The sequence below is a fragment of the Kitasatospora sp. NPDC005856 genome (assembly GCF_040629945.1).
In the GTDB taxonomy this organism is placed as follows: Bacteria; Actinomycetota; Actinomycetes; order Streptomycetales; family Streptomycetaceae; genus Kitasatospora.
This window is the reverse complement of record NZ_JBEXWT010000081.1, coordinates 1-41,889: the sequence shown is the minus strand read 5'-3', so window position 1 is coordinate 41,889 and position 41,889 is coordinate 1. Positions and strand designations below refer to the sequence as shown.

Annotated in this window: 30 protein-coding genes; 20 read left to right on the top strand and 10 right to left on the bottom strand. The window is 74.4% G+C overall.

The window, feature by feature from the left end; translation table 11 throughout:
• Positions 1 to 112: 112 nt before the first annotated feature.
• Both ABZ449_RS33265 and ABZ449_RS33260 read right to left on the bottom strand, forming a co-directional pair.
• A complete protein-coding gene (locus ABZ449_RS33265; RefSeq protein WP_360353587.1) occupies positions 113 to 322 on the bottom strand; it encodes a hypothetical protein in 210 nt (69 codons plus the stop codon).
• Positions 319 to 1,782: a PspC domain-containing protein gene (locus ABZ449_RS33260; RefSeq protein ID WP_360353585.1), complete on the bottom strand. Its 1,464-nt coding sequence runs from the start codon at positions 1,780 to 1,782 to the stop codon at positions 319 to 321. Before ABZ449_RS33260 ends, ABZ449_RS33265 begins: the two co-directional genes overlap by 4 nt.
• Before the next feature lie 134 nt (positions 1,783 to 1,916).
• Between ABZ449_RS33260 and ABZ449_RS33255 the strand changes: the two genes are divergently transcribed.
• From ABZ449_RS33255 to pcrA, 3 genes are all read left to right on the top strand, one after another.
• Positions 1,917 to 3,398 (top strand): PspC domain-containing protein, encoded by a 1,482-nt coding sequence (locus ABZ449_RS33255; protein WP_360353583.1) that lies wholly within the window; start codon positions 1,917 to 1,919, stop codon positions 3,396 to 3,398.
• Entirely contained in the window at positions 3,391 to 4,095 is a 705-nt protein-coding gene (locus ABZ449_RS33250) for a response regulator transcription factor (RefSeq protein WP_360353581.1), read from the top strand. Before ABZ449_RS33255 ends, ABZ449_RS33250 begins: the two co-directional genes overlap by 8 nt.
• Before the next feature lie 104 nt (positions 4,096 to 4,199).
• Positions 4,200 to 6,809, top strand: coding sequence for a DNA helicase PcrA (gene pcrA, locus ABZ449_RS33245; RefSeq protein ID WP_360353580.1), 2,610 nt, complete (start codon positions 4,200 to 4,202; stop codon positions 6,807 to 6,809).
• Between the two features lie 40 nt (positions 6,810 to 6,849).
• On the opposite strand, the gene ABZ449_RS33240 is transcribed toward pcrA, so the two are convergent.
• The gene (locus ABZ449_RS33240) at positions 6,850 to 7,650 is read right to left on the bottom strand and encodes a M23 family metallopeptidase (RefSeq protein ID WP_360353578.1); all 801 of its coding nucleotides are present in this window, start codon (positions 7,648 to 7,650) and stop codon (positions 6,850 to 6,852) included.
• Positions 7,651 to 7,975: 325 nt separating this feature from the next.
• Here ABZ449_RS33240 and ABZ449_RS33235 point away from each other — a divergent pair, with 325 nt between their 5' ends.
• A complete protein-coding gene (locus ABZ449_RS33235) occupies positions 7,976 to 8,380 on the top strand; it encodes a cobalamin B12-binding domain-containing protein (protein ID WP_224285525.1) in 405 nt (134 codons plus the stop codon).
• Positions 8,381 to 8,466: 86 nt separating this feature from the next.
• Here ABZ449_RS33235 and ABZ449_RS33230 read toward each other — a convergent pair whose 3' ends face one another.
• Positions 8,467 to 10,056: a DUF5691 domain-containing protein gene (locus tag ABZ449_RS33230; protein WP_360353576.1), complete on the bottom strand. Its 1,590-nt coding sequence runs from the start codon at positions 10,054 to 10,056 to the stop codon at positions 8,467 to 8,469.
• Between the two features lie 11 nt (positions 10,057 to 10,067).
• Positions 10,068 to 11,381, bottom strand: a complete 1,314-nt coding sequence (locus ABZ449_RS33225) for an SWIM zinc finger family protein (RefSeq protein ID WP_360353574.1) — start codon at positions 11,379 to 11,381, stop codon at positions 10,068 to 10,070.
• A gap of 179 nt (positions 11,382 to 11,560) precedes the next feature.
• Here ABZ449_RS33225 and ABZ449_RS33220 point away from each other — a divergent pair, with 179 nt between their 5' ends.
• The 5 genes from ABZ449_RS33220 (at position 11,561) to sucD (ending at position 18,715) form a co-directional block, all read left to right on the top strand.
• Positions 11,561 to 12,643 carry an AAA family ATPase gene (locus ABZ449_RS33220; RefSeq protein WP_360353572.1) on the top strand — a complete coding sequence of 361 codons (1,083 nt, stop codon included), beginning with the start codon at positions 11,561 to 11,563 and terminating at the stop codon, positions 12,641 to 12,643.
• Positions 12,640 to 15,027 (top strand): DUF5682 family protein, encoded by a 2,388-nt coding sequence (locus ABZ449_RS33215; protein WP_360353570.1) that lies wholly within the window; start codon positions 12,640 to 12,642, stop codon positions 15,025 to 15,027. The genes ABZ449_RS33220 and ABZ449_RS33215 overlap by 4 nt, the downstream gene beginning before the upstream one ends.
• A 122-nt stretch (positions 15,028 to 15,149) precedes the next feature.
• Complete coding sequence (locus ABZ449_RS33210; RefSeq protein ID WP_360353568.1) at positions 15,150 to 16,331, top strand: VWA domain-containing protein; 1,182 nt, start codon at positions 15,150 to 15,152, stop codon at positions 16,329 to 16,331.
• Positions 16,332 to 16,633: 302 nt separating this feature from the next.
• A complete protein-coding gene (gene sucC / locus ABZ449_RS33205) occupies positions 16,634 to 17,806 on the top strand; it encodes an ADP-forming succinate--CoA ligase subunit beta (RefSeq protein ID WP_360353567.1) in 1,173 nt (390 codons plus the stop codon).
• Positions 17,807 to 17,824: 18 nt separating this feature from the next.
• Positions 17,825 to 18,715: a succinate--CoA ligase subunit alpha gene (gene sucD, locus ABZ449_RS33200; RefSeq protein WP_360353565.1), complete on the top strand. Its 891-nt coding sequence runs from the start codon at positions 17,825 to 17,827 to the stop codon at positions 18,713 to 18,715.
• Between the two features lie 63 nt (positions 18,716 to 18,778).
• Here sucD and ABZ449_RS33195 read toward each other — a convergent pair whose 3' ends face one another.
• Positions 18,779 to 21,277 carry a LuxR C-terminal-related transcriptional regulator gene (locus tag ABZ449_RS33195; protein WP_360353563.1) on the bottom strand — a complete coding sequence of 833 codons (2,499 nt, stop codon included), beginning with the start codon at positions 21,275 to 21,277 and terminating at the stop codon, positions 18,779 to 18,781.
• Positions 21,278 to 21,409: 132 nt separating this feature from the next.
• On the opposite strand from ABZ449_RS33195, the gene ABZ449_RS33190 reads away from it, so the two are divergent.
• Positions 21,410 to 22,813, top strand: a complete 1,404-nt coding sequence (locus ABZ449_RS33190; RefSeq protein WP_360353562.1) for a DUF6350 family protein — start codon at positions 21,410 to 21,412, stop codon at positions 22,811 to 22,813.
• A gap of 72 nt (positions 22,814 to 22,885) precedes the next feature.
• On the opposite strand, the gene ABZ449_RS33185 is transcribed toward ABZ449_RS33190, so the two are convergent.
• On the bottom strand, positions 22,886 to 23,566 hold the full coding sequence (locus ABZ449_RS33185) for a hypothetical protein (protein ID WP_360353561.1): 681 nt from the start codon (positions 23,564 to 23,566) through the stop codon (positions 22,886 to 22,888).
• 402 nt (positions 23,567 to 23,968) lie between these two features.
• Between ABZ449_RS33185 and purN the strand changes: the two genes are divergently transcribed.
• Positions 23,969 to 24,628, top strand: coding sequence for a phosphoribosylglycinamide formyltransferase (gene purN, locus ABZ449_RS33180; protein ID WP_360353559.1), 660 nt, complete (start codon positions 23,969 to 23,971; stop codon positions 24,626 to 24,628).
• The gene (purH, locus tag ABZ449_RS33175) at positions 24,625 to 26,202 is read left to right on the top strand and encodes a bifunctional phosphoribosylaminoimidazolecarboxamide formyltransferase/IMP cyclohydrolase (protein WP_360353557.1); all 1,578 of its coding nucleotides are present in this window, start codon (positions 24,625 to 24,627) and stop codon (positions 26,200 to 26,202) included. Before purN ends, purH begins: the two co-directional genes overlap by 4 nt.
• A 99-nt stretch (positions 26,203 to 26,301) precedes the next feature.
• Here purH and ABZ449_RS33170 read toward each other — a convergent pair whose 3' ends face one another.
• The gene (locus tag ABZ449_RS33170; RefSeq protein WP_360353555.1) at positions 26,302 to 26,913 is read right to left on the bottom strand and encodes a hypothetical protein; all 612 of its coding nucleotides are present in this window, start codon (positions 26,911 to 26,913) and stop codon (positions 26,302 to 26,304) included.
• Between the two features lie 632 nt (positions 26,914 to 27,545).
• Between ABZ449_RS33170 and ABZ449_RS33165 the strand changes: the two genes are divergently transcribed.
• The 6 genes from ABZ449_RS33165 to ABZ449_RS33140 all read left to right on the top strand — a co-directional run bounded on the left by ABZ449_RS33165 (position 27,546) and on the right by ABZ449_RS33140 (position 33,127).
• On the top strand, positions 27,546 to 28,400 hold the full coding sequence (locus ABZ449_RS33165) for a bifunctional methylenetetrahydrofolate dehydrogenase/methenyltetrahydrofolate cyclohydrolase (RefSeq protein ID WP_224282302.1): 855 nt from the start codon (positions 27,546 to 27,548) through the stop codon (positions 28,398 to 28,400).
• Positions 28,401 to 28,419: 19 nt separating this feature from the next.
• Complete coding sequence (locus ABZ449_RS33160; RefSeq protein WP_360353553.1) at positions 28,420 to 28,845, top strand: DUF3017 domain-containing protein; 426 nt, start codon at positions 28,420 to 28,422, stop codon at positions 28,843 to 28,845.
• 233 nt (positions 28,846 to 29,078) lie between these two features.
• The gene (locus tag ABZ449_RS33155) at positions 29,079 to 30,071 is read left to right on the top strand and encodes a malate dehydrogenase (protein ID WP_360353551.1); all 993 of its coding nucleotides are present in this window, start codon (positions 29,079 to 29,081) and stop codon (positions 30,069 to 30,071) included.
• 108 nt (positions 30,072 to 30,179) lie between these two features.
• On the top strand, positions 30,180 to 31,505 hold the full coding sequence (locus tag ABZ449_RS33150; protein ID WP_360353549.1) for a hemolysin family protein: 1,326 nt from the start codon (positions 30,180 to 30,182) through the stop codon (positions 31,503 to 31,505).
• A 75-nt stretch (positions 31,506 to 31,580) separates the two neighbouring features.
• Positions 31,581 to 32,576, top strand: a complete 996-nt coding sequence (gene trpS / locus ABZ449_RS33145; RefSeq protein ID WP_360353588.1) for a tryptophan--tRNA ligase — start codon at positions 31,581 to 31,583, stop codon at positions 32,574 to 32,576.
• A complete protein-coding gene (locus ABZ449_RS33140; RefSeq protein ID WP_360353547.1) occupies positions 32,573 to 33,127 on the top strand; it encodes a 2'-5' RNA ligase family protein in 555 nt (184 codons plus the stop codon). Before trpS ends, ABZ449_RS33140 begins: the two co-directional genes overlap by 4 nt.
• A 29-nt stretch (positions 33,128 to 33,156) precedes the next feature.
• Here ABZ449_RS33140 and ABZ449_RS33135 read toward each other — a convergent pair whose 3' ends face one another.
• Together ABZ449_RS33135 and ABZ449_RS33130 are read right to left on the bottom strand one after the other, a co-directional pair.
• Positions 33,157 to 35,667 carry a CDP-glycerol glycerophosphotransferase family protein gene (locus tag ABZ449_RS33135; RefSeq protein ID WP_360353545.1) on the bottom strand — a complete coding sequence of 837 codons (2,511 nt, stop codon included), beginning with the start codon at positions 35,665 to 35,667 and terminating at the stop codon, positions 33,157 to 33,159.
• A 340-nt stretch (positions 35,668 to 36,007) separates the two neighbouring features.
• Positions 36,008 to 39,580, bottom strand: a complete 3,573-nt coding sequence (locus ABZ449_RS33130; protein WP_360353543.1) for a bifunctional glycosyltransferase family 2 protein/CDP-glycerol:glycerophosphate glycerophosphotransferase — start codon at positions 39,578 to 39,580, stop codon at positions 36,008 to 36,010.
• A gap of 134 nt (positions 39,581 to 39,714) precedes the next feature.
• Between ABZ449_RS33130 and ABZ449_RS33125 the strand changes: the two genes are divergently transcribed.
• Both ABZ449_RS33125 and ABZ449_RS33120 read left to right on the top strand, forming a co-directional pair.
• A complete protein-coding gene (locus ABZ449_RS33125; protein WP_360353541.1) occupies positions 39,715 to 40,713 on the top strand; it encodes a glycosyltransferase family 2 protein in 999 nt (332 codons plus the stop codon).
• A gap of 46 nt (positions 40,714 to 40,759) precedes the next feature.
• Positions 40,760 to 41,755 carry a YihY/virulence factor BrkB family protein gene (locus ABZ449_RS33120; RefSeq protein ID WP_360353539.1) on the top strand — a complete coding sequence of 332 codons (996 nt, stop codon included), beginning with the start codon at positions 40,760 to 40,762 and terminating at the stop codon, positions 41,753 to 41,755.
• Positions 41,756 to 41,889: the final 134 nt, after the last annotated feature.

Below are 41,889 nucleotides of genomic sequence, written 5' to 3'. Positions count from 1 at the left end.
GGGGGGGGGCTCCTCGCCCGCGGCGCCGTTCTCGTCGGCGCCCGGGGGGGCCCGGGGGGGGGGGGCGGCGGGGGGCCGGCAGCCCCCCCGCCCCCCCGCGACGTCCCGCGGGTCACTCCTCGCCGTCGGGCCGTCCGCGCCGGGCCACCGCCGCGACCGCGCCGGCCAGGCCGCCGACGCCGAGCACGATGAAGGCGACCGGGATGACGATCCGCCCGTTCACCGACTGGTCGTTGAGCGCCGCGACCAGGTAGAGCACCGCGATCACGGTGAACAGCGCGCCCGCGATCAGCGAGAACAGGTCGATCCGGTGCTTCCTCACTGCTGGACCACCTTGATGTTGCCGAGCCCGATTCCGAGTTCGAGATTGAGGGTCCCCTTGGCCTGCTGCCCGTTGGCAGGGCCGATCAGGTAGGTGTGCCGCCCGGTGCTGTCGCTCTGCTCACCGGGGACGGCGACCTCGCCCAGACCGACCCGGGCCACCAGGTTCACCGTGACGTCGTCCGGCACGGTGATGGCCATCTCGCCGGCGCCGAGGTCGACCTTGGTGGCGAGGGTGGCCCCCGCCGGGTCGATCGCGGAGAGGTCCAGCCTGATGTCCCCGGCGCCGAGGTTGTAGCGGTCGCGCAGGTCGGCCGCCGAGGTGACGGTCCAGTTGCGATCGCCGACGGCGTCGCGTACGGAGTCCGGCGAGTGGCCGACGAAGGCCAGCGCCACGGTGAGCAGCAGGCCGGTCACCGCCAGCCGGCGGGCCCGTCCGAACTTCGCGCCGACCAGCAGCGTCAGGCCCACCACCAGCAGCGCCGTGGCCAGCACCGTCGCGCCCCGCACGGTGGGGTCGTGGTGGCCGGAGGTGGCGGCCCAGACCGCGGCGCCCGCGCCGATCGCCAGCAGGAAGCCGAAGAAGCCGAGCGCGGAGCGCTCCCGGGGGCGCCGTACGGCTGCGGGCTCGGGGCGGCGCGGGTGCTCCTTGCGCAGCGGGTCGCCCTCCGGCAGGTCGGCGCGCTGCCACCAGGGCTGGGCCGGGCCGCCGACCGGCGGCACCGGGGTGCCGAAGGGCGGGGTCGGGGTGGCGGTGGAGGCGCCGCCGTACGGGTTGCGCTCGGGGTGGCGGGGGTCCCAGAGGTAGCCGCCGGCGCCGGGGGCCGGGTTGTCGGCGGGGCCCTTTCCGGCCGCCCTGGCGGACTCGTCCTGCTCCGGCCGCGGCCAGCGGTAGGCCCCCCCGGCGCTCGCGGCGTTCCCGGGGCTCGCGGTGCCGCCGGTGACCCCGGTGTCCTCCGCCCCGGGGAAGTGGCGGTCGTACGGGCCGCCGCGGCGGCGGCGTTCGCGCCCCCGGCCCCGGCGGCGGTCCGGGTCGTAGCGCACCGCCAGGAAGACCAGGGCGCCGAGCAGCAGCAGCGGGAACATCTGGTCCCCGTTGCCCATCGAGGAGAAGAACACCCCGGTGCCGATCACGGTCAGGAGCACCGCGCCGACCGACTGGCCGTCCACCCGCCCGGTGAGCACCCGCTGGAGCTCGGTGCGCCCGCCGCGGCCCTTGGGCGCGCCGTCGGTCGGGACGATCAGCCAGGCCAGGCCGTACAGGAACAGCCCGAGGCCGCCGGAGAGGCAGAGCACCACCGTGACGACCCGGAAGACCACCGGGTCGATGTCCAGGTGCCGGCCCAGGCCGCCGCAGACGCCGGCCACCACGCGGTGGTGCTCGGCCCGGGTCAGTGGCGGGCGGTCCGGTTCCGGCGGGGCGGCGGGCCCGGCCTCCTCGATGCGGGGGTCCTCGGTCATGGGCACCATCCTTGCGGCAGGGGAGGGCCCGGCCCAACCGGGTCGATCCCTGTCCGTACCCTGACTTGTCCCTGATACGGGATGGGGACACACCCTGATGCGCCCGCGGGTGCCCGCGTGGAACCATCGGTGCCGTGGCAGCCCCCGGAACCGATCCCCGACCCACCGCTCCCGACACCGCCCCGTCGGCCGGGGCGGACCCGAGCGCGCCCGACGGCGGGCGGCCGCCCTACCGGCGGCTCTACCGCAGTCCGCAGGGACGGATGCTGGGCGGCGTCGCGCACGGCCTGGCGGTGCACCTCGGGCTGCCGGTGCGGTGGGTGCGGATCGCCTTCGTGGCGCTGTTCTTCGCCCAGGGGATCGGCGCGCTGCTGTACGCCGCGTTCTGGTTCGTGGTGCCGATCGGCATCGGCGAGCCCTCGCAGCGCGGCGGCGCCCAGTGGGTCTACCTCAACGGGGTGTTCGTCCCGGCCTCGCCCGGGGTGCAGGGCGGCCTGCTGAGCAAGGGCGGCAAGGAGGACCGGGGCGGTCAGGGCGGCGGCTGGGTGGGCCGGATGCGCCGGCTGCTCCAGCACACCCTGCAGGGCGAGCCGGTGGGCTCCCTCCCGGAGGGGGAGGAGGAGGCGCAGGCCGGCAAGGGCGGGCAGGGCGGCCTCGGCCAGCTCGCCGCCCTGGTGATGACGGTGATCGGTGTGATCGCCCTGCTCAACGTGCTCGGCTGGCAGACCGCCAAGCCGTACACCTGGCCGCTGCTGGCGATCGGCGTCGGCGTGGCGCTGGTCTGGCGGCAGGCCGACGACTCGCGCTGGCAGCGCTGGTTCGGCATCGAGGAGGGCGAGAAGCGGCGCGGCGCCTACACCCGGGTCGGCGCGGGCGTGCTGCTCGCGGTGGCCGGCACCATCGCGCTGCTCGCCATGCAGGGCAGCGGTTCCACGCTCGGCTCGGTGATCGAGGCCTCGCTCGCGGTGCTGGCCGGCGTGCTGGTGCTGCTCGGCCCGTACGGCCTGCGGCTCTGGCAGGACCTCGGGGCCGAGCGCACCGCCCGCATCCGCGCCCAGGAGCGGGCCGAGATCGCCGCGCACATCCACGACTCCGTCCTCCACACCCTGACCCTGATCCAGCGCCGCGCCGAGGACCCCAAGGAGGTGCTGCGGCTGGCGCGCTCGCAGGAGCGCGAGCTGCGGCTGTGGCTGTACCGCCCGGAGGCCGCCGCCGAGGCCGCGCCGGACACCATGGCGGAGACCCTGCGGGCCGCCGTCGCCGAGGTCGAGGACCGGCACGGCGTCCAGGTCGAGCTGGTGATCGTCGGCGACTGCCCGATGGACGAGAGGATCGCGGCACAGATGCAGGCCGCGAGGGAGGCGACCGTCAACGCGGCCAAGTACGGTGGCGGGGGACCGGTCCAGGTCTACGCCGAGGTGGAGGGGAGGACGGTGTCGGTGTTCGTCCGCGACCACGGTCCCGGCTTCGACCCCGACACGGTGCCCGAGGACCGGATGGGCGTACGGGAGTCGATCATCGGCCGGATGAAGCGCAACGGCGGCACCGCTCGGGTGCGGCCGGCGGCGGGCGGCGGCACCGAGGTCGAGTTGGAGATGGAGAGAACGGATGACTGAGGCAGCTCCGATGGGGGTCCCCCCGGCCGGAGGCAGGGGGAGTACCGCGCGGGTCGTGCTGGTGGACGACCACCGGATGTTCCGGACGGGGGTCAGGGCCGAGATCGGCCGCACCGAGGTGACCGGCATCGACGTGGTCGGCGAGGCGGACGACGTGGACTCGGCGGTCCGCGTGGTCGCCGAGACCAGGCCGGACGTGGTGCTGCTCGACGTCCACCTGCCGGGCGGCGGCGGCGTCGAGGTGCTGCGCCGCTCCGTCGGGGTGATGGGCGAGCAGGGAGGGGTGAAGTTCCTGGCGCTGTCGGTGTCGGACGCCGCCGAGGACGTCATCGGCGTCATCCGCGGCGGCGCGCGCGGCTACGTCACCAAGACCATCACCGGGAGCGACCTCGTGAACGCGGTCTTCCGGATCGCCGACGGCGACGCGGTGTTCTCGCCCCGGCTGGCCGGCTTCGTGCTGGACGCCTTCGCCGCCACCGACACCCCGCCGGTGGACGAGGACTTGGACCGGCTCACCCAGCGCGAGCGCGAGGTCCTGCGGCTGATCGCCCGCGGCTACGCCTACAAGGAGATCGCCAAGCAGCTCTTCATCTCGGTGAAGACGGTCGAGAGCCACGTCTCCGCCGTGCTGCGCAAGCTCCAGCTCAGCAACCGCCACGAGCTGACCCGCTGGGCCACGGCCCGACGCCTGGTCTGACCCCAGGCGTCCTCGCACGTCAGGGCGAGCCCGCCCGTCCGGTCCGCGTCGACGGGGCCGGGGCGGGCGGGCTTGTCGGCGGGTGGCCATAGACTCGATGTGCCATGAGTAGCCTCTTTGACGACCTTCCGCTCCCCGGTTTCGAGGCACCCGCCGCCGGGTCGAAGCAGCCCGCCGCGCCCATCGACGAGGAGCCCCCGCCGTACGACGACGACGTTCCGTACGACGCTTACGAGGAGGCCATCCCGGACGGGCTGTTCCAGACCGACCACTCCGCCGAGGCGGAGCGGGACGCCTGGTACCGCAACGGCGCCGCGCGGGCGGTGGTGGACCCGGCGCAGCTGCTGGAGGGGATGAACGACCCGCAGCGCGAGGCGGTGCTGCACGCGGGCTCCCCCCTGCTGATCGTGGCCGGCGCCGGCTCGGGCAAGACCCGGGTGCTGACCCACCGGATCGCCTACCTGCTGGGCGCCCGCGGGGTGCAGCCGGGGGAGATCCTGGCGATCACCTTCACCAACAAGGCGGCCGGCGAGATGCGCGAGCGCGTCGAGGCGCTGGTCGGCCCGCGCGCCCGGGCGATGTGGGTCTCCACCTTCCACAGCGCCTGCGTGCGCATCCTGCGCCGCGAGTCCAAGCAGCTGGGTTTCACCTCCAGCTTCTCGATCTACGACTCGGCGGACTCGCAGCGGCTGATGTCGCTGGTCTGCCGCGACCTCGACCTGGACCCGAAGCAGTTCCCGCCGAAGTCCTTCACGGCGAAGGTCAGCAACCTCAAGAACGAGCTGATCGACGAGGAGACCTTCGCCGACCGGGCCGCCAACCCGATGGAGAAGAAGCTCGCCGAGGCGTACGCGCTCTACCAGCGGCGGCTGCGCGAGGCCAACGCGCTGGACTTCGACGACATCATCATGACGACGGTGAACCTGCTGCAGGCCTTCCCCGACGTCGCCGAGCACTACCGGCGCCGGTTCCGGCACATCCTGGTCGACGAGTACCAGGACACCAACCACGCCCAGTACACGCTGGTCCGGGAGCTGACCGGCGGCTCGGTGGCGGACGCGCCCCGGCGCACCGTCGACGGCGATCCGGTGAACCCGGCGGCCGGGCGGCTCGCCGAGGTGCCGCCGGCCGAGCTGTGCGTGGTCGGTGACGCGGACCAGTCGATCTACGCCTTCCGCGGCGCGACCATCCGCAACATCCTCCAGTTCGAGGAGGACTACCCGAACGCGACCACGATCCTGCTGGAGCAGAACTACCGCTCCACCCAGACCATCCTGAGCGCCGCCAACGCCGTCATCGAGCGCAACGCCAACCGCCGCGAGAAGAAGCTGTGGACGGCCGGCGAGCACGGCGAGAAGGTCGTCGGCTACGTGGCGGACGACGAGCACGGCGAGGCCCAGTTCATCGCCGACGAGATCGACCGGCTCACCGACAAGGGCGAGGCCAAGCCCGGCGACGTCGCGATCTTCTACCGGACCAACGCCCAGTCCCGCGTGTTCGAGGAGGTGTTCATCCGGGTCGGCCTGCCGTACAAGGTGGTCGGCGGGGTGCGCTTCTACGAGCGCAAGGAGGTCCGGGACGTCCTGGCGTACCTGCGGGTGCTCTCCAACCCGGAGGACACCGTGCCGCTGCGCCGGATCCTCAACGTGCCCAAGCGCGGCATCGGCGAGCGGGCCGAGGCGATGATCGACGCGCTGTCCGCGCGGGAGCGGATCTCCTTCGCCCAGGCGCTGGTCCGGGTCGACGAGGCGTACGGGATGGCCGCGCGCTCGGCCAACGCCGTCAAGAAGTTCAACACCCTGATGGCCGGGCTGCGCCAGGTCGTCGAGTCGGGCGCGGGCCCGGCGGCGGTGCTGGAGGCCGTCCTGGAGGAGACCGGCTACCTCGCCGAGCTCCAGGCGTCCACCGACCCGCAGGACGAGACCCGGGTGGAGAACCTCCAGGAACTCGCTTCCGTCGCCCTGGAGTACGAGCAGGACCCGGGCGAGCGGCCGGACGCCGGCGAGGAGGGCACGCCGCCGGTCGGTTCGCTGGCCGACTTCCTGGAGCGGGTCGCGCTGGTCGCCGACTCCGACCAGATCCCGGACGAGGACGAGGACGGGCAGGGCGTCATCACGATGATGACCCTGCACACCGCCAAGGGCCTGGAGTTCCCGGTGGTCTTCCTCACCGGCATGGAGGACGGGATCTTCCCGCACATGCGGGCGCTCAACCAGGTCAAGGAACTGGAGGAGGAGCGCCGGCTCGCGTACGTCGGGCTCACCCGGGCCCGCGAGCGGCTGTACCTGACCCGCTCGGTGCTGCGCAGCGCCTGGGGGCAGCCGGCCTACAACCCGGCCTCGCGGTTCCTGGAGGAGATCCCGGAGACGCTGGTGGAGTGGAAGCGCACCGGGGCGGCCCAGGCGCCGGCCCAGCGCGGTTACTCCTCGGGCTCGTCCTGGGGCAAGTCCTCGTCCGGGGGCGGGAGTTCGCGGTCGTCCTCGTCGGCCGCGCCGAAGGCGGGCTGGGGGCAGTCGGTCCGGCGCGGCGGCCAGGTGGTGGAGCGCGAGGCCGTCTCGCTCGCGGTCGGCGACCGGGTCACCCACGACAGCTTCGGGCTGGGCACGGTGGTGGCCGTCACGGGCGCCGGCGACCGGGCGCAGGCCACCGTCGACTTCGGGACGGAGGGGCGCAAGCAGCTGCTGCTGCGCTACGCGCCCGTCGAGAAGTTGTAGGGCGGTGCCCGGCCCGCGCCCGACGGCGCGGGCTGGGCCCTCAGCGCGGGTCCAGCCCGTTGGCGAGGAACCAGGGCAGCGGGTCGATCGGCTTGCTGTCCTGCGGCCGGATCTCGAAGTGCAGGTGCGGGCCGGTGCTGTTGCCGCTGGTGCCGACGAAGGCGATCACGTCGCCCTGCTTCACCGGGCCCTTGCGCACCTTGTACGCCCGCAGGTGGCAGTACCAGGCCTCGGTGCCGTCGGGCATCTTGAGGATCGTCATGTAGCCGTAGAACGGGTTCCACTGGGTGCGCAGGGTGCCGTCGGTCACGGCGTAGACCTCGGAGCCGCCGTCCACCGGGAAGTCGATGCCGGTGTGCCGGTTGGCCCAGTGGGTGCCGGCCTCGCCGAACAGTTCGCCGAGGCCGTGCTGGGCGACCGGCATGACCACCTTGGGCTTGACCGGCTCGGGGGCCGGCTGGGCCGTGGGCTGTGCGACGGGGGCCTCGGTGGGCTGCGCCCCGGCCAGCGGCTGGCGGGCGTCGCCGCGCGAGGCCTGGGCCGGTGCGCCGGCGGCGATCGCCTGGGCGGCCGCCGCGTGCGCGGCGGCGGTGTCGGGGGCTTCGTCCGCCGCGCTCAGCGGCACCCGTCCGGCGGCCTGGGCGCGCTGGTCGGCCTCCCCCTGCACCGAGACCGCCGCCGCGGCGGCCACTCCGAGCGCGGCCACCGACGGCAGCGCGACCCGCAGCAACGCCGTCCGGGTGGCCGCCTTGGCGGCGCCGCGGCGCTGGGCGCGGGACTGCTCGCGGGCGGCGAGGCGCAGTTCCGCGCGGGTCGGACGGGCGGCTGCATCGGGAGCCATCGGGGGCTGCCTCCTCGGTGGGCCTCGGGCGTCGTCGGGCGAGGGGGGAGAACAGCCGTGACTGTAGCCCCCTGGCCGACGCCCCGGAAAAACCTCCGGATGTCAAGGGGTCGGCCGGGGGGTCTGTGCGGAGGTTGCGGGGAGGAGGGGTATACCGGCTGGTAGCAAGGGCCGGAGCTGTGACTTTGCCCTCCTCTTCGGAGGTGGCACGGCCAACCGCGCCGGGTGGCGCTAACCTCCCCTCAGGTTGGTTATTGACCGTTAACCGCGCCGGCGGCCCACGAGGCCCGGTCGGATGGTGGACGACGACGTCCAGGAGGCAGTCATGAGTGTGTCGGGGCCGATCCGTGTGGTGGTCGCCAAGCCCGGGCTCGACGGTCACGACCGTGGTGCCAAGGTCATCGCGCGCGCCCTGCGCGACGCCGGTATGGAGGTCATCTACACCGGACTGCACCAGACGCCCGAGCAGGTCGTCGACACCGCGATCCAGGAGGACGCGGACGGCATCGGGCTGTCGATCCTCTCCGGCGCCCACATGACGCTGTGCGCGCGCGTGCTGGAGCTGCTGAAGGAGCGCGACGCGGAGGACATCAAGGTCTTCTGCGGGGGGATCATCCCGGACGAGGACATCGCCGAGCTCAAGGCGATGGGCGTCGCCGACATCTTCACCCCGGGCACGCCGACCCGCGACGTGGTCGCCTGGGTCGAGTCGAACCTGCGGGCCGGCTGAGCCACCGCGCGTCGAGCGGGCCGCCCACCCCGGGGCGGCCCGCTCCGCCGTTCCGGGACCGTGCTCCGGGAGCCGTCGGCCCCGGCTCAGCCCGCCAGCTCCGCGAGCATCGCCGCCCGGAAGCGCAGGGTGCCGGCCAGCCGGGCGAAGGTCTCGGACCAGGCGGAGTCCGGGGCGGCCCCGGCGGCCAGCTCCTCCACCGCGGCGGCCGTCTCCGGGGCGAGCGCGCGCTCCGTCATCCCGAGCACCCCGCTGTGGCTCCACGGGTACGCCCCGGAGGCCGCCGCCCGGGCCAGGGCGGACACCACGGCGGTGGACAGCGGCGGCGTCCACGGCGTGGCGCAGGCGCCGAGCAGCTGGAAGGCCTCGCCCAGCCCGTGCACCGTGATGAACGCGGCCGTCCAGGCGGCACGCTCCTGCGGCGGCAGGACGGCCAGCAGCTTGGCGGGGGCACCGGTGGTGCGCGGCGCGCGGGCCCTGACGCCGCGTCCGGGCGGGGCCGGCGCCGGGCCGAGCAGCGCCCGGGCCCAGTCGGCGTCCTGCTGGCGGACGGCGGCCCGCGCCCAGGCCTCCCGCAGGTCGTCGGCCCAGCTGCTGCTGGTCTCGTCGATGCTGTCGCCGACCCGCAGGGCGAGCAGCTGTTCGGGCGTCAGCCCGGTGCTCTCCGGCCAGAGCGACAGCGGCGCGGCGGCCACCACCTCGCCGAACCACCAGGCCCGTTCGCCGCGCCCGGTGGGCGACTTGGGCGCGATCCCGTCGCGCTGCATCCGGGCGTCGCACTCGGCGGGCGGGGCGACCAGCAGGTGCGTGCCGGTGTCGGCGAGCCGGACGGCGGCCCGCGCCCGTTCGGCCATCCGGCGGGCCAGGGCCGAGCCGGGCAGGGTGGAGAGCAGCTCGGCGGCGGTGGCCCGGACGTTCTTGCTGCGGTCGCCGAGGGCGGCCTCCAGGAACGGTTCGTCGGCGGGGGAGAGGCCGTCCTGGAGGGCGTCCAGGAAGAGCAGGCGGTCCTCGGCGCGCTCGGTGGACCAGGTGTCGCGCAGCAGTTCCAGGCCGGCCGCGGGATCGCGGCGGCGCAGCAGGGTGAGGTGGGTGACCCGCTCGGCGAACAGGCCCTCGTGCCAGAGCCGGTCGTCCGCGGGCTGCTGCGGCAGCTCGGGGGTGGCGGTGCGCAGCACGAACCGCCAGTCGGGGTTCCGCTCGGCCAGCCAGCGGCCCAGCGGGCCGGCCAGCGCCACGGCGTCGGGGCGCAGTTCGCTGCGGGCGCGGGCGGCGTCGAGCAGGCCGGGTATCAGCGCGGCGGGCGGGCGCAGGCCCCGGGCCCGGGCGGTGGTGAGCCACTGCGGCAGCAGCTCGGCGAGGTTGGCGAGGGTGCCGCCGCCGCTGCTGCCGGCCCGCCCCGAGAGCAGGACGGCCAGCCGGCGGGCGGCCGGCTCGGGCAGCTCTGGGCGGGTGTCCTCGGCCGCGGGCGGGCCGGGCGGCTCGGCGGCCGGTGCGGGCAGTGCTCCGGCCCGGCGGCGGACGGCGGCCAGCGCGGCCAGCTCCAGCAGGGCGGTGGCCGGATCGTCCTGGTCCACGGCGTCGGCGAGCGGCAGGGCGGTGGCCGGGAGCGGGCGGCGGTCGGTGCCGAGCAGGGCGCTGGTGTGCAGGGTCTCCCACGGGTCCTGGGTGATCGTCATTCTCGGTGCTCCTAAGCGTTGGTGAGGCCGACCGGTCGTCGGCCCGCGGCCCAGGCCGTGACCGGGGCGAAGCCCTGGTGGCCGTACTCGCCGAAGACCGTCAGCGGGCGGCCGGTGGAGACGGCGGCCAGCCGCCACAGCGCCGACTCCGGGACGGTCGAGGTGCGGATCGGCACGCTGTGGTGGCCGTCCGTCAGGAACCAGCCGTCCGGGGTGCGGACCGGGACGACGTCGCCGAGCACGGTCGGCCGGCTCTCCAGCCACGGGTCGTCGGCGACGGCGGTGCCGTAGCCCGCCACCGCCTCGGCGACGGTGAGCCCGGCGGGCGGTTCGGCGGGGGCCGGCTCGGGGACGCCGTAGCGTTCGCCGAGGGTGGCGCGCAGCGGGTGGGCGCCGGGGTGGTACGCGAGGTCGGCCTCCACCAGGTGGCCGGTGGGCAGGGCGAGGGCGGGGGCCTGGCCGGGGCGGCCGAAGGAGAGCAGCAGCGCCGGGCGGCCGGTCTTGGCGCCACGCAGCCAGATCCGGCGGGTGGTGAGCCGCTCGTCCGAGCCCCCCTCCATCGGCACTGTGCGGCTGCCGAGCACCAGCCAGCGGTCCCGGACGGTCGGGCCGGCCAGCACCTCGCTGGTCTCCACGGTGTAGCCGACCCGGGCGCGGACGGTGGCGGCCAGTTCGGCCGGCAGTTCGTCCGTCCGGGTGGCGGCGGTGGCGAGCAGGTGCAGCATCGCGTACTCCTCCAGCAGCCGCTCCTGCGGCAGCGCGTCCAGTTCGCGGACCCGGGTGGCCAGGCCGGGGGCCTGGGCGTCGACCATCCGGGCGGCGACCTCCTCCCAGGGCCCGGCGGTGGACTGGTCGGCGAGGCCGTGCCGGACCCGGTCGGCCAGCCGCAGCCGCAGCTCGGCCGCGCCGGCCGCGACCCGGGCGCCGCGCTTCTCGGCCCGGCGCCGGGCGGCCTCCGGATCGACCGGCTCCTTCGCGCGCTTCTCGGCGCGCTCCCGGCGGGACGCGAGCCACTCGGCGACCCAGTCGGCGGGCTCCCCGGCCGGGACGGCCTGCGGGGTGCCGCTCCACAGCAGGAGGAGCCCGAGCGCGTGCTTGCACGGGAACTTCCGGCTGGGGCAGCTGCACTGGTAGGCGGGCGTGGCGAGTTCGATCGCGGTGCGGTACGGCGTGCGGCCGCTGCCCTTGCACTCGCCCCACAGCGCGGTGCCGTCGGTGCCGGTGCCGGACCACGGCGCGGGCGCCGAGAGCTTGCCCGCGGCCTTCTGCGAGGCGGCGTCAGGTGCCAGGGACAGGACGTGTTCGGTGCTCCAGCGTTCCTCCATGCGACCGACCGTAGGCGGCGGCACTGACATCGGCTGACGGCCCGTCCGGAGCCCCCGCCGGGTTGTCAGTGGCTCGGTGCAGGGTTGGTTCCACAGGCCGGGACGCCGACCTGGCTCCCCCCGATCACCCTTGCGCCCGGGGCACCCGTGTGCCCGGCGGCAGACCCGAAGGAGCCCCCATGACCGACGTTCTGCGGCAGCACGCCGAGGACGCGTTCGCCGGCGAACTGGCCGCGCTGGCCGCGCAGGACGACCGTCCGCGCCCCGAGCGCTGGAAGCTCTCGCCGTGGGCCGTGGCGACGTACCTGCTCGGTGGCGAACTGCCGGACGGCACCCGGATCAGCCCCAAGTACATCGGCCCGCGCCGGATCGTCGAGGTCGCCGTGACGACCCTGGCGACGGACCGCGCGCTGCTGCTGCTCGGTGTGCCGGGCACCGCGAAGACCTGGGTGTCCGAGCACCTGGCCGCGGCGATCAGCGGCGACTCCACGATGCTGGTGCAGGGCACCGCCGGCACCCCCGAGGAGGCCGTCCGGTACGGCTGGAACTACGCCCAGCTGCTCACCAACGGGCCCAGCCGGGACGCCCTGGTGCCCTCGTCGCTGATGCGGGCGATGGCCGACGGCAAGATCGCCCGGGTCGAGGAGCTCACCCGCATCCCGGCCGACGTGCAGGACAGTCTGATCACCATCCTGTCCGAGAAGACGCTTCCCGTACCGGAGTTGGGATCCGAGACGCAGGCGGTGCGCGGCTTCAACGTGATCGCCACCGCCAACGACCGCGACCGCGGCGTCAACGAGCTGTCCAGCGCGCTGCGCCGCCGCTTCAACACGGTGGTCCTCCCGCTGCCGGGCTCGCTGGACGAGGAGGTCGACATCGTCACCCGCCGGGTCAACCAGCTCGGCCGCTCCCTGGACCTGCCCGAACTGCCCGGCGGCGCCGAGGAGATCAGGCGCGTGGTCACCGTCTTCCGCGAGCTGCGGGCCGGGATCACGGCGGACGGCCGGACGAAGGTCAAGACCCCGAGCGGGACCCTCTCCACCGCCGAGGCGATATCGGTGGTGACCAACGGGGTCGCGCTGGCCACCCACTTCGGCGACGGCGTGCTGCGCGCCGGGGACGTGACGGCCGGCATCATCGGCGCCGTCGTCCGCGACCCGGTGGCGGACCGGGCGGTCTGGCGCGAGTACGTCGAAGGGGTGGTGCGCGAGCGCGAGGGCTGGAAGGACTTCTACCGCGCCGCCCGCGAGGTGGGGGCATGACGACGCCCGAGGTCGCCCTGCTGGGCATCCGCCACCACGGCCCCGGGTCGGCCCGGGCGGTCGCCGCCGCGCTGGCGCAGTGGCGGCCGGACGCGGTGCTGGTCGAGGGCCCGCCGGAGGCCGACGCCATCGTCCACCTGGCCGGCGAGAAGGACCTGGTCCCGCCGGTGGCGCTGCTCGCCCACGCGGTGGACGACCCGGCGAAGGCCGCCTTCTGGCCGTACGCCGAGTTCTCCCCGGAGTGGGTGGCGATCCGGCACGCCGTGGAGCACGACCTGCCGGTCCGCTTCATCGACCTGCCCGCCGGGTACGGCTTCGCGCCGGCCCCGGAGGACGGCGCCGAGGGGGCGGCCGTCGCGGAGGAGACCGCCGAGCCGGTGGCCGACCCGCTGGCGCTGCTCGCCGAGGCGGCCGGGCACGACGACGCGGAGCGCTGGTGGGAGGACGTGGTCGAGCACCGCGCGCCCGGCACCGACGCGCTGGCGCCGTTCGCCGCCGTCGCCGAGGCGATGGGCGCGCTGCGCGCCGAGGGCCTCGGCGAGTCCCGCCGGGACCTGCTGCGCGAGGCGTACATGCGCCAGCAGATCCGCGCCGCCCGCCGCGCCGGGCACCGCAGGATCGCCGTGGTCTGCGGGGCCTTCCACGTCCCCGCGCTGGAGCGGATGCCCACCGTCGCCCACGACCGGGCGCTGCTCGCCGGGCTGCCGAAGAAGGTGCGCACCGACATCACCTGGGTGCCGTGGACGCACCGCCGGCTCTCCCAGGCCACCGGCTACGGCGCGGGTGTGCAGTCGCCCGGCTGGTACCACCACCTGTTCGCCACCGACGGGGACCCGGTGCCCCGCTGGCTCACCCGGGCGGCCGACCTGCTGCGCGCCGAGGACCACCCGGTCTCCTCCGCGCACGTGATCGAGGCGGTCCGGCTCGCCGAGACCCTGGCCGTGCTGCGCGGCCGTCCGCTCGCCGGGCTGACCGAGACCCTGGACGCCGTGCGCGCCGTGCTCTGCGAGGGCTCGGAGGTCGCCCTGGAGCTGGTCCGGGACCGCCTGGTGGTCGGCGACGCGCTCGGCGAGGTCCCGGACGCCGCACCGGCGGTGCCGCTCCAACGCGACCTGACCCGGCTGCAGCGCTCGCTGCGGCTCAAGCCCGAGGCCGCGCCGAAGGACCTCGACCTCGACCTGCGCAAGGAGACCGACGCGGCCCGCTCCCGGCTGCTGCACCGGCTGCGGCTGCTGGGCGTGGACTGGGGCGCGCCCGCGCGTTCCTCGGTGAACTCGACCGGGACGTTCCGGGAGAGCTGGCGGCTGTGCTGGCAGCCCGAGTTCGCGGTCCGGATCGCCGAGGCGGCCCAGTGGGGCACCACGGTCGAGGAGGCGGCGGTCAACAAGGCCGTCGGCACCGCCCGCGCCGCCGGGGAACTCGCCGAGCTGACCGGCCTGGTGGAGACCTGTCTGCTGGCCGGGCTGTCCGGCGCGCTGCCCGCCGTGATGCGGGTGCTCGCCGACTGCGCGGCCCTGGACACCGACGTCGCGCACCTCGCGGGCGCGCTGCCCGCACTGGTCCGCGCGCTGCGCTACGGCGACGTGCGCGGCACCGACCACGGGGCGCTCGCCGAGGCGGCCTCGGGCCTGGCCGAGCGGATCTGCGTCGGGCTGCCGCCCGCCTGCGTCGGCCTGGACGCGCAGGGTGCGGAGGCGATGCGCGCCCGCCTCGACGAGGTGCACGGCGCGATCGGACTGCTGGCCGCCGATCCCGCCGCCCCCTCCGACGCCGCGCCCTCCGACACCGCGCCGGACCCGGACGACCCCGGCGTTCCCGACGACCCGGCCGACCCGGCCGACCTGGCGGGCCTGGCCGACCGCTGGGCCGCCGCCCTGCGCTCGCTGGCCCGCCGCGAGCCGGCCGGCGGACCGGCCACCGGCGCCCCCGGACTGCTGCGCGGCCGGGCCGTCCGGCTGCTGCTGGACGACGGTCGGCTCGACTCCGAGGAGGCCGGCCGACGACTGCGGCTGGTGCTCTCCGTCGCCAACGCCCCGGCGGACGCGGCCGGTTGGGTCGAGGGCTTCCTGACCGGAGGCGGCGCCCTGCTGCTGCACGACCCGCGGCTGCTCGCCCTGCTGGACGAGTGGCTGACCGGGGTGAGCGGCGAGGTCTTCACCGACGTCCTGCCCCTGCTGCGCCGGACCTTCGCCGGACTGGAGGCGGGCGTGCGCACCACCATCGGCGGCCGGGTCGCGGCCGGTCCGCTCGGCGAGCCCCCGGCCGTCCACGCCGCGGTCGGCGAGCTGGACCGGGCCCGTGCCGACGCCGCCGTCCCGGTGGTGGCCCTGCTGCTGGGGATCCGCCCGAGGATCCCCCGGCAGGCCGCCGGCCGGGACACCTGACGCAGGCCGCGACACCTGACACCCGTCGCGACACCTGACGCCCGCCGTGGTCGCACCTGCCGCGGTGGCACCCACCGCACCGAACACCTGCCCCACCGCAGGCCCCGCTGAAGGAGGACGAGATGGCAGCGCCCACGACCGACGAACGGCTGCGCCGCTGGCGGCTGGTGCTCGGCGGCGAGGCCGACGGCACCGGCTGCACCCTGCGCGGCCGTGACGCCGCGATGGACGGCGCCCTCGCCGCGCTCTACCGGGGCGCCCCCGAGGAGGGCGCCCGGGCCGGGCGCACCGGCCGCCGCGGCGCCGGGCTGGGCGGCTCGGCCCCGCAGGTGGCCCGCTGGCTGGGAGACATCCGCGAGTACTTCCCGTCCACCGTCGTGCAGCTGATGCAGCAGGACGCGATCAGCCGGCTCGGCCTGGACCGGCTGCTGCTGGAGCCGGAGATGCTGGAGGCCGTCGAGCCGGACGTGCACCTGGTCGGCACCCTGCTGTCGCTCAAGCACGCGCTGCCCGAGACCACCCGGGAGACCGCCCGGGCGGTGGTCGGCAAGGTGGTCGCCGACCTGGAGCGCCGGCTCGCCGACCGCACCCGGGCCACGCTCGGTGGCGCCCTCGACCGCAGTGCCAAGGTCAACCGTCCCCGCCACCGCGACATCGACTGGGACCGCACCATCCGGGCCAACCTGAAGAACTACCTGCCCGAGCACGGCACCGTCGTCCCCGAGCGGCTGGTCGGCTACGCCCGCGCCCAGCGCGCCGTGAAGAAGGACGTCATCCTCTGCATCGACCAGTCCGGCTCGATGGCGCCCTCGGTCGTCCACTCGGCGGTCTTCGGCGCCGTGCTCTCCTCGATGCGCACCCTGGACACCCGGCTGGTCGTCTTCGACACCTCGGTGGTCGACCTCACCGAACAGCTCACCGACCCGGTCGACGTCCTGTTCGCCACCCAGCTCGGCGGCGGCACCGACATCAACCGCGCGCTGGCCTACTGCCAGTCGAAGATCACCCGGCCCTCGGAGACCGTGGTCGTACTGATCAGCGACCTGTACGAGGGCGGCATCCGGGACGGCATGCTCAAGCGGGTCGCCGCGATGAAGGCGGCCGGCGTCCAGTTCATCGCCCTGCTCGCGCTCTCCGACGAGGGGGCCCCGGCGTACGACCACGCGCACGCCGCCGCCCTGGCCTCACTCGGCGCGCCGGCCTTCGCCTGCACCCCGGACGCGTTCCCGGAGATCATGGCGGCGGCGATCGAGAAGCGTCCCATCCCGCAGGGCCTGCTCGAGGGGGCCGACCGGGGAGTGTGAGGGATTCACTCGAACGCGCTAATCCGCCCGATCGGTGGACCGGCCGCCCGTCCGTGCCTCCCGGGCATTCTGTGACGGTTCTCACCCATGCCGGGCAGGCTGCGGGCGGAACAGCCCCGTCCCACGGGGATAACCTGCCAGACGGACGTGACGCGCGTGTTGATTGACGTGTGCGCCCGTGGCTGTGTGGGCCGCAAGGCCGTACCTCTGCGTACCCGCACCGCCCCGACGACCCGCAGCGAAGATCCTGCCGTGGCACGCTCGTAGAGACACAATCCGCGACCACGAACAAGGACAAACACGTGGACCTGTTCGAGTACCAGGCGAGGGACCTCTTCGCCAAGCACGGCGTGCCCGTGCTTGACGGCGATGTCATCGAGACCGCCGCAGACGCTGCCGCCATCGCGGAGCGCTTCGGCGGCCGCGCCGTCGTCAAGGCTCAGGTGAAGGTGGGTGGCCGAGGCAAGGCCGGCGGCGTCAAGCTCGCCGCCGACCCGGCGGACGCCGTCGCCAAGGCCGAGCAGATCCTCGGCATGGACATCAAGGGCCACACCGTTCACAAGGTGATGCTGGCCCAGACCGCGGACATCAAGGACGAGTACTACGTCTCGTTCCTGCTGGACCGCACCAACCGCACCTTCCTGGCCATGGCCAGCGTCGAGGGCGGCGTGGAGATCGAGGTCGTCGCCGAGCAGAACCCCGAGGCGCTCGCGAAGATCCCGGTCGACGCCAACGAGGGCTGCACCCCGGAGAAGGCCGCCGAGATCGTCGCCGCGGCGAAGTTCCCGGCCGAGGTCGCCGACCAGGTCGCCGAGGTCCTGCAGAAGCTGTGGACCGTCTTCATCAAGGAGGACGCCCTCCTCGTCGAGGTCAACCCGCTGATCAAGTCCGGTGAGGGCAAGATCATCGCGCTCGACGGCAAGGTCTCCCTGGACGAGAACGCCGAGTTCCGCCAGCCCGAGCACGAGGCCCTGGAGGACAAGGCCGCGGCCAACCCGCTGGAGGCCGCCGCCAAGGCCAAGGGCCTGAACTACGTCAAGCTCGACGGCCAGGTCGGCATCATCGGCAACGGCGCGGGCCTCGTCATGAGCACCCTCGACGTGGTCGCCTACGCCGGTGAGAGCCACGGTGGCGTCAAGCCCGCCAACTTCCTCGACATCGGTGGCGGCGCCTCCGCCGAGGTCATGGCGAACGGCCTGGAGATCATCCTGGGCGACCCCGACGTCAAGTCGGTCTTCGTCAACGTCTTCGGCGGCATCACCGCGTGCGACGCGGTCGCCAACGGCATCGTGCAGGCCCTCGCCCTCCTGGAGAGCAAGGGCGAGAACGTCACCAAGCCGCTGGTCGTCCGCCTGGACGGCAACAACGCGGAGCTGGGTCGCAAGATCCTCGACGACGCCAACCACCCGCTGGTCCAGCGCGTGGACACCATGGACGGTGCGGCCGACCGCGCCGCCGAGCTGGCCAACAAGTAAGGAAGGGGACTTAACACCATGGCTATCTTCCTTACCAAGGACAGCAAGGTCATCGTCCAGGGCATGACCGGCGCCGAGGGCATGAAGCACACCCGCCGCATGCTCGCCTCCGGCACCCAGATCGTCGGCGGTGTCAACCCGCGCAAGGCCGGCACCACGGTCGACGTCGACGGCACCGAGATCCCGGTCTTCGGCTCCGTCGCCGAGGCCATGGAGAAGACGGGCGCCGACGTGTCCGTCCTCTTCGTGCCGCCGGCGTTCACCAAGGCCGCCGTCGTCGAGGCCATCGACGCCGAGATCGGCCTGGCCGTCGTCATCACCGAGGGCGTCCCGGTGCACGACACCGCCGCCTTCTGGGCGCACGCCGGTGCCAAGGGCAACAAGACCCGCATCATCGGCCCGAACTGCCCCGGCCTGATCAGCCCCGGACAGTCGAACGCCGGCATCATCCCGGCCGACATCACCAGCTCCGGCAAGATCGGTCTGGTCTCCAAGTCCGGCACCCTGACCTACCAGCTCATGTACGAGCTGCGGGACATCGGCTTCACCTCGGCCGTCGGCATCGGTGGTGACCCGGTCATCGGCACCACCCACATCGACGCTCTCAAGGCCTTCCAGGAGGACCCGGAGACCGAGATCATCGTCATGATCGGTGAGATCGGTGGCGACGCCGAGGAGCGCGCCGCGGACTTCATCAAGGCGCACGTGACCAAGCCGGTCGTCGGCTACGTCGCGGGCTTCACCGCCCCCGAGGGCAAGACCATGGGCCACGCCGGCGCCATCGTCTCCGGCTCCTCGGGCACCGCCCAGGCCAAGAAGGAGGCCCTCGAGGCCGCCGGTGTCAAGGTCGGCAAGACGCCGTCCGAGACCGCCCGCCTGGCCCGCGAGATCATCGCCGCCCAGGCCTGATCCCGCCCCGCGCGTGACGAGCGCCCCCGCCCACCCGGGCGGGGGCGCTCGTCGTTCGCCCGCTCAGTGCGGACGCGGCCCCGTCGTGCAGGGCAGCGGCGACCACTGCCGACAGGCCACCGGGCCCTGCGGCGGGGGAGCGGCGCCCCGGGCCGCCGGCGGCAGCTCCCAGCGCGCGAACGCCTGCGGCTGCGGATCCACCACGACGGCCTCCAGACCCGGCGCCGGACTGCACCAGATGCTCGCGATGCCGTTCGGCGCCCCGCCGGGCAGCAGCGGCACACCCGGCTCCGCCGACTCCGCCCAGGTGACGGGCAGGCACAGCGCGGGCGCCGGCGGGGTGGTCGACCGGAACAGCTCCGCCGGGCGCACCCCCGCCAGCGTCGCCAGCGTCGCCCCGCCCACCGCGACCGTCAGCAGCGCCGCCGCGCCCGTCCGGCTCGCCGTCCGGAGCCGGTGGCGGGCCCGCAGCACCGGCACCGGCGTCCGGTGCGGCTCCGGGCAACCGCGTACCGCCGCCCGGTGCAGCAGCCCGCACAGCCCGTCCGCGAAGCCCGGCGCCGCCGGGTCCGGCCCCACCAGCTCCGGCACCCACTCCGCCAGCGCCGTCCGGGCGGCCCACACCCGCCCCTCGGCCGCCGCCTGCGTGGACTCCACCTCCACCGCGACCGCCGCGGCCGGAAGACCCAGCCCGTCGTGCAGCACGAGTGCCCGGCGCTGGGGGCGGGACAGCCGCTTGAGCGCCTTCAGCAACGCCCGGTCCCGGTCGGTCAGCCGGTCGTGGTCCGGCAGCACCGCCTGCGACTCGTCGGCCGGCCGCACCTTGATCCGCCGGTGCGGCAGCCCCCACGCGTGCGCCCGCCGGGGGCCGCCCCGGTGCCACGGGGACAGCGCCAGCTCGCAGGCGCGCACCCGTACCCAGCCCTCCGGGCTCCCCGAAGCGGTCACCGCGCCCCAGCGCCGCCGGGCCTCCGCGAACGCCCGCCGCACACAGTGCACCGCCCGGTGCCGGCAGGAGGTCAGCAGGAACACCTGCTGCACCAGCCGGGTGTGGGCGGTCTCGTAGAGCTCCTCGAAGCTCACCGCCGGGGGCTCCACGTCGAGGTCGTCGTCCGCGCCCGAGGGAGCGGCGGCGGCCAGCGCCGTCCGGCCGGGACTGGCGGCGGCGCGCTCCTCCCACACCTCCGGCCGGGGCTGTCCGGCGTCCGCCTCGGGTGCGGTCGGGCGTGGGGCCTGGTCGGGCGCTGTGCCGTGTTCCCCGTGCTCCGGTGGGGCCTGCCGTTCCTGGTCGGTGCCGACGGGGACGTGCTCCGCGGACTCGGTGCCCTGTGGCCGTCCGGCGTTCGGGTCCTCATCGGCCGGGATCCGAGGGGGAGTGCCGCCGGGGCCGCCCTCGTCGGCCGGGCCGGTCGGGTGTGGGGCCTGGTCGGGCGCCGTGTCGGCGGTGCTCTCCGGCCTACTTCCCCGGCCCGCGGTCGCAGTCGCGGTCGTGGTCGGGGCGCCGGTGGGCCCGTTCTCTCGGCTCGCGGTCGTGGCCGGAGCGCTGGTCGGCCCGCTTTCCCCACTCGCCGTCTCGGCCGGGGCGCTCGCCACCCGAGCCTGCCCGGCGCCGGGAGTGCGGGGAACGCCGCCGCGCCGGCCCGGGTCTGCGGGGGCCGTCGGCGGGTGGCTCGGGGCGGACGGCTGGCGCTGCTCGCCGGTCGCCGCCGGTGCGGCCGGTGCGGCCGAGGGCGCCCGTTCGACGGCGGCGCCTCCTGGCCGGTCCCCGGGCGTGCGGGCCTCCTGCGTGCGCCGGGCGGCGGCGCTCTTCGCGGTGGCCGGCGGGCGGCCGGCGGCAGGCCGCGGCTGGTCGGCCGGAGTCCCGCGATCCGTGCCGCCTCCCGGGGCCGCTCGCCGGGTGCCGCCGGCGGCCCCCGGGGTGGGATCGCCGGCGCGGCTGCGGCGCCGCTTCCCGGCCGCGTCCCCGTTCGTGGGCAGGTTGGCTTGCGGGTGGGTGGCTCCGGCTGGGGCGCGGAGGGTGGCGGAGCTCGGGGTGCCCCCGTTCGTGGGCAGGTCGGTCCGTGGGTGGGTGGCTCCGGCCGCGGGGTTGAGGCCGACGGCAGCGGTGGTCAGGGCCAGGTCGGTCCGCGGGCGGGCGGCTCCCGCCGCGGGGTGGAGGGCGGCGGAGGCCGGGGCCGCGCGGAGCGGGCCGGCCGGTGGGGGGCAGGCGCCCCGGGACGGGCCCGGGGCGGTCGGGGCGAGGCCGACGAAGTCGGCCGGGAGCTCGGTCGGGTCGGGGTCCCGGGGGCGCGGTTGGGTGCCGGCCAGCAGGGCGAGGGCCTCCGCCTGGGTGCGGGTGCCGAGCTTTCGCAGGGCGCGCTGGAGGTAGCTGCGGGCGGTGGTGGGGGTGATCCCGAGAGTGGCGGCGGTGCGGGGGAGGTCGTGACCGGCCGCGAGGTGGGCCAGGGTCTGGGCCTCACGGGGGGTCAGTGTCCGCAGCAGGTGGCCCGGGTCGGTATCGACGCGGGCGGGCTTGCGGTGGCGCTCCGGGGTGGGGGAGTCGGCGGTGGGTGGCGTGGTCATCAGACGCTCCGTGCCGGGGCGCCGGCGGCTTGGGGGCAGGGTCTGAAAATGCGCATAAGCCAATAATCTGGGACACGGCGGCGGTTTGGCGCTTCACGGAGCATGGCGAGTCGCCTTGGCACCATGTGGCCCATGACGCAGCTGATGGGCCGTCCGATCCTGGAGTCGCCCGGTGAATTGGGCGGACGCCCCGCGCTGGCCGACCTGTTGGCGGGAGTGCGGACGGCGCTGGTCGGCCTGGCGGTGGTCGGGGCGCCGGTGCTCGGGCTCTGGGTGGTGTCGCCGTACGCGGACGACGGAGCGGCCGCTGTCACCCGGTTGGCGGGGGTGCTCTGGCTGCTGGGGCACGGTGCGCCGCTGCTGCGCGGCCCGGCGGACGCCCCGCTGACGGTCACTCCGCTGCTGCTCGGTGTCCTGGCCGTGGTCCGGCTCTACCGGGCGGCCGCCGGGGTGGCCGCGCGGCGCGGGCTGCGTTCGCGCTGGGGCGGACCGGTGGCGGTGTGGGCGGGGTACTGCGCGGTGGCCGTCGCGGTGGCGCTGCACTGTGCGGGTGGCGGGCTGTTCCGCAGCCGGGTGCTGCTGGACGTGCTGGTGGTGGCGCTGGTGGCGGGCCTGGCGACGACCGCCGGGGCCCGTTCGGTGGCCGTCCTCGACCTGCCGGTCGACTCCCCGCTGGACCGCCTCCCGCCGCCGTACCGCCCGGTCGACGGTGCGCCGGTGGTGCGGGCCGCGGCGCTGGCGGCAGGGGCCGGGCTGGTCGCGGCGGGCGGCCTGCTGGTGGTGTGCTCGGCGGTGCTGGACGCGGTGGCCGGTGGCGGGCGCGGGACGGCGCTGCTGGGGAGCGGGCCCGCCGCGGTGCTGGGGCTGGTGCTGCTCGCGCTGGCGCTGCTGCCGAACGCGGTGCTGTGGGGTGCGGCGTACGCGCTGGGCCCGGGCTTCGCGGTGGGCGCCGGGACGGTGGTGTCTCCGGCCGGTGCGGTGCTGGGGCCGGTGCCCGAGTTCCCGCTGTTCGCCCTGCTGCCGGCGGACGGGCCGGGCGGCTGGCGGCTCGCGGTGTCGGTCCTGCCGCTGCTGGTGGGGGTGGCGCCGGCGGTGCTGCTGGGCCGGGCGGCGGCGGGTCGGCGGCTCGCGGTCTCCGGGGTCGGGGCCCTGGCCGGGGAGCGTCCCGGGCCCTGGCCGCCGGCCGCGACGGCGGTGGCCGCGCTGGCGGCGGCGCTGTGGGCCGGGGCCGGGGCGGCGGTGCTGGGCTGGCTCTCCGGCGGGGCGCTGGCGGCGGAGCGGTTGGCGTGGGTGGGGCCGCTGCCGTGGACGGGACCGGTGGCGGCGGGCTGGATCGCGCTGGTCGCCGTCCCGGGTGCGTTGCTGGTCCGGTACCGCACGCTGGGCCCGGCGGACGGCGTGGGCGTGTACGCCCGGCTCGCGCGCCGGGCCCGCCGGAGTGCGCTGGGACTGCGCGCCGGTACGTACGCCCTCGTGCTGCGGCTTTCGGAGCCGGGCGTCAGGCCCGCCGCCGACGATCTGGACCTCGACGACTGAGCGGGGCCGGGGCGAGCGGGCGGATCCGGCGACCGGGCGGCCCCGGGCGACCGGCCGGCCCCGGAGGTCGGACTACTCGGTGTTCCCGGTGAAGTCCACGTACCACTGCGGCGCGTACCGGTCGCAGTTCTGGGCGCCGACGCTGGTCAGCGAGTCCTGGACGCAGGTGACGTAGTCGCGGTAGTGGTACCCGAGGCCGATCACCGAGGTCGCGACCACGACGGTCATCGCGCCGGTCAGGACGCCGGCCAGCGCGGCCGGGGTGAGCGGGTTCGAGGCGGGGGCCGCGGGGAGCGGTCCGGCCGGTCCGGCGACGGTGGCCGCCGGGGCGGGCCGCCGGGCCCGCAGCGCGCCGACGCCCCAGACGATGCCGAGCACCCCGATCAGCAGGGCGATCCAGTGGAACCCCGCGAACAGGCAGACCAGTGCGAACGGCCCGGCCAGTGCCGCGTTGCGGGCCTTGCGGTGGGCCGGGTCGGCGAGGTCGAGCCGGGGCGGCTGCGGGGCCGGCGGCCGCTGGCCGGGGCGGCCGTCGCCGGGGCCCCACGGCGGCGGCAGCTGCGGGCGCTCGCCGCCCTGGCCCTCGGGGCCGCCCTGCCCGACGGGGCCGCCCTGCCCGGTGGGACCCCCTTGGCCGTTGGGGCCGTGGCCCCCGCCGGCCCAGGGGCTGCGCGGCTGCCACGGCTGGTCCGGGGCATCCGCCGGCGGCGGCGCGAAGGGGTTGCGCTCGCCGGTGTCGTCGCCGCTGCTCATGGGTTCAGCCATTCCTTCTCGGTCGGGCCTCGTTCGGAGGTTCTCGCGTCGGAGCGGTCTCCCGCGCCCCAATGATCCCGCAGCCGTCCGCCGGGCCACCGGCGGCCCGGTGCCGCGGGGCCGGGCGGGGGCGCCGGGGGGCCGGTGCGGCCCGGGGCAACTCCGGCGTGGTGGGCCGGAGGAGATCCCCGTCTCAACTACGCGCGTAGCGCCGCCGGGAGGGTGCGGAGGCCCTCCGACCAGCCGTTATCGTGGTGACGGTCAGCAGCCCACAGAGGTTCCCCGGGCCCGCGTCGCGGCGGATTTCCCTGGAGTTCCCCCTCGCTCGACCTGCCGTTCGTAGTGGCCCCACCACCGGTGGACGTACCAGCGGACGGCGCCCGACCTACGGAGAGACGCGCAGTGGCCGCCGCCCCCGCCCAGCACTTCCCGCCCCGTACGCCCGGACCGGCCCGCCTGGTGGTGCTGGTCTCCGGCTCCGGCACCAACCTGCAGGCGCTGATCGACGCCGCCGCCGACCCGGCCTACGGCGCGGAGATCCTCGCCGTAGGCGCGGACCGGGACGGGATCGCCGGCCTCGACCGCGCCGAGCAGGCGGGCCTGCCGACCTTCGTCCACCGGGTGAAGGACCACCCGGACCGGGCCGCCTGGGACCGCGCGCTGACCGCCTCCGTCGCCGAGTACCAGCCGGACCTGGTGGTCACGGCCGGTTTCATGAAGATCCTCGGCCCCGAGTTCATCACCGCCTTCGCCGGGCGGATCGTCAACACCCACCCCGCACTGCTGCCCTCCTTCCCCGGCGCCCACGGCGTCACCGACGCGCTCGCGTACGGGGTGAAGGTCACCGGCTGCACCGTCCACCTGGTCGACTCCGGCGTGGACACCGGGCCGATCATCGCGCAGGGCGTCGTCGAGGTCGTCGACGCCGACCACGCCGATGGCGGCGAAGCGCTGCACGAGCGCATCAAGACTGTCGAGCGCAAGCTGCTCGTCGACGTCGTGGGCCGGCTGGCCCGCGAAGGTCACCGCATCGAGGACCGAAAGGTATGGATTCCGGCATGAGTGCCAGCTCCACCACGCCCCCCGTTTCGGAGAACATCCGTCCGATCCGTCGCGCGCTGATCAGCGTGTACGACAAGACCGGTCTGGAGGAGCTGGCCCAGGGCCTGCACGCCGCCGGGGTCGCCATCGTCTCCACCGGCTCCACCGCCGGCCGGATCGCCGCCGCCGGCGTCCCGGTGACCGAGGTGTCCGAGCTGACCGGCTTCCCGGAGTGCCTGGACGGGCGCGTGAAGACGCTGCACCCCCGCGTGCACGCCGGCGTGCTGGCCGACCTGCGGCTGGAGTCGCACCGCGCGCAGCTGGCCGAGCTGGGCGTCGAGCCCTTCGACCTGGTCGTGGTGAACCTCTACCCGTTCAAGGCCACCGTCGCCTCCGGCGCCACCCCGGACGAGTGCGTCGAGCAGATCGACATCGGCGGCCCGAGCATGGTCCGCGCCGCCGCCAAGAACCACCCCTCGGTGGCCGTGGTGGTCGACCCGGCCCGCTACGGCGACGTGCTGGAGGCCGTCCGGGAGGGCGGCTTCGACCTGGCCACCCGCAAGCGCCTGGCCGGTGCCGCGTTCGCCCACACCGCCGCCTACGACGTGGCCGTCGCCTCCTGGTTCGAGGACGGCTACGCGCCCAGCGACGAGCGTTTCCCCGAGTTCCTGGGCTCCACCTGGGAGCGGCAGAACGTGCTGCGCTACGGCGAGAACCCGCACCAGGGCGCCGCGCTGTACAGCGACGGCACCGGCGGCCTGGCCGGCGCGCAGCAGCTGCACGGCAAGGAGATGTCGTACAACAACTACGTCGACACCGACGCCGCCCGCCGCGCCGCCTACGACCACGCCGAGCCGGCCGTCGCGATCATCAAGCACGCCAACCCGTGCGGCATCGGGACCGGCGCCGACGTCGCCGAGGCGCACCGCAAGGCCCACGAGTGCGACCCGGTCTCCGCGTACGGCGGCGTGATCGCCGTCAACCGCCCGGTCACCGTCGCGCTGGCCGAGCAGATCGCCCCGATCTTCACCGAGGTCGTCGTGGCCCCCGGCTACGAGGAGGGCGCCCTGGAGGTGCTCACCCGCAAGAAGAACCTGCGGGTGCTGCTCGCCCCCGAGGCCCCGGCCAACCGCCAGGAGGTGCGCCCGATCTCCGGCGGCGTGCTGCTCCAGGACGCCGACCGGGTGCACGCCGAGGGCGACGACCCGGCGAACTGGACCCTCGCCTCCGGCGAGGCGCTGTCCGCCGAGGAGCTGGCCGAGCTGGCCTTCGCCTGGCGGGCCTGCCGGGCCGTCAAGTCCAACGCGATCCTGCTGGCCAAGGACGGCGCCTCGGTCGGCGTCGGCATGGGCCAGGTGAACCGGGTGGACTCCTGCAAGCTCGCGGTCGAGCGGGCCGGCGAGCGCGCCAAGGGCGCCTACGCGGCCTCGGACGCCTTCTTCCCGTTCGCGGACGGCCCGGCGATCCTGATCGCGGCCGGCGTCAAGGCGATCGTGCAGCCCGGCGGCTCGATCCGTGACGAGGAGGTCGTCGCGGCGGCCGCCGAGGCCGGCGTGACGATGTACTTCACCGGCGCGCGGCACTTCTTCCACTGAGCCGCCGATCCGCCCGACGGCGTGACGGCGTGACGGCATGACAGAGCGGCCCGGCCCCCTCCGAGGAGGGAGCCGGGCCGCTCGGTCGTGCGGGGCCGGTCAGTAACGCGGCCGGTTGAACCAGTTGACGCCGTCCTGGACGCACATGGCGGTGATCCAGATGATGCTGATCGACAGCCAGAGCAGAGCCATGACCAGGCCCACCGCGGTGCCGCCGGAGATGGCGCCCAGCAGGATCAGCAGGCCGACCAGCGCGCCGAGCGAGCCGTACACGATGGTGGTGACGCGGACGGCGTTGCCGCCCTTGCCGAACTTCGCGCCGAGCGTGATGGAGAGCGCGGCGAACAGCCCGAAGAGCACGGCGACGACGATCAGGACACCGGCGGCGGCGTCGCCCAGCGCGGTGAACGGGTTGTCGCCGCTCATGGACCGGCTGGAGTTGGTGACGTCCTTGGCGGCCGCACCGATGACCATGTAGAGGATCGCGAGGAGCGTCTGCACGCCGCCGACGATGAACAGCAGCACGCGGGCGGTCGTCACCAGGCCCGGCATGGACAGCTGCGGGGCCGCCACCGGCGGGTACCCGTACGCCGGGGCGGCCTGCGGGTAGCCGTACGCGGCCTGCGGCGGCGGGGCCTGCTGCGGGTAGCCGTAGCCCGGGGCGGCCGGCGGCTGGCCGTACGGGTTGTTCGGGTCGGGCGGGTAACTCATGGATGCCTCCGGGCAGTTACGGGGACGCGGGGACGGGACACGGGCGGCCCGGTGTCCCGGTCGGTGGGTCGGGCCACCGATCGGGAAGGGGACGTCTGGCGGAGCGGGGTGACAGCCCGGCGGCGGTGACGGGCGCCGCGGCTCGGCAGCGCGGTGAGCGTCAGGGGCGCGAGACGGCCGACGGGTGCGGCGCGGGCGGGACGATGCCCTCGCGGTCGGACTGCTCGTTCTGCTGTGATCGGCTCACTGGCTCTTTCCCCCGGGTACGCCCCGCCGCGGGGTCCGTCGGCTCGTCACCGGGCCGGTATCGCGGCGGGAATGCGCACTCATCGTCATCCGGACGGCGGCGCCCTGTCCAGCCGGTTCCGGGTGCCGCGTCAAGACTGTGGCGCAACCGCAACGTGTGGCGGATCTTCGTGCCCGTCCGTTCACCGGTTCGTTCACCGGTCCGTCCACGTGTCCGTCCACCTGTTCGTCGACAGGCTCGTCCGGGCCCGTCCAGGTCCTTCCGTCCGGGCGGCCACCCGGGGCGGCCACCCGTCCGTCCGCCCGTGCGGCCGCCTACGGACCGTGGCCGCGGCGGTCGGCGGCCCTCGGTACGGAGACCTCCGGCGATCCGGGAGAATGGGGTCATGACTGCCCAGATTCTCGATGGCAAGGCCACCGCCGCCGCGATCAAGTCCGAACTCGCCGCCCGCGTGGCGGCCCTCAAGGCGAAGGGCGTCACGCCCGGCCTCGGCACCGTCCTGGTCGGCGACGACCCGGGCAGCCGCTGGTACGTGAACGGCAAGCACAAGGACTGCGCCGAGGTCGGCATCGCCTCGATCCAGCGCGAGCTGCCCGCCACCGCCACCCAGGAGGACGTCGAGAACGTCGTCCGCGAGCTCAACGCCGACCCCTCCTGCACCGGCTACATCGTCCAGCTGCCGCTGCCCAAGGGCCTGGACCAGAACCCGGTCCTGGAGCTGATGGACCCGGACAAGGACGCCGACGGCCTGCACCCGACCTCGCTCGGCCGCCTCGCCCTGGGCATCGAGGGCCCGCTGCCGTGCACCCCGCTCGGCATCGTCGAGCTGCTGCGCCGCCACGACGTCGAGATCAACGGCGCCGAGGTGGTCGTGGTCGGCCGCGGCATCACCGTCGGCCGCTCGATCGGCCTGCTGCTGACCCGCCGCAGCGAGAACGCCACCGTCACCCTGTGCCACACCGGCACCCGGGACCTCGGCGCCCACCTGCGCAAGGCCGACATCATCGTGGCCGCCGCCGGCGTGCCGCACCTGGTCAAGCCGGAGGACGTCAAGCCGGGCGCGGCGGTGCTGGACGTGGGCGTCAGCCGCAGCGAGGGCAAGATCGTCGGCGACGTGCACCCCGGTGTCGCCGAGGTGGCCGGCTGGATCTCCCCGAACCCCGGCGGCGTGGGCCCGATGACCCGCGCGATGCTGCTCAACAACATCGTCGAGGCGGCCGAGCGCCGCGCCGGCATCTGACACCCCAGGGACGGCGAGCATGACTGAACCGCGACCGGCACGGTCCCGCCGCAGGCCGGTCAAGACCACCGGCACCCTGCCACCCGAGGGCTCCTCCGCGGCCCTGGGGCGCGATCACGCCCTGCCGGTGCGGCAGTGGCCGATCACGCTGGTCCTGCTGGTCGTCGGCGCCGGCCTCGCGGTCACCTGGTTCGCCGACTTCAAGGACGGGTTCAAGTACGGGCTGCTGATCCTCGGCTTCGGGGTGCTGCTCGGGGCGGTGCTGCGGCTGGTGCTGCCCGAGGTCGGGATGCTGGCGGTGCGCAGCCGCTTCACCGACGTGATCGTGCTGAGCTTCCTGGGCATCTCGATCGTGCTGCTGACCCTGGTGGCGCAGCCGAACCCGTGGCTGCAGATCCCCCTGCTCGACAACATCGGCCAGCTGATGGGCCGACCCCGGCACTGATCCGCGGGCCTGCGAGGCCCCCGCCCGGCACCATGGAAATCCAGGGCCCGGGCGGGGGCCGCCTTGCTTCCGTCACGCATCTGCCTGCTGTGACGCATCAGCCACGCCGGGACACCCGGCGTACGCTTCCCTTTGCGATAACCTGACGCCGGTCTCTCGACGTCGAGAGAGATCATCCTGGCTCCAGTGCCGGTGTGCCTGGGGCGCCTGGCGATTTGCTGGAGAAGGTAGAAATGACCCGCACCCCCGTCAACGTCACCATCACCGGAGCGGCCGGCCAGATCGGCTACGCGCTGCTCTTCCGCATCGCCTCGGGCCACCTGCTCGGCGCCGACGTGCCGGTGAACCTGCGCCTCCTGGAGATCCCGCAGGGCCTCAAGGCCGCCGAGGGCACCGCCATGGAGCTCGTCGACTGCGCCTTCCCGCTGCTGCGCGACATCAAGATCACCGACAACCCGAACGAGGCCTTCGACGGCGCCAACGTCGCGCTGCTGGTCGGCGCCCGTCCGCGCACCGCGGGCATGGAGCGCGGCGACCTGCTCCAGGCCAACGGCGGCATCTTCGGCCCGCAGGGCAAGGCCATCAACGACCACGCCGCGGACGACATCAAGGTCCTGGTCGTCGGCAACCCGGCCAACACCAACGCCCTGATCGCCCAGCGCAACGCCCCGGACGTCCCGGCCGAGCGCTTCACCGCGATGACCCGCCTGGACCACAACCGCGCCGTCGGCCAGCTGTCCGCCAAGACCGGCGCCGTGGTCTCCGACATCAAGCGCGTCACCATCTGGGGCAACCACTCCGCGACCCAGTACCCGGACGTCTTCCAGGCCGAGATCGCCGGCAAGCCGGCCTTCGAGGCCGTCGGCAGCGACCTGGCCTGGCTGGAGAACGACTTCATCCCGACCGTCGCCAAGCGCGGCGCCGCCATCATCGACGCCCGCGGCGCCTCCTCGGCCGCCTCGGCCGCCAACGCCGCCATCGACCACGTGCACACCTGGGTCAACGGCACCGCCGAGGGCGACTGGACCTCGATGGGTGTCGTCTCCGACGGCTCCTACGGCGTTCCGGCCGGCCTGATCTCCTCCTTCCCCGTCACCACCAAGGACGGCCGGTTCGAGATCGTCCAGGGCCTGGAGATCTCCGACTTCTCGCGCGCCCGCATCGACGCCTCGGTCCAGGAGCTGGTCGAGGAGCGCGACGCGGTCCAGGAGCTGGGCCTCATCTGAGCCCGCCCCGCACGGCTTCACCGGCGGCCCGCCGCTTCCCTCCCGGAAGCGGCGGGCCGCCGTCGTGTCCGGCTCCGGCGGGTGGCGGCCGCCCTACACTGGCCCGCTGTGAACGAAACACTCGGGGACGCCGCGCTCGTCCTCGTCTTCATCCTGCTGGGCGGGCTGTTCAACGTCGCCGAGATCTCGCTGATCTCGCTGCGCGAGGGCCAGATCCGGACGCTGGAGGCGCGCGGCACCCGGCGCGCGGCGCGGGCCGCGCACCTGGCCGCGGACCCCAACCGCTTCCTGGCCGCCGTCCAGGTCGGGGTGACCTGCATGGGCTTCCTGTCGGCCGCCTTCGGCGCGGACACCCTGGCCGGCAAGGTCGCCCCGCTGTTCGTCCGGGCCGGGCTGTCCGAGGGCGTGGCCGACGCGGTGGCCCTGGTCGGCCTCACCCTGGTGATCAGTTACGCCTCGCTGGTGCTGGGCGAGCTGACCCCCAAGCGGATCGGCCTGCAGCGCGCCGAGTCCATCTCCGTCATCGCCGCCCCGGTGGTGGACGTGATGTCGGTGGTGCTGCGGCCGGTGATCTGGCTGCTCGGCCACTCCACCGACCTGATGGTCCGGCTGCTCGGCGGCGACCCGACGGCGGGCCGCGGTTCGATGAGCTCCGAGGAGCTGCGCGGCCTGGTCGCCGCCAACACCGAACTCGGAAGCGACGAACGGGCGTTGATCGCCGATGTGTTCTCCGCCGGAGAACGCCAGCTGCGCGAGGTGATGGTCCCGCGCACCGAGGTGACCTTCCTGGACGCCGAGCGCCCGCTGGCCGCCGTACGGCACCAGGCCGACACCTCCCCGCACTCGCGCTACCCGGTGGTCGAGGGCAGCGCCGACGCGGTGGTCGGCTTCGTCCACGTCCGCGACCTGTACGGCGCGCGCGGCGAGCAGGCCGTCAAGGTCCGGGACCTGGCCCGCCCGGTCAAGCTGCTGCCCGGCACCAAGCTGGTGCTGGAGGCGATGGGCGAGATGCGCCGGGAGGGCCACCACCTGGCCATCGTGGTGGACGAGTACGGCGGCACCGCCGGGATCGTCACCCTGGAGGACCTGGTCGAGGAGGTCATCGGCGAGATCCGGGACGAGTACGACCACCCGGTGGGCGCTCCCACCCGCCGGCTGGCGGGCGGCGGCATGGAACTGGACGGTCTGCTCAACCTCGGCGACTTCGCCGAGGAGACCGGCGTCACCCTGCCCGAGGGTCCGTACGAGACGGTGGCGGGCTGCCTGGTCGCCGCGCTCGGCCGGCTGCCCCGGGACGGCGACCAGGCGCGCGTTCCGGTCGAGGGCGGCGGCGAGGTGCTGCTGACGGTGGCCAAGGTCGAGGGCCGGCGGATCGCCCGGGTGGGGGTGAGTGCGGTCACACTGGCCGAACCTCCGGGGGCGGAGGTTTCCTGAGCGAGCGGTGGAACTGGAACAATGGCGCGCATGGTCAACGCAGCGGTCACTGGTCCGGTCAAGGACCGTCCCCGGGTGCTCTCCGGCATCCAGCCCACTTCCGGCTCGTTCCACCTCGGCAACTACCTGGGCGCGGTGCGCCAGTGGGTCGACCTCCAGAAGGAGAACGACGCCTTCTACATGGTCGTCGACCTGCACGCGATCACGGTGCCCCAGGACCCGGCGACGCTGCGCGAGAACACCCGGGTCTCCGCCGCCCAGCTGCTCGGCGCGGGCCTGGACCCGGACCACTGCACCCTCTTCGTCCAGTCGCACGTGCCCGAGCACGCGCAGCTCGCCTGGGTGATGAACTGCCTCACCGGCTTCGGCGAGGCCTCGCGGATGACCCAGTTCAAGGACAAGTCCTCCCGGTACGGCTCCGAGAGCACCACGGTCGGCCTGTTCACCTACCCGATCCTCCAGATCGCGGACATCCTGCTCTACCAGGCGGACGCCGTCCCGGTCGGCGAGGACCAGCGCCAGCACGTGGAGATCACCCGCGACATCGCCGAGCGCTTCAACACCCGCTACAGCCCGACCTTCACGGTCCCGAAGCCGTACATCCTCAAGGAGACGGCGAAGATCATGGACCTCCAGGACCCGGGCGTGAAGATGAGCAAGTCCGCGTCCTCGGCCAAGGGTCTGGTGAGCCTGCTGGACGAGCCGAAGGCGAGCGCCAAGAAGTTCAAGAGCGCCGTCACCGACACCGGCACCGTCGTCTCCTACGACGAGGAGGAGAAGCCGGGCGTCTCCAACCTGCTGCGCGTCCACTCCGCGCTCAGCGGCCAGTCGGTCGAGCAGCTGGTCGAGCACTTCGAGGGCAAGATGTACGGCGCCCTGAAGACCGAGCTGGCCGAGCTGTTCACCGAGTGGGTCACCCCCTTCCAGGAGCGCACCCGGTTGTTCCTGGACGACCCGGCGGAGCTGGACCGGGTGCTGGCGATCGGCGCCGCGAAGGCCCGCGAGGTGGCGTCGGTGACGCTGGAGACGGTGTACGACCGGATCGGCTTCCTCCCGGCCGCCAAGCGGTGACTCCCCTCACGCGCCTGCCCGGTGGTGGCGACCTCCCCGAGGTCGTCACCATCGGCGTGTCCGTGAGCGTCCCGGACCCGTACGGCACGGCGATCCAGGACGCCCGGGCCGGGCACGGGGATCCACTGGCCCGGTCGATACCCACCCACGTCACCCTGTTGCCGCCGACCGAGGTGCCCGCCGAGGAGCTGGCGAAGATCGAGGAGCACCTGGCGGCGGTGGCGGCCGCGCACCGCCCGTTCCGGATGCTGCTGCACGGCAGCGGGACCTTCCGCCCGGTCTCCCCCGTGGTGTACGTCCGGGTCGAGGAGGGCGCCCAGGAGTGCCGGCTGCTGGAGGCGGACATCCGCTCCGGCCCGCTGGCCCGCGAGCTGGCCTTCCCGTACCACCCGCACGTGACGGTCGCCCACGGCCTGTCGGACGACGTGCTGGACCAGGCCTACGAGCAGGCGCGCGACTTCCGGGCGGACTTCCGGGTGGAGGGCTTCGGGCTCTCCCGCTTCGACGCGGACGAGGTCTGGCGGCCCTGGCGGAGCCACCCGTTCGGCTGAACCCCTGAGGCCCGTCCGCCGGACAGGCCCTAGCCCCCCGCACCGCCGAGTCCGAGCATCCGGTCGACCACCCGGCGGGCCGCGCCGCCGTCGTCCAGCGCGCAGTGCTCGGCCCGGAAGCGCCGGTAGCGCTCGGCGTGGCCGGGCGGCGGTCCGCCGTCGCCGTCGGCGAGTTCGCGCAGCGCGCCGAGCAGTTCGGCCGAGGTCGGCAGCAGCGGGCCGGGGGCGTCCGCCTCGAAGTCGAAGGAGAAGCCGCGCAGGGTGTCGCGGTAGTGCTCCAGGTCGTAGGTGAAGAAGTACATCGGGCGGCCGGTGATGGCGAAGTCGAACATGATCGACGAGTAGTCGGTCACCAGGACGTCCGCGACCAGCAGCAGTTCCTGCGGGTCGGGGTAGTCCCCGCAGTCGTACAGGAAGCCGTCGCCGGCGCCGGGCAGCGGTTCGCGCACGTGCGCGTGCGGGCGGACCAGCAGCACGTGGTCCGCTCCGAGCAGGTGCCGGGCGTGGTCGAGGTCCAGCCGCAGGTCGAGCCGGAAGCCGTCGCCGTCGCCGCGCTGCTGGTCCTCGCGCCAGGTCGGCGCGTACAGCACGATCCGCCGGCCCGCGGGGACGCCGAGCCGGCGGCGGACGGCGGCGACGGTCCGCGGGTCCGGTCGGGCGAGCACGTCGTTGCGCGGGTAGCCGGACTCCAGCAGCTCGCCGCCGTAGCGGAAGGCGCGCCGCAGGATCGGGGTGGCGAACGGGCTGGGGGAGAGCAGCAGGCTCCACTGCGGGGTCTCCCGGTCGAGCGCCGCCAGGTAGCCGCGGTCGGCCAGCCAGGGGCTCTCGACGTCGTGGGCGATCCGCTTCAGCAGGGAGCCGTGCCAGGTCTGCACGACGACCTGGCCGGGGCGGCGCTCCAGGAAGTCCGGGAAGTGCGTGTTGCCGACCAGGTACCGGCAGGTGGCCAGCGCGCGGTACCACTCCGGGCTCCAGCTCCGCACCGGGACGATTCCGGGCGGCAGCTCGGCCTGGGCGTCGTCGACCACCCACAGGTGCTCCAACCGGGCGCCCCGGCGCACGAGTTCGGCGTGCACCGCGCGCGGTGAGTCGGCGTAGCCGCGGCCGCCGAACACGTCGTACAGCACCGCCTCGCGCAGCGGCGCGCGGCGGGCGGCGGGGTAGCGCTCGGTGCGCAGCCGGCGCTGCGTCCAGGCGCTGCGCTCGGTGGCGGTGAGCACCGGGGTGGAGTCCACCACCAGGGTGTCGTGCCACCGGCGTTGCAGCAGGATCCGCTTGCCGCCGGCGGTGGTGGCGGCGGGGACGCCGGGCAGCGCGGCGGGGGCGGCGAGCAGCGGCCGGCCGTCCCCGGGGCGGCCGACCGGCTCCAGGGCGGCCTCCCAGACGCCCTTGCGCAGCGGCAGCGCGACGCCGTCCGAGCCGGTCCGGCCGGCGGGCACCCGGACCCGGAAGCGGCCGCCCGGGCCGGTGTCGACCGGGGTGCGGACCTCGCTCGCGGAGCCGGAGTGCCGCAGCACCAGCTGCAGCCGGTCGGCGGCCGGGTCCGGGCAGTGGCCGGACAGTTCGAAGCCGCCGTCCCGGACGGCGATCCGGTCGACCAGGCCGGCCGCGGGCTGGACGCAGAGCTGGAGCCGGCCGTCGGCGAGGTGCTTCAGGTAGAGCACCCGGTCCGGGGCGCCGGGCAGCGGGTGCTGGCCGGCCACCGGGCCGCCGCGCTCGTCGAGGCAGAGCTGTTCGGTTCCGCCGTCGGGGCGCAGCAGTTCGGCGTCCCAGTGCTCCAGCCGGCCGCTGCCCCGCCCGTCGGCGGTGAACGGCCGGTACGGCACCCGGACGGTGAAGGTGTTCCCGGTGCGGGCGAGCGGCTGCTCGACCACCGCGTCGCTCTCCCGGTGGCGCAGCCGCAGCACGGTGCCGGAGGGGCAGGCGTCGGCGACCCCGCCCAGGTCCAGGCCGTCGGGGGCGGGGGCGGTGCGGGTGATGCGGACGGCGGGGCGCTCCAGCCGCAGTTGCAGCCGGCCGTCGGCGAAGTACGGCTGGAGCCGGACGTCGTGGTCCACCCAGTGGGCCGGCGGGTACTCGCCGGAGCCGCACCAGTGCGGGGCGAGGGTGCCGTAGCGGCGGCGCACCCGGGCGGGGCCGGGGCGGGTGAAGAGGGTGGCCTCGATCCCCCAGTCGCCGAGCAGCCAGTGGTCCCCGCGGCGCAGCCGGTCGGGTGCTATCAGCGCGGTGAAGCCGGACCAGTCGTGGTTGTGCTCGGGCTGGGCGCTGTCGTCGGTGACCTCGGGCATCCGGCGGGGGCGGGAGCGCAGGTGCAGCGGCGGCTGGGAGCGGTTCTGGTGGCGCAGGGTCAGCCAGGTCCAGGCGGAGCCGGGGCGGGCGGTGTCCTGGTCGTTCGGGCGGGCGAAGCCGGTGAGTTCCAGGCCGCGGCCGTGCCAGCGGGCGCGCAGCAGTCCGAAGACGACGTCCTCGTCGTCGGCGGGGCGGCCGGCGGCCACCCGGGGAGCGGCGTGCGGCAGCACCAGCCGCGTGAGCACAGGCATGGCGGTGGAAGCCCTTCGGACGGGAAACCAACATCCCATCCAGAAATGGCGCCGGGGTCAATTGCACGCCTTTTCGAATGCTCCGGGGAATGCATTTCCGGGAACGCCCGTTCGGCACCGGTTCCGGTGTTCCGGTCGTCCGGCATTCCCCTTGAAAGGATCCCCCGAGGAGCTCCCCCGAAAGGCTCCTCGAAAGGCCCTTCGAAAGGCCCTTCGAAGGTTCCCCCGAAAGGGATTCCCGGGGGATTCCCCAGGAATTCCCCCGAAAGGTTCCCGAACACGCGGAGGCGCCCGGCACCGGGACCGGTGCCGGGCGCCTCCGGGATCGTGCGCGGTGCGGCTACTCCTTGCGGAGCATCGCGTCCACCACCCGGGCGGAGGCCTTGCCGTCGTCCAGGTCGCAGTACGCCTCGCGGAACGCGGTCGCCCGCTCCTCGTAGTCGGCCGCGATCTCGTCCACCCGGCCGAGCACGGAGACGAGCTCCTCGGAGGTGGCCGGCATCGGGCCGGGCGCCTCGGCCTCGAAGTTCAGGCTGAAGCCGCGCAGGTTGTCCCGGTAGTGCTCCAGGTCGTAGGTGAAGAACACGATCGGCTTGCCGGTCGCGGCGAAGTCGAACACGCTCGCCGAGTAGTCCGTCACCAGCACGTCGGCGATCAGCAGCAGCTCCGCCATGTCGGGGTAGCTGCCGACGTCCCAGATGTAGCCGTTGCCGGCGCCCGGGATCTGGCCGCACATCAGGTGGTGCCGGCGCACCAGCAGCACCTGGTCGTCGCCGAGCGCGTCCTTGGCCGCCGCCAGGTCGATCCGCAGGTCGATCTGGTAGCCGTTCTGCGGCCGGCGCCGGTCCTCGCGCCAGGTCGGCGCGTACAGCACGACCTTCTTGCCCTCGGGCAGGCCGAGCCGCTCGCGGACCTGCTCGGCGGTCTTCTCCCGGTCGGACGCGAACAGCAGGTCGTTGCGGGGCGAACCGCTCTCCAGGATCTCGCCCTTGAAGTCGAAGGCGCGCCGCAGCACCGGGGCCGACCAGCGGTTGCCGGCCACCAGCAGGCTCCAGTTCGGGACCTCCCGGGCCAGGCTCTTGAGGTACTTGGAGTCGGTGAACCAGACTTTCTCGAAGTCGAAGCCGATCTGCTTCAGCGGGGTGCCGTGCCAGGTCTGGACGACCACCTGGTCGGGACGGCGGACGAAGAAGTCGGGCAGGTGGGTGCTGGCCACGACGTACTTCGCGGTGGCCAGCGCCTCGTACCACTCCGGGCTGCGGTAGCGGAGCGCCGTCGCGCTCTGCGGCAGCTCGGCCTGCATGTCGTCGTTGCCCCACAGGTGCTCCAGCGGCAGGCCGCGGCGGACCAGCTCCTCGTGGACGGCCCGGGGCGAGCCGGAGTACGTGCCGTACTTGCCCGTGTGGTACAGCACCGTGTCGCGCACCGGCAGCCGTCGGGCGGCCGGGTAGTCCACGCTCTGCAGCTGGCGCTGGCGGTAGCCGGCCCGCTCCTCGGGCAGCAGCACCGAGTCCGACTCCAGCGACAGGCCGTCGTGGTTGCGGCGCTCCAGCAGTATCCGCTTGCCGCGGGACTCCACCACGACCGGCAGGACGTCGAAGCAGTCCGGGGTGACCAGTGCGGCGGCGTCCGGCAGTTCCGGCACCGACACGCCGACCGGACGGAAGACGACGTGCCAGGTGCCCCGGGAGAGCGGCACCCGGCCGGCGAAGGACGCCGTCGGCACGGCGGGCAGGGCGGTGCGGAACCGGCCGTCCGAGATCTCCACCGGGTAGGCGTGCTCCTCCTCGCGCCACTTGTGACGGACCACCAGCTCCCAGCGGTGCGCGCCGGGCAGCGGGAACGAGCCGCTCAGCAGGAAGCCGTCGGCGCCGCGCGAGGACACCTCGTCCACCAGCGGCTGGAGCACCTGGTCGGCGAACTGGAGGTGCCCGTCGGGGGAGGGCTTGGAGTAGAGCGCCCGGCGCTCGGCGGCCGGGGCCTGCGGGTTCAGCGCCAGGTGCAGCCGCTCGGGCGCGTTGCGGTCGTCCCAGGCCAGCGGGACGGTGCTGCCGTCGGCCAGCAGCAGGGCGCCGTTCCAGTGGTCGCGGCTGCGCTCGGAGGCCACCGGGTCCAGCTCGGCCCAGGCCTCGCGGACGGCGGTCAGCTCGGCGACCGGGACGGCGGCGGTGAACGGCTGGAGCGAGCCGACCGGAGTGCCCAGCTCCAGCGGGAAGGCCACGTGGCGGTCCGACTCGGCGTGGGTGAGCCGCAGCCGCGCCCCGGCGAAGCTCGGGCCGGAGCGGGCCGCGCCCGAGACCTCCAGCCGGTCGCCCTGCGCGGCCAGGCCGGTCACCCGGGCGCTGACCGTCTCCACCCGGAGGTAGACGAAGTTGTCCCGGACCCACGGCACGATCCGCACGTCCGGCTCGACCCAGTGCGACGGGAGGAACTGCGCGCTGTCGCTCCACCCGGCCGACATCCGGCCCTTGTAGACCCCGCCCTTGCCCGCGCCGGCCACCAGGACGCGCCAGTTGCCGTCCCGCCACTGGCCGCGGTGCCTGAGCTTCCTCGGGTCGATGGCCACGTTGAAGCCGGACCAGTCGCAGCTGTACAGGTCGTGCTGGCAGCTCGCGGTGGCCTCGGGGCTGTACGTCGTCTTCATCGGCACCGCGATGACCCGGCGGCCCTTGGTCTCGCGCAGCACCAGGGTGCGGACCATGTCGTGCTTGCCGGCCGCGCCCAGCTGCTCCGGGTAGGCGTGCCCGGTCAGCCGCAGCTTCCCGTCCTCCCAGGCGCTGCGGTACAGCCGGCTGCGGATGACCAGCGAGTTGTCCAGCTTGAGCACCCCGGCCGGCACGCTCTTGCGCCCGCCGCGCAGGAACGGGTAGTCGGCGTACGGGCGCAGCAGGCCGCGGGCCTGGACGCCGCCGCCGCTCTCGCGCTCGTAGGTGATCTGGTCGACCAGCTCGTCCATCCGGCCCGACAGGGTCAGGTGGAACTTCAGCCGCAGTGGCGCGCGCAGCCGGCTGACCTGATCGGCGCCGATCGCCCGGAGCAGCCGGCCGACGTGCTGGAGGTAGGCGTCCCGGTACTCCTTGTCCCCCTCCACGAGGGACGAGAAGAACATCGGGATCTCCTCGACGAGGGTGTTCTCGTCGTAGGAGCGCAGGTACTCGGCGAAGCGCGGCTCGGTCTGCCTCATCAGCCAGGCGCGCACCAGCTCGACCGAGGAGACCCGGTCGATCAGGCCCTTGGGGTTGGTGCGCATCTGCGTGATCGACATCTCGCCGACCTCGCGCTCGCGCCAGTGGTAGATCGGCTCGGAGAGCACGTCCACGCTCTTGGCCAGGTAGTGGTGCGGGACGCTGACCGGCGCGTCCTCGTACAGGATGCCCTCGGGGTAGAGCAGGTCGGCCGCGTCGAAGAACGAGCGGCGGTACACCTTGTTCCACGCGGTGCGGTCGGTGACCAGCGCCGGGACCTCGGTGATGTGGGTCTTGAGCCTGGTCTCCTTGAACGGCTTCAGGTGGCCGCCGGACTGGTAGTAGCCTACGGCGCGGAAGCGCAGCACGTTGCCGGTGCAGAAGTCCGAGCCGGTCTCGTCCAGCGTGTTGATCATCAGCTCGTACGCGCTCGGCGGCATCGAGTCGTCGCTGTCCACGAAGCACAGGAACTCGGAGTCCGGGTCGATGTGCCGGATGCCGGTGTTGCGGGCCGCGCCGAGGCCCTTGTTCACCTGCCGGACCAGCCGGAACCGGGAGTCCTTCGCCGCGTACGCCTCGGCGAGCGCCGCGCTGCCGTCCTTCGAACCGTCGTCGACCATGACGCACTCGAAGTCCGTGAAGGTCTGGGCGGCGATCGAGTCGAGGCATTCGACGAGGTAGCGCTCGACGTTGTAGATCGGGACGACGATGGAGAGGCGGGGAGCCATCGGCTACGCAGGCCTTTCTCTGGAGGAGCGTGGCAGCCCGTACGGGGCCTGGCCGCACTTGGATCGGTGCGTACGTGCGCCCCCGATCCTACCTCCGGGGACCTCGCCCACCCGGGGACCACTACGCTGGGTCCGTGTCCCGTTTCAGCGTGATCGTCCCCGTGTACCAGGTCCAGGACTACCTCTCCGAGTGCCTCGATTCGGTGCTCGCCCAGGACGGCCCGGACTTCGAACTGATCGCCGTGGACGACCGCTCCCCGGACCGCTGCGGCGCCCTGCTGGACGAGGCCGCGGCCGCCGACGCCCGGGTCCGGGTGCTGCACCTGCCGGAGAACGTCGGCCTCGGCCGGGCCCGCAACGCCGGCCTGGAGGTCGCCACCGGGGACTACGTGGTCTTCCTCGACAGCGACGACACACTCACCCCCGGATTGCTGAAGGGCATCGACGAGCGCCTCACCGCCACGGGTGACCCGGACATCCTGGTTTACGACTACGCCCGCACCTACGCCGACGGCCGGATCACCCGGGCCGCCTCCGCGCACGTCTTCGGCGCCGCCTCCCCGGACGTCTTCGACCTCGACGCCCGCCCCGACCTGCTCGACCTGCTCCAGGTCGTCTGGAACAAGGCCTACCGCCGCGACTTCGTCACCGAGCAGCGGCTGGTCTTCCCGGCCGGCTACTACGAGGACACCCCCTGGACGTACCCGGCGCTGCTCGCCGCCGCCCGGATCACCCTGCTCGACCGGGTCGGCGTGCACTACCGCCAGCGCCAGGAGGGCGGCAACATCCTGGCCACCGCCAGCCGCAAGCACTTCGACGTGTTCGCCCAGTACGACCTGGTCTTCGCCTTCCTCGACCGCCGCCCCGACCTGGAGCGCTGGCGCCCGGTCGTCTACGGCCGGATGCTGCACCACCTCAACACCGTGGTCTCCAAGCCCGGCCGGGTCCCGTCCGGCGACCGCCGCGAGTACTTCCGCCGGGCCGCCGAGCACTGCGCCCGGCTGCGGCCGGCCGGCTACCGGCCGCCGGCCGGCGTGGACGGCGTGCGCACCGAACTGCTCAGCCACGGCCGCTACGGGGCCTACCAGGCCGTCCGCGCCCTCGCCAAGGCCCGCCGACTCGTCAAGCGGTGAGCACGGCCTGACACCCGTTCGGGGGATGGGCCGGTATAACCGGTGGGTGGACTTCCTGACCCGTCTGCCGGTCGTCGGCCCGCTCGTGGCCCGGGTGCTGCGCAGCCGCCCGTACCGGGTGTACGAGTACTTCTCCGCCGCCCGGGGCAACCGGCTGGCCGGCGCCGTCACCTTCTTCGGCTTCCTCGCCCTGTTCCCACTGCTCACGGTGGGCCTGGCGATCGCCGCCGCGGCGCTGAGCGACAGCCGGGTGCACGAGCTGCAGGAGCACGTCGCCGACCAGCTGCCGGGGCTCTCGGACGCGCTCAACCTGCCCGCCCTGGTGTCCAACGCGGGCACCGTCGGACTGGTCGGCGGAGCGCTGCTGCTGATCTCCGGCCTCGGCTGGGTGGACACCATGCGCACCTCGATCCGGGACCTGTGGCAGCTGCCCCAGGAGGAGGGCAACCCGGTGCTGCGCAAGGCCTGGGACGTGGCGGTGCTGGCCGGCCTCGGCCTGGTGTCGCTGTTCTCGCTGGCCGCCTCCGCCGCCGGGACCACCCTGGCCGGCCGGCTCGCCGACGCGATCGGCCTGGGCAGCGGGTACCTGCTGACCACCATCGGCGTGCTGATCGCCATAGCGTGCGACATGCTGCTCTTCGCCTACCTGCTGGCACCCTTCCCCGGGATCACCGACCAGCGCCGCCGGGACCTCGTGCAGGGCGCGCTGATCGGCTCGGTCGGCTTCGAGCTGCTGAAGCTGCTGCTCGCCTCCTACCTGGGCTCGGTCGCCGGACGGAGCCTCTACGGGGCGTTCGCCACGCCGGTGGCGCTGCTGCTGTGGATCAACTTCGTCTCCCGGCTGCTGATGTACTGCGTGGCCTGGACGGCGACCGCCGACCCGCGGGCCGCCCGGGAACGGACCAGGGCGCACGGGCGGACGCTGCTGGAGGCGGCCGACAAGGCGGAGGCGGCGGCCGAGGCGGACACCGCGCAGCGGGCCGTCCGGGCCGGGAGGAAGGAGAAGGCGACGGGGAAGGGGAGCGCCCGGACCCAGGACTGAGACCGGGCACTCCGACCGGCCGCGGCGGCGGGGATCAGCCGCCGGAGCGGCGCCGTCGCAGCACCACCGCGCCGTACCCGACCGCGGCCCCGGCGAGCAGCACGGCCGACCAGCCGACCGGGCCGAGCCGGCCC

Excerpts from the sequence above, each read along its gene's own strand:
- ABZ449_RS33210 (WP_360353568.1), top strand. The coding sequence starts at position 15,150 with ATGGCAGCGCCCACGACCGACGAACGGCTGCGCCGCTGGCGGCTGGTG.
- ABZ449_RS33185 (WP_360353561.1), bottom strand. The coding sequence starts at position 23,566 with ATGAGCAGCGGCGACGACACCGGCGAGCGCAACCCCTTCGCGCCGCCG.
- ABZ449_RS33235 (WP_224285525.1), top strand. The coding sequence starts at position 7,976 with ATGAGTGTGTCGGGGCCGATCCGTGTGGTGGTCGCCAAGCCCGGGCTC.
- ABZ449_RS33220 (WP_360353572.1), top strand. The coding sequence starts at position 11,561 with ATGACCGACGTTCTGCGGCAGCACGCCGAGGACGCGTTCGCCGGCGAA.
- ABZ449_RS33130 (WP_360353543.1), bottom strand. The coding sequence starts at position 39,580 with ATGGCTCCCCGCCTCTCCATCGTCGTCCCGATCTACAACGTCGAGCGC.
- ABZ449_RS33170 (WP_360353555.1), bottom strand. The coding sequence starts at position 26,913 with ATGAGTTACCCGCCCGACCCGAACAACCCGTACGGCCAGCCGCCGGCC.
- ABZ449_RS33160 (WP_360353553.1), top strand. The coding sequence starts at position 28,420 with ATGACTGAACCGCGACCGGCACGGTCCCGCCGCAGGCCGGTCAAGACC.
- ABZ449_RS33190 (WP_360353562.1), top strand. The coding sequence starts at position 21,410 with ATGACGCAGCTGATGGGCCGTCCGATCCTGGAGTCGCCCGGTGAATTG.
- ABZ449_RS33230 (WP_360353576.1), bottom strand. The coding sequence starts at position 10,056 with ATGACGATCACCCAGGACCCGTGGGAGACCCTGCACACCAGCGCCCTG.
- ABZ449_RS33215 (WP_360353570.1), top strand. The coding sequence starts at position 12,640 with ATGACGACGCCCGAGGTCGCCCTGCTGGGCATCCGCCACCACGGCCCC.
- ABZ449_RS33225 (WP_360353574.1), bottom strand. The coding sequence starts at position 11,381 with ATGGAGGAACGCTGGAGCACCGAACACGTCCTGTCCCTGGCACCTGAC.
- ABZ449_RS33240 (WP_360353578.1), bottom strand. The coding sequence starts at position 7,650 with ATGGCTCCCGATGCAGCCGCCCGTCCGACCCGCGCGGAACTGCGCCTC.
- ABZ449_RS33155 (WP_360353551.1), top strand. The coding sequence starts at position 29,079 with ATGACCCGCACCCCCGTCAACGTCACCATCACCGGAGCGGCCGGCCAG.
- sucD (WP_360353565.1), top strand. The coding sequence starts at position 17,825 with ATGGCTATCTTCCTTACCAAGGACAGCAAGGTCATCGTCCAGGGCATG.
- ABZ449_RS33135 (WP_360353545.1), bottom strand. The coding sequence starts at position 35,667 with ATGCCTGTGCTCACGCGGCTGGTGCTGCCGCACGCCGCTCCCCGGGTG.
- ABZ449_RS33250 (WP_360353581.1), top strand. The coding sequence starts at position 3,391 with ATGACTGAGGCAGCTCCGATGGGGGTCCCCCCGGCCGGAGGCAGGGGG.
- ABZ449_RS33195 (WP_360353563.1), bottom strand. The coding sequence starts at position 21,277 with ATGACCACGCCACCCACCGCCGACTCCCCCACCCCGGAGCGCCACCGC.
- pcrA (WP_360353580.1), top strand. The coding sequence starts at position 4,200 with ATGAGTAGCCTCTTTGACGACCTTCCGCTCCCCGGTTTCGAGGCACCC.
- purH (WP_360353557.1), top strand. The coding sequence starts at position 24,625 with ATGAGTGCCAGCTCCACCACGCCCCCCGTTTCGGAGAACATCCGTCCG.
- ABZ449_RS33260 (WP_360353585.1), bottom strand. The coding sequence starts at position 1,782 with ATGACCGAGGACCCCCGCATCGAGGAGGCCGGGCCCGCCGCCCCGCCG.
- ABZ449_RS33165 (WP_224282302.1), top strand. The coding sequence starts at position 27,546 with ATGACTGCCCAGATTCTCGATGGCAAGGCCACCGCCGCCGCGATCAAG.